Source organism: Colwellia sp. MB3u-41 (assembly GCF_014076845.1).
Lineage (GTDB): Bacteria > Pseudomonadota > Gammaproteobacteria > Enterobacterales > Alteromonadaceae > Colwellia_A.
Map to the genome: position 1 here is coordinate 230,686 of NZ_JACGUT010000084.1, position 57,671 is coordinate 288,356.

The following is a 57,671-nucleotide window of genomic DNA, read 5'->3' on the forward strand; positions in this document are numbered from 1 at the left end:
TTGATTGTTGTGAGGTCGGTAAAAAACAACCATAGGGTGTCCAGTGCCAATACCCCGGCAATTAATTTCTACACTTAAATAATGCATTGTTAATAATAAAACACCTTTGCCTTGTTGGTGCGCTTTTTCTAAATGCTCAAGGCCGACTACTTTTGTTTTTCTTTTAACTCGCCAATCTGGCCACCACCAGCCCATTCCTGTTTCAAACAAGGCGATACCGGTATTTTCAAAATTTTTCTTTAAAATGAGTGTGCGTTCTTGCTGCGACATTTCAGGAAAGCAGAGTTCTAAATTTTTCATCGCCACTCTTTTTCGGCTTGAGCCTATTTTATACAGCAAACGCCCTAGGATCCTTCCTAACATCAGTTGTAATTTATACGGTAACCATGAAATGGTATAGAGAATGATTACGCCAAACCAAGTTAGCCAATACTTGGGTAAGAGAAAGGATATTTTAAAATCAGGTTGCAAAACTTTATTTTTACTCACGGGATGATGTCAACTCATTGAAATTCATGTGATACACTATTAAGCATTATATCTGTATATCCGTAAAGAGTTAAGAGGCATAGGATGAAAGTAGAGATTCCCGCTTTTGAGCAAGCAAGTGTATTGGTTGTTGGCGATATTATGTTAGATCGATATTGGTATGGGCCCACGCAGCGTATTTCGCCAGAAGCCCCTGTTCCTGTCGTTAAAATTAACCAAGATGAACATCGTCCTGGTGGGGCTGCAAATGTTGCATTAAATATCGCTTCTATCGGTGGACGCGTTACTCTTATTGGGATAACGGGCAAAGATGAAGCCGCACAGCACTTACAAAAAAAATTATCAGCATTAAATATTCACTGTGAATTTGATCAACAAGCTAATATTCCTACCATTACCAAGTTACGTGTGATGAGTCGTAATCAGCAATTAATTCGTTTAGATTTTGAAGAGTCACTTAGTGATGTTGATAAAACATTGCTGGAAGAAAAAGTGGCTACCCAGCTGGTAAATCATGATCTACTTTTGTTGTCAGATTACAGTAAGGGCACACTATCTGAAGTACAGAATTTAATTGCTATAGCAAAAAAACAAGGGAAAGCGGTTTTAGTCGATCCTAAAGGAACTGATTTTGAACGTTACCGCGGTGCTACACTATTAACGCCAAATTTATCAGAGTTTGAAGCGGTAGTGGGTGAGTGTAAAACAGAAAATGATATTGTCAGTAAAGGTCAGGCATTATTAGTGCAACTTGATTTAGACGCAATGTTAGTGACGCGCAGCGAACAGGGGATGACCTTACTTCGCCGTGACCATGACGAATTCCATTTACCGACCCGAGCACGTGAAGTTTATGATGTAACTGGCGCTGGCGATACCGTTATTGCAACGCTTGCTTTAGCTATTGCAGCAAAGGCTGAATATACCCAAGCCAGTGCTTTAGCCAATATTGCCGCCGGTATTGTTGTAGGTAAACTGGGTACATCAACGGTAAGTGAAGCAGAATTACTCGCTGAAATATCAGCAGGGCAAGAAAGTGGCTTTGGTGTTGTCACCGAAGAGCAATTAAAAATTGCCGTTAAATTAGCAAAAGCTCGTGGTGAAAACATTGTTATGACTAACGGTTGTTTTGATATTTTACATGCGGGTCATGTCTCATATTTAACCCATGCAGGTACCTTAGGTACACGTTTAATTGTTGCGGTTAACGATGATGCTTCAGTAAAAAGGCTCAAAGGTAGTGGCCGACCAGTAAACCCTACCGATAGACGTATGGCGGTGTTAGCTGGGTTAGGCGCTGTTGATTGGGTAGTGAGTTTTTCTGAAGATACTCCACAACGAATTATTAGCAATATTCTGCCTGATATTTTGGTTAAAGGTGGCGATTATAAAGTTGAAGACATTGCTGGTGGTAAAGAAGTGATGGCCAATGGTGGTGACGTAAAAGTACTTAACTTCGAAGAAGGTATTTCAACGACTGATATTATTAATTCTATTCGGTTGAAGTAGTCCATTTATTTTAGCGATATTTTTAACTCGATTAATACTGAAGTAATAAAGCGAATCAATGAAAAAGCAGCTATATTAGCTGCTTTTTTCTTTAAATACATCAGTAACCTAAAGCGTATTAGCTCTCTAAGTAATCTGTCGCTTTAACATTGAATTCAGCCAGTAAGTCATTAATCAAACGATTAATTTCTCCAGCCATTAAAGCAAAGTCAGCATCAAGTTTTGCTATAACGTCATCACTATCAATATCGTCATTTTGTTCTTGAAGGACATCAAAGAACTTTAAACGTTTAATGGCTAAATCGTCACAAAGAATAAACGACATGGCTTCATCCCATTCAAGTGCTAATTTTACAACATATTTATCAGCGTCTAAGTGAGTTTTAATTTCGTCACTATCAAGATCTTGATTTTTAACACGAACCACTGCGCCATCATCACCTAAGGCATGAAACTCTGCTTCCATACCTAAAGTAAAGTTGTCGCCAATATTTTTCTCGTTTAGCCAGTCTGTCATTAATTCATCAGGCGCTTTTTCTGGCGAAACACTGGTAACCGGTAACGTACCAATAACTTTGCGTAAAAGTGCTAATAAATCTTCAGCTTTACCACGACTCCCTGAATTTACAACAATCAGGTTATGCTCGGCATTAATATAAGCATGCGTGTCGGTGACACGAGAAAATGCACGTGGCAGTAATTCAAAGATGATATCTTCTTTAAACTGTTCTCTTTCTTTTTTGGTTGCACTACGCGCTTGTTCAACCTCAAGTTGAGCAACTTTTGCCTCAATCATATCTTTAACAACAGGCGCTGGAAGTATTTTTTCTTCTTTTCTTGCGCAAACTAAAAGGTTGCCATTAGCTGAATGAACCGTTGAATGTCCATGCTTACCTAAAGCGTTTACCCAACCAAAGTGTGACTGCTCTGTTGACCCACAAGGCGTGAATAAATGTTCAGCTAAGTGTTTTTCTAATTGATCTTCTGATAATTCAAAAGGGCGAGTAAATGTGAAAAAATATAGGTTTTTGAACCACATAGAAGCTTCCTGCGCCGTTGGAACACGAAGTGTGCCGGCTGATAAATTTTAAAAGAGCAATATAGTAACTTAAATATGAGTTATAAGCACTCATACTCGTGGGAATTAAGAGGCTTATAGATAAGGCATTGATAGGATAGAGTGGTTATGCGGTGAAACTTCTACTGAGTTGCCCACATGAACAACTTTTATCTAGACCTTTTGATTTTAACCTCGATAAGCGCATTTTCAAACTCATGACATTATAAAATCAATGGCTAGGTTAAATGATCTTACTTGCTCTGAGTTCGTGATGAAGCTTTCAGTGGTTCAACAAATATTTTTAATAGGTAACATTAGTACAGTCTTAAATTTAAGATATTTATATGAAAGCTACTTTAACGCATATCATTAAATTCAATATCATAGCTAAGACCTTGTCCTGTGTTAGACGTTGCGACTATTGTGCCATTTAACGTGTCGGTGACTAGTTCATTAATAATATGAGTACCTAAACCTGTGCCACCATTCCCTGCTTTAGTAGTATAAAAAGGGTCAAAGATTTGTGGTAATTTATTTTTGGGAACACCTACGCCATTATCTTGGTAGTGTAAATGTAAGCGTTCACCTTTCAGCTGTGCGCTGATAGTAATTATGCCACTCTCTATACCATCAAAACCATGAAGAATAGAATTAATGATCAGATTAGTAAAAATTTGTGAAATTGCACCAGCGTGGCAGTAAATATCAATATTGTCAGCACAATCGACTTTAATCACATGTTTGGTTTTTTTTAATTTAGGCTGCAAAGACTGAATAATTTCATGCAGGTATTGGGCGAAATTAATTTTTCGTGTTTTGTCGCTCGTTTGATCTACCGCAACTTGCTTATAGCTCGTGATCAAATCAGAGGCACGGTTAAGGTTGTTCATTAATAAGTGTAAGCTTTGATCTGCATTATTTGTAAAGTCATCTAGAGATCGTTTGGTCAACTTCTGATTTTCGATATCATTTTGCAGAGAATCTAATAAATCAGCTAAATAACTTGTTGAAGTAATGCTTACACCGATAGGGGTATTAATTTCGTGTGAAATTTCAGCCGATAATTTACCTAATATTGCCATTTTTTCTGCATCAATTAAGCGCTCTTGCGCTTTTTTTAGCTCTTCTATAGATCTTTTTAATTCTTTGTTCGTTTTTGTTAACGTTTCCTCTGTTTGACTTCGTCGCATATTTTCAGCGGTTAACCGTTTTTGCTGCTCAATAAGTTCACGTTGTTGTTTGTTCATCTCGAGCATAGTGGTACTCAATGATGATGTTTTTTTAGCGACTTCTTGTTCTAGTATTAAGTTTTGATCGTCAAGCTTGTGGTTGGCCGCTAGAATTTCTTGTTTTGCTACACTTAGCCGTATTTGGTGCTGAACGAGTTCATCAAGCAAGTTGTTATAAGCATTTTGCAAAATATTCAGCTCATTATTTTCATAATTCATTGTGTGAAGTTTTGATGCTTCTGGATCATCGATATCAAAATGATTAATTTGTTCGGTAAGTTCATTCAGTGGGTTGGTTAATAAATGAGAGAAGGCGAGTGAAAATAAAATAACTAATGCTGCAGTCTTTACCATCGCATTACCAATCAAAAAATATATACCCACTTCAATACGCTCAAAAATAACAGTGTCACTTGACAATAGAATGACGGTACCCACTTTTGTTGTTCGACCAGAGAATTCAAAAATAAGTGGGAAAGAATGACCGAATAAGCCTCCTGAAAGCGAGTCAATGGTAAAATATTCACTATTTAATGCTATTTTTTCTGGTTGATTAAAAGAATCATTGTTAGAAAACTCACCCAGTTGAGCAATAACTTGGTCATTTTCATCAGTGACTGTTATCCCCTTAATCATTGGGATAGCAACTAATCCTTCAGCAATATCGATAGCTTGTTGAGTATTCAACTCCCAAACAGCACGGGTTAAACTACCACTGAATGTTTGTTCTAGGGTAAGCAGTTCACTGTTAATGTGACTCTTAGTGTTAATGTATTCAGCACCAATTTGAACACAGGTAACAATAAAGGTTAAAATAAAATAAACCGATAGCACTCGTGTTAATAGTTTTCGAGATATGCTTTTTACCTTCATTTCAACTTTCTTTTTTATGACAACTAACACTGATTTTAGACATTTTACGGTAGGTTAAAAGTCTTTTTTGCTATATAAATGATTTTTATTCAATAAAGACTGTTTTATCCTATTTTAGTAGGGTAAATACTGCTTTAAGTTAAGTCATAAAGGTTGAACATTTATAAGCAAAAAAAGCTAAACTTATCAAAATGTCATAAACTTTTAAAAAAAGATTCATAATGTCACAAAAGTGTCATAAAGATTGGGCAGAATATACGTCAAATAATGAGTTGATTTAATCGTTTTAAACATAAAAATTCTGACATACATAAGGTATACCTATGAAACTTTCTTACAGCGTTATTGCTACAGCATTATTATCAATGTTTTCTGTATCGGCATTTGCTGGTGATGTAAATATTTATGGTAAAGCAAACCTAACGGTTCAATCATCAGACGATGGAGAGGGTTTTTACACCGAAGTTAAAAGTAACGCTTCACGTATCGGTCTTAAAGGTGGACATGATTTAGGTAATGATTTAGAAGTGATTTTTAAAGCTGAGTTTCAAGTTGACCTCGATGGTGATAGTGAAAAAGGCAAGAGTATTACTGACCGTAATCAATATATTGGCTTAAAAGGTAACTTTGGCGAAGTATTGTTAGGCATAAATGATACGGTATTAAAGCAGTCACAAGGAAAGGTCGATTTATTCAGTGATTTAAATGGCGATATTAAGACCCTTTGGAAAGGTGAAAATCGTATGAGTGATACTATTACCTATAAATCACCTAAGGTTAATGGTTTACAATTAGGGGTGACTTATATTGCAGAAGATGCCATTGATACTGAAGATGGTACGTCAATTGCTCTCTTTTATGGTGATAGTGGGCTTAAAAAATCTACCTTTTATGCTGCTATAGCAATTGATTCTGAAGTTAAAGGTTATGATACAAAGCGTTTTACTGTACAGGGCAAACTAGCGGGTTTTACGTTAGGTGCTATTGCCCATACGCAAGAAAAAGTATCCAATGGCAGTGAAGTCGACGGTTTCTTATTCTCAGCAAAATATGGTTTTGATAAAGTTACCGTTAAAGCACAGCTGCAGACCGCTGAGTATGATGGTGGCGATGACCGTTCAGGTATGACACTTGGTGCTGATTACGCTTTAGCGAAAAGCACAAAACTATTCGCTTTTTATACTACGTTTGACATGGACAGCGCAGCAGATGAAGATTACCTAGCGGTAGGTTTAGAATACAAATTTTAATTAACCTCAGTATAATTATTGTAAAAATAAGCGACTTTTAGTCGCTTTTTTTATGGCTGGGCTTTTTGCGCGAAGATAAATGGATTAAACTTGATGTGTGTAATATAAATGTCATAAAAAGTTATCACAATGGTCAATAAGTAAAGTGTGTACAGATAACGGGAAGTTAACATGAATAGACAAATATTGGTTGTTGAAGATGAAGCACCGATCAGGGAAATGATTACTTTTGTATTAGAACAAAATGGTTTTAATGCTATTGAAGCTGAAGATTATGAACAGGCTAAAGCGAAGATTGTTGAGCCATACCCCGATCTGATTTTACTCGATTGGATGTTACCAGGAGGTACAGGCGTTAAATTAGCAAAATCATTGAAACAGAATGAATATACACGCTCTATTCCTATTATCATGTTGACGGCTCGTGCTGATGAAGATGACAAAGTTAAAGGTTTTGATGCCGGCGTTGATGACTATGTCACTAAGCCATTTTCGCCGAAAGAGCTTATAGCGCGTATCAAAGCCGTTATTCGCAGAGTTTCTCCTACGGCGCTCGAAGAAGCCATTGAATTTCATGGTATGAAACTTGACCCCATCGCTCATCGCGTTTCAATTAATGACAGATCACTCGATTTAGGGCCAACAGAGTTTCGTTTATTGCACTTTTTTATGACACATACCGAACGTGTTTATAGCCGTGAACAATTACTTGATAATGTTTGGGGCACTAACGTTTATGTTGAAGACCGTACCGTAGATGTTCATATTAGACGTTTGCGTAAAGCAATTACTGGCGAAGGGCATGAAGATTTTATTCAAACCGTGCGAGGCTCTGGCTACCGATTTTCAGGAAAACTCAAAACGAGTGCTTAATATTAAATTGAGTTTTCGTACTGTTATTATTTGTCATAGGTAAAAACGACTCACTATGTATTTTCGTTTATCCGTCAAAAGTATCATCACGCGTTTATTGACTATCTTGTCAGTAAGCGCGTTATTTGGTTTTTTAATTGGCCAGACTCTCTTAGTACTTTTTATTAGTACTTTTGCCATTTTATGCTGGCACTACCATCATCTACTTAAACTTCTAAAATGGTTGTGGCGTAGTAAAACACTCTCTCCACCTCAGTCTCAAGGTGTTTGGGGTAAAATATATGATGGTTTATATCGACAAATTAGGCAACATCGCCATAAGCAAAAACAGCTAAATGAACGTCTTAGAAAGTTCAGAGATGGCGCTGAAGCATTGCCTGATGCAGCATTGGTACTGTCTGATGAACTCACCATTTTGTGGGGCAATAAAAAAGCTCAGCGCATTCTAGGCATTCGTTGGCCCAGTGATGTTGGACAGCGTATTGATAACCTAATTCGTTTTCCTGAGTTTACTAAGTACCTAGAAGTCGGTAATTTTGAGCAGCCTTGTCATATTATTTCTCCCATGAATAACGATTTACAGTTAGAATTACGTTTAATGGCTTATGGTAGTGATCAGGTGCTTTTTCTTGCTCGAGATGTCAGTAAGATTAAAAGATTAGAAGAAATGCGTCGCGACTTTGTTGCTAATGTTTCTCATGAACTTAAAACCCCGCTTACGGTTGTACGCGGTTATGTAGAAATGATACTTACTACTGAGCATGCGCTTGAACCTCATTGGCACAAAGCTTTTGGCACGATAGAAACACAAGTTTCACGTATGGACCGCTTAGTCGAACAGTTATTGGTGCTCTCACGCATAGAAAACCATGCGGATGAAGAAAAAAAGCAACTTGTCGATATGCCTAAGTTAATTAAAACCTTGGTCGATGACGCAACTTGGCTTAATCAAGAAAAGCAACATAAAATCACAGCTGATATCGCTAACGATCTATGGATTGAAGGTATTGACACTGAATTGAAAAGCGCGTGTGTGAATTTAATTTCTAATGCCATCGCTTATACAGATGCTTATGGAGATGTTCATATCTCATGGCAACGCAGTGGTAATAAAGGTAAGTTTTCTGTTAAAGATAATGGGCCAGGTATTCGTCCTGAGCATGTTAACCGTATTACCGAGCGATTCTTTAGAGTAGATAAGTCTCGTTCTCGTGACACTGGAGGTTCAGGCCTTGGCTTATCAATTGTTAAGCATGTATTACACCACCATAACGCTGAATTAGCGATTGAAAGTCAGTGGGGTGAGGGCAGTGAATTTATTATTTATTTTGAAGTATTAGATAAAAAATAAGGTCATTTTTTTATACTTATTTAATGAAAGAATAAAATGTTAGAGAACTTTATTCTTTCATTGATAAGCGTCCCTAAAAGGTGGTGTTCACTGACGTTCATAGACTTTAAAGCGCAAGTAAATTAGTTTATTCCGCAATCCCTCTTATAACTTATAGCACCGATCCAATCTCATTAGAGTTTTTCTACATCTTGGATAATATTATTAGTTTAATATTTTTATTTAGCATACCTTAGTTATTTACAAAAAGGCTTATTTTTCGATAACGGAGTTTGATAGGTAGCTCCAAATTAAAACATAGGCATAGTCGATAATAATGTGATTAATAAAAATGTGATTACTATAGAAGACTCTATTGTTATAAAAACATTATTGGAATGTAACGAATAGTTTTCATTTATTTATGTCGGCGAATATTAGGGAAAATAGGCTTATATATTTATGCATGTCATATAAGTGTCACAAACCTTAAATATAATTGTCACATAAGGTTTATATAGTGTTCATAATTAATTAGACCCAAATAAATAATAATTTATTTGGGACAACACTCTTAGTGGAGAATAACATGGGTTTTAAACGTGCTTTAGGCGCTATAGGTTTAGCAAGCTTGGTGAGTTTCTCATCAATAGCAATGGATAAAGATTTACCTGAATATAAAAAAGTTAGTGGTATTTCAGGTAACTTATCTTCAGTGGGTTCAGATACCTTAGCAAACATGATGACATTCTGGGCTGAAGAGTTTAAACGCACTTACCCAAATGTGAATATACAAATTCAAGCCGCTGGTTCATCTACTGCGCCACCAGCATTAACAGAAGCCACTTCAAATTTAGGCCCTATGAGCCGTAAGATGAAGTCGCGTGAAATAGAATCATTTGAAAAACGTTACGGCTATAAACCAATGGCTGTTCGTGTTGCTATTGACGCATTAGCGGTATTTGTTCATAAAGATAACCCTATTAAAGGATTACGTATTGATCAAGTTGATGCTATTTTTTCAAATAACCGCAAATGTGGTGCTGATAAAGATGCAGACCGTTGGGGCGACTTAGGTTTAACAGGTGACTGGGAAGCAAAAGACATTCAACTTTATGGTCGTAACTCAGTTTCTGGTACTTACGGTTACTTTAAAAAGAAAGCCCTTTGTAAAGGTGATTTTAAAAACACGGTTAATGAACAACCAGGCTCAGCTTCAGTCGTTCAATCAGTATCCTCTTCACTAAATGGTATTGGATATTCTGGTATCGGTTATACAACTTCAGGTGTTCGTGCTTTAGCTTTGTCTAAAAAAGGTGACAACTATGTTGAAGCTAATATGGAGAATGCCATATCGAAAAAATACCCATTATCTCGTTTTTTATACGTTTACGTAAACAAGCACCCTAACAAGCCATTAGCGCCAATGGATGCTGAGTTTTTAACAATGGTACTTTCTCAGTCAGGTCAAAAGATTGTAGAAAAAGATGGTTATATTCCACTACCTAATTCGGTTGTTCAAAAAGAATTGAAAAAACTAGGTATCAAGCTTTAATCAATCGACCTAAGTTTATCTTTCAAAAGGTCTGATTCATATCAGGCCTTTTTTTGTTTATATTAACGAGCGAGTACAACTATAAACACAAGCAATAGTTGAGTATCTTAAGCAGGCGCTTATTAGTAAATTTATCGCTACACGAATGAAAAGCTAAACCCTTTCTGTAATAAAACTATAGAAAGGATTTTTTATTGGATAAAGAAAGTTGGGTAACATAATGAAAATTATTGAGATTTAACTTTATCGATATTGTCAATAAAAAGACAAGATATACCGATTAAAAGTGATATTGAAGATAATGCTAAAAATCAGCAGCAGCGTTATCATCAATAGAGGTTTCTAAATTAATACCAAGCGTTACTATGGCTGCTTGCTCATAAAACAACTCAGTATCTACAATCGGGCGATTAAGAAGCCAATGCTGATCAATCTGTAATGTTAAGCTCTGGCCAGAAGCGTTACTGCTAGCAACAGGACAAAACCTATCATCCTGGCGCTGCTGACATAATAAAGTTGCTCGTCGCAATAAGCTGCAAATTTGCTTTAAACTCTCAGGGTTTAATAAATACCACTGGTACTGAGTGAGGTGGTGGGATTTTTTTTCGTTGATTTCCTACCAGCCAGGCAAGTGCGTGCTGCTCTTGGTTAAATCCAACTAAATCGCCATGGGTGAGAATATATTGTCCATGCTTTTGATAACCTGAAGGATTAATGTCAATCCCTAATTCATGTAGTTGCACAGCAAACATTAATAATTCAGTGTAAACGGGTGAAGATACAGCCCATTTCTTTTCAACTTGTGTCAACCATATTTTTAATACTTTCTGAATGATACTGACTTGTATTTGGTTAACATTAAAACGAATTGCTAAGTTATTTACACTGCATTGACGGGTATTATTGTTTATATGGTCTGGCGTCAGGTTTTCAAGTTGTTTATATAAAACGCCTCACGAAGTGCATATTGACAATAATCAAGTGCGTTAATCTCCAAACACTCCATGAGTGCAATGGCAACACTTGAACAAATCAGTTCTTGTCGGTCTTCTTTTAAGCCATCAATATTTAACTCATGGTAATGGCGGTATTTTAATAGTTTTTTTTAACGTATACAGCTGTTTTAATGTGAATGGTTGTGGCAATTTTTCTTCATTGTTAAGTACTTTATATATATATTTGAATGTACCAGAAGTGCCAATAGCGCTTTGCCAACTCACGTTTTTAAACCGCTTGATAACAGAATCTATTTCATGCTTAGCGGCACGAATTGCTTTTTTAAAGCCTTTTTCACTGATTAACCTATCGGCAAGGTAGCTTTGCGTATAGCTAACACAACCAATATTTAAACTGGCTAAAGTCATTATTTCTTGTTGTTTACCAATAATGCACTTGGTACTGCCACCACCAATATCAATAATGAGTTGTTGTCCAAGGTTTTCACTATGATGCGCAACTCCTTGGTAGATTAAACGGGCTTCTTCATACCCTAAAATGATTTCAATATCGTAAGGGAAAACTTTTGCTGCCTCTTGTATGCACGTTTCGATATTTTTGCTTTCGCAGGCTATGAGTCGCGACAATACGAAAATTTTCTTTATGAATATGGACAGCAAAACTGGCTATGTTACCAAGGGTTTTTACGCCCCGGTAAATAGCTTCAGCGCTTAAGTTATTATCTTTATCTCATCCCTGAGCAAGTTTTACACGGTATTTTTCCGAATGTAAAATTTGCAAATGTTCACCTACTTTCTGGCGAGTACAAAGTGAAAACTATTTGAACCAATATCGAGTGCTGCAAAGTAATCTTGTGTTATGTTATGTTCTGTTCATTAGCGATTGTTGGAGGTTTTGGCATCATTTACTCATGATTTTTTACAGTTTTACTCGCCATTGTAGACACACTTTTTATATTTGCTAGGGTTTTTATTAACCATTGCTGGTCTATAAACTCCTGTTCTTGCAAATAATCATAGATAGCTACTTGTGAACGAACACGCTCATTATTATTGTGGCTAACATAGTGATTTTTCTGCTGACGATCAATTATTCTCGCTTTGGTATTATCTTTAAAATGTAGCTCAATGGTATGTAATATTCGTGTTTTTAACTCTTCATCATATATAGGGCAAGCCACTTCTACTCGGTGATCTAAATTTCTTTCCATCCAATCTGCAGAAGTGATAAATACTTGCTTATTTCCCTCATTATGAAACACCATTACTCTAGGATGTTCTAAATATTGATCGATAATAGAAATGACTTTTATTTTTTCACTCATCCCTTTCACACCAGGAATAAGTGAGCACATACCACGTATAATTAAACGAATATTGACTTTAGCGTTGCTGGCCGAATACAATTTGGTGATTAAGCCTTTATCAACTAGATTATTGAGCTTTAAAATTATCTCCGCTTTATCACCTTGCTCTGCAACCTGAATTTCATGATCAATAAGTTGATATAAGCGACGTCTTGCTGTTAACGGTGAAACAATTAAATGATTAAATCGAAAGCGTTTATAACTATGTGAAATAAAAGAAAATACATTATTTACTTCTTGGCAAATTTCTTTATGTTTTGTAAAGAGTGAAAAGTCAGTATAAACGCGTGCGTTATTCTCATGGAAGTTGCCTGTACCAATGTGTGCATATTTCACCGTTTGTTCATCTTCAATTCGAGTAATTAAGCAAAGCTTTGCGTGAATTTTAAGTGTTTCAATACCAAATTCCACATGAATGCCCGCGTCTTTCATTACTTTTGCCCATTCAATATTTGCTTGCTCGTCAAATCTTGCTCGAAGCTCAATAACAACAGTAACCTTTTTACCATTTTTTACCGCTTCAATTAACGAGTGGATGATACGTGAATTTTTTGCAACACGATAAACGTTAATTTTAATGCTTTTAACTAACGGATCATAAGAGGCTTGTCTGACAAACTCGGTGAAATGTTTAAATTTATGATAAGGGTAATACAATAAGATATCGTGCTGATGTATTGCATCAAAAACAGAATCAAAGGCCATAAAACGACTGGAGGCTAGTGGCGGTAATTCTGATTTTTCGAGATTTTTATTTCCTATATTAGGAAACTTTATAAAGTCTTTAAAATGACGATAACGAATGCCGGGTACCAAATTATCAAGTTCTTTTATTTTAAGTGCTTTACGTAAAAATGTGACCATATATTGTGGCATGTTATGGTCGTAAACTAAGCGTACCACATCAGCTTTTAACCGTTGTTTTAACCCCTTAGACATTTGGTCAAGTAAGCTTTCATCAAGGTCGTCAATTAAATTATATTCAGCATCACGGGTGAGCTTTATAGAATAGGCTTCTAATCTATCGTAGTGAAATACCCCTTTAAAAAGCTTTTCAATAAAGAAATGTACAATATCATCAAGTAGCATTATGTATTGACTTTTACTGGGCCGATTTTCGCTAGAGAGCTTTTCTGGGATAAGAATAAAACGCTGAACTTCTTCGCGAGGGATCTCTACCAATGCAAACTGTGTACGTTGTGCCTGTAATTTATTTTCGCAATTTAAGGCGACTAAAAAATAAATACCGTCATCGTCAATACAGTGAGTTAAATGTGTTTTTGAGTGGATAACAATAGGGGTAATATGACGAATAATTCGGTTATCAAAATACTGCTCTAGCCATGATTTTTGGTCAACATTAAGTTTGCTCTCAATATTATTTGATTGATTGTCGTTAAAAAGAATTTCTATATTCTTATCGGTAAGTTGTGAAAAAAGGCGCTCGGCAACACGTTTAAACTCTTCGGTAGAGGCATTGACTTTATCGCTAATTTGCTGATGTAACAGTGTATTGGTTTTTTGTCCGTTGTTTTGAGCAACTTCTAAAATAGCACTTCGACGAATACCCGCAATACGAACACGAAAAAACTCATCTAAATTTGCTGAATAAATACCTAAAAAACGAATACGCTCAATAAGAGGAACTGTTTCATCAGCCGCTTCTTGTAGCACACGTTCGTTGAAGGTAAGCCAGCTAAGTTCTTTGTCAAAAAAGGTAAGAGGATTATTCATCTTGTTTACTCAAACGTAATTGATATTACTGTTAAAACAAGTATAGGTAAAAATATGTCGGTTTTATTATGCCAATAAAGACTGGTGGAAGCAGGCTAATAAAACCGTAAGGGTTAGGTGATAGCCTTATGACTAACGAGAAATATCAACCATTAAATCGTCAGCCAAGTCCTCTAATGCACCTATTAAGCTGTTTGTTTGTTCATTATCAACAGATAAGGTTATTTTCGCTTTAAAAAGTGCTTGTCCTGTATGGGGGGCATTGTCTTGTACGCTAACCAGTTTTAACATATTACCCCCTTGATGATGAATAACAGCCGATATCTCTTCTACAATACCTTCTCTGTCGTTCGCTGTAAGTTCTAAAACAATGTTAGCGGCATTGTTGGCTTTTTCTGGAGTAGCTTGTTCAATGTTTATGGTAAAGCCAGGCAATGCTTTTAAATCACGGGTTAACGCTGCAGATTGAGCTCGCTCTACTGTAATCTCTAGTACACCCGTAAAGAAGCCTGATAAGTGATGTAAACTACTATTTTGCCAGTTACCTTGGTGTTGCTTCACCACTTTTGATAAAGTTTCTACTAAACCAGGGCGATCTTTGGTCATAAATGAAATAACTAAATGGTTCATGATGTGCCTCTATAAAAAGCTGATTTTATATAGTATTAAACTAAACGTGATAATTGTGAAAGCTCTTTGTGAAGTTGGCTTTCATCACCTAGGTTTAATTCAACTAACCTTCTTAAGTGCGTAACGCTGTCAATGTCAATGGCATTACACTGCAAGCCAACCTCGCACTGCAAGCCTGTTTTATCACGGACCTCGTGCACTACGGCAATATGCATTTGAACAATTGATTCACCATTTGTTAAGTCAAAATGTAACAAGCCCAATTTGCCTTTTAATGAGCTTTCAATCTTAGGTACAGTGACTAATGCGCCATTAAGTGAAATGTCGTGGATAGTAACGGGATAATTTTGCTGTTCAACCTCTAATATCGCATTGATTGAAAACAAAATTCGTGTGAATTGACGTCTATTTTCCATTGCTTAAGTTCAAATAGTTAATTGGTAACTTCAGCATAGCTCCCTTTTGTAAAAAAGGCACTTTATTCATGTGAATTTTTATATATTCACATAAATAAAGTGCCTATAACTATTTAATAACTAATAGATATTTTTTTGATAAATTGCTTTCGGGGGGGATATTACCCTATTTTTTTATATTTAATTCTATGAGGCTCAATAGCGGCTGGCCCTAAGGTCTTTTTCAACCATTCTTCATACTCTGTAAAGTTCCCTTCAAAGAAATTAATTTGTCCTTCGTCACGGTAATCTAAGATATGTGTTGAGATGCGATCAAGGAACCAGCGATCATGCGAAATAACCATAGCACAGCCAGGAAACTCTAAAATAGCTTCTTCAAGTGCACGTAAGGTTTCAACGTCTAAGTCGTTGGTGGGCTCATCGAGCAATAATAAATTACCACCGGTTTTGACTAGTTTAGCTAAATGACAACGGTTACGTTCACCACCTGATAAGTCTTTGATTAATTTCTGTTGGTCGTTACCTTTAAAGTTAAATCGACTGACATAAGCTCTGCTTGGAATTTGGTAAGTCCCAATTTCAATAATTTCACTGCCTTCAGAAATCTCTTGATAAACGGTTTTACTGCCATCCATGTCGTCACGGAATTGGTCAACACTCGCCAGTTTAACGGTATCACCCAATTCAATTGAACCTGAATCTTGTTTTTCATCACCCGACATCATTTTAAACAGTGTAGATTTACCTGCACCGTTAGCACCGATGATGCCAACAATAGCGCCTTTGGGCATGCTAAAGCTTAAGTTGTCAATTAATACGCGATCGTCAAACGATTTGGTCAAGTTCTTAACGTCTAAAACTTTGTCACCTAAACGTGGTCCAGGAGGAATATAAAGTTCGTTAGTTTCATTACGTTTTTGGTTCTCTTGACTGTTCAATTCTTCAAAGCGTGCCATACGTGCTTTGCTTTTTGCTTGGCGTGCTTTAGGGTTCGAACGTACCCATTCTAATTCTTGTTTGATGGTTTTTTGTAAGGCGTTTTCTGATTTGTTTTCTTGTGCTAAACGCGCATCTTTTTGTTCTAACCATGAAGAGTAGTTGCCTTCCCATGGAATACCGTAGCCTCTGTCTAGTTCTAATATCCAGCCAGCTACATTATCAAGGAAGTATCTATCATGGGTAATAGCAACAACAGTGCCAGGGTAGTCATGTAAAAAACGCTCTAACCATGCAACAGATTCAGCATCTAAATGGTTAGTGGGTTCATCAAGTAACAACATGTCAGGTTTTTGTAATAATAAATGACATAAAGCAACACGACGGCGTTCACCACCACTTAATACCGCTATTTTTTGGTCCCAAGCAGGTAAACGCAATGCGTCAGCTGCACGTTCTAGTACGTTATCAATATTGTGACCATCTTGAGAGTTGATAATATCCTCAAGCTCACCTTGTTCTTTAGCTAAAGCGTCGAAGTCTGCATCTTCTGCAGCGTATTCGTTATAAACTTCGTCAAGTCGAGCAAGGGCATTTTTAACTTCAGATACTGCTGACTCAACGATTTCACGAACGGTTTTTTCTTCGTCAAGTATAGGTTCTTGAGGTAAGTAACCAATATTTGTGCCCGCTAAAGCCGTTGCTTCACCTTCAAAGTCTTTATCCACACCTGCCATAATGCGAAGCAAGGTTGACTTACCTGAGCCGTTCAAACCTAAAACACCAATTTTAACGCCTGGGAAAAATGAAAGACTAATATCTTTAAGTATTGTTCTTTTAGGTGGAACCACTTTTGATACGCGGTTCATCGACATGATAAATTTATCTGGTAATGGTTGTGCCATGGAAAACCTTATTATTTGAAGGAAGAAATTAACTTGTCGATATTTTAGGTTAAAGGGGCTGGGCAAGCAAATGTGTTTAAAGGGATTTAATTTTTTTCATCAAGTGGTAGATAACATAGAAGTAATAAGTTAAAGCACAGCCTTTGACTTATTACACATTGAATATACGAGTAATGAAGTCTCTTTACTGCCGCCCCTCTAAGTTATGACTAAGGAGGATGTATTACAGCAAAAGCTATTTGCATTAAAATCTAGCATCGTCGTGAATAAATATATTTTAAAGTGTCACGTTCTTAATTCAAAGAGACGTTACGGTAGTGTTGCTTGTGTTGTTTTTTCAGGGCGGTTGACAGGAATTGATGTCAGTCGAGTATGATTAAGTCATGTTGATAACGCTATGAAATAGTTTTATATTTTTATCGCGTTTAACTTGGTTTTATTGAAGGTTGTAACAACTGTGTAGCTCTTATGTTATGTAGGTGTAGTTAGCGGGGCTTGTTAGCTATTGTTTTCATTGGTTTTTATTTGCTTTTTTTTTGGTGGTGCATTGCTTAATACCCGATATTCACCTACATTATAGACCTTACGTCTTATTTGGCTGTTTAGATATGTTTCCTGTGCAATGCAAAAACCTGCTTGGTTTATTTCTTTTTTTATTTTTTTTTGTATCATACGCCCAAGCAAGTAATGGAGAAAATGATAAATTACAATTCAGTGGGTTTGCAACTTTAGGGGTGGTTTTCTCCGATTCTGACCATTATGGTTATCGTAAAGATGTCAGTTCAGATGAAGGGGTCTTTTCAGGTGATATTGATTTTAAGCAACAATCATTGCTTGGTTTACAAGCGAACTGGTCTATTTCGCCTAACTTAGATGCTGTTTATCAAGGTGTACTGAGAGATTTAGTTGAACCATCACTAGATAGATACACTACGCTGGCGTTCCTTCGCTATGAAGTCAATACAAATTGGAATGTAAGAGTCGGTCGAACGGCTCCTGATCTTTTTTTATTAACAGAATACCGTGATGTTGATTTTTCTTATATTTGGGCAACTGCGCCCAATGAAGTCTATGGCATTATACCTTACCGAAGTATCGATGGCATTGATGTTACTTATAGTGAAAGAGGTTTAGGTGGTGTTTTTAAAACAAAATTATTCAGCGGTTCAAGTGAAGCAGAAATTTCTGGGGACTCGATAGTTCAAAAAGTCAAAATTGAAGACATTATGGGGATTTCTTTTTCTTTCGATCATTTTAATTGGACAGTTCAGGTAAAACATAGCCAAGTTAATATTGCCAATGAGCCTTTATCTAATATCTATTTAGCTGAAAATATTAGCCAAATCCCTGATTTCTTATGGCCTAATTCACAAAGCTTTGCTCAGTCATTATTACTTAAGAGTGAGAAAGTAAGCTACTTTTCGATAAGTGGTCAATACCAGTGGCATAATTGGTTAGCTTCTGCTGAAGTTTCACAAATCAATTCAAAAAGTGATGTCATTCCTAAAATAACCAGTGGCTATGCCGCTTTGTCATACCAACTTAATGCTCATCAATTTTATGGTATTTATGCTTTTACTGATTCCAAAAATTATGTTTTTAATGAGCCTAACGTTAATGAAGTTGCCTTGAATGAACTTATTCAAGGTACAACGATGTTAATGAACTTTTATTCGGCAAATCAGCAAACTATCTCTTTGGGCTGGCGTTGCGATATTACCAACGATATTGCATCTTCATTGCAATGGAACCACACACAAGTTGACGAAACGGGTAGTGTATTATGGTTAAATAAAGCGAGTGAGCATAATTCAAAAGAAAGAGTTAATACCTTTCTATTAACATTGAGCATGGTTTTCTGATGAGTCATATTAAGCAAGTCTTTGTCATACTCTTACTGGCATTATTTATTGAGCCTGTTTCAGCTAAAGAGCCATTGGTGGTGGTGGTTAATAAGGACAATCCAGTTGAGCAATTATCTCGCTCAGAACTTATTGATTTGTTTATGGGTAAATATGTGGCTTTTCCTAATGATATTAAGGCGATACCCGTTGAACTTAATAGTGATCATCAGATTAAAGTTGAATTTTATCAAAATCTTGTTGGAATGCCCTTGTCACGAGTTAACGCTTATTGGTCAAGATTACGTTTTACCGGTAGAAAACGAATGGCAGTGTTCAAATCAAATGAAAACGATTTAATTGCCTTTATCACCGCTAATAAGCAAGCTATTGGTTATGTGCCACAGTCACTCATCACAAAAGATTTAAAGGTTGTTTATATTTTAAATGAATAAATCAGGTTTAGTTATTCGATTGGCAATCGTCATTGTCTTTACAGCCGTCATTGTTGGGCTTATTACCACCCAACTTTTCTCCCGATTTACGTTTGTCAACGAACAGGAACTGGGTAAGCAAAGTATTAAACAACTCTATAGTACAGTTTCTCCTACCGCTTCAATTGCTAGTTACTTGAATGATAAAGGCCTTGCTGAGGAAGTTGTTAATGGATTGATTAGTAATGATATTGTTACAGCCGCAGCTATTCAAACAGAGACATTACGCGTGGAAAGTGAAAACTATCAAAAGTCTACAGCTTCAGTCGCGTTTGATTTATTCTCGCCTTTTCAAAAAGATAATAAAGTCGGCGTGCTGTTTGTTAAAATCAATGACAGTTACCTTGCAGCCAAAGCGAATAAAATAAGTGCAACTAATACCTTTGTTGTGGCTATTGAGGCTTTAATTATTACTATTATTTCAATTTTAGTGACTTATTATGTTATTACCCAGCCTATTTTAAACATTGGTAAAGCGCTTCATTTAATAAGACCTGGCACTAGCGAGCGAATAAAAAAACCTCATTCACATCAACAAAGTGAAATTGGCCAACTGACGGATGATGTAAATGACTTATTAGCGAAGGCCGAGCAACAGATGCTCAGAGAGAAAAGTCTTAGAAATGAGGTTCAAGTACTTGAGTCAAAATTTAGAATGCTCTTTGAAAATGCGACTTCTGCTATTGTGTTAGTTGCGCCACAGGGCGACATACTGCTCTATAATGAGGCTTTTGAAAAGTTAATTGATAAGCTTAATTTATCTTTGAAAAAAAATTATGGCCAATACTTGGAAGATCTCTTTATTAAGAAAAAAGTACTGCATGAACAGATATTAATTGCTTTTGCTAATAACGAGTCAGCCGCTGCAGAGCTAGAGTTGATCTCGTATCAAGATGATAAAATTTGGGTACAGGTGCTAGTAACACGGTTGATCACTGATGATTTTCTAGAGAGCTATCAAATAACTTTACATGATATTTCTAAAAGTAAGTATAAAATATCATTGCTTGATCAAAAAGCTAATTATGATGGCTTAACTCATTTACTTAATCGCCAGGCGGCAGAGCAACATCTTAGGCAATTAACAGAAAGCCATAGTCCTTTTGCTTTAATCATGATGGATTTAAATGACTTTAAACCCATTAATGATGTTTTTGGTCATGATTCTGGAGATGAATTACTAATTCATGTTTCAAGCCAACTTCTTAAAATTTTGAGGAAAGCTGATGTATTATCGCGTTGGGGAGGGGATGAATTTGTCATTATTTTACCCAATACTTCGAGGGAAGAAGTGATCAAAGTATGTGCTAAATTAGCGGCTAAATTAAGTAAGCCATATTATCTTTCACAATACGATCAGAGTGTTTTTGTCACGGCAAGTATGGGGGTGAGTTTTTACCCCGATGATCAAGTGGAATTATTAGAGTTAATTAGATCAGCTGACAAAGCGATGTATCAAGTAAAAAAAGAAAAGTTGACTAACAATGACCTTCATTTGGCCTTTACTCATGATCCCGCCAATATAGAAAATGACAGTAAACGTCAATGAAAATAAACAATAATAAAGTGACGCACTCTTCGATTACATTATCCTCAGGGTATACAAAGGTCCTTCAACTTCAATTAACACTCAAGGCATTGATTACCATTGCGGTCTTACTATTGATGAGTGAGCTGTTTTTTAATCGATTTTCGGCTTTGGCTTTGGCGATGTCTTTGTCAGTTATCATGTTCATCCTTTTCTTCTTATGGGCTTCTGCCGATACTTACAGTGTTATTTCAGGCATGGTGTTGTGGTCAGTGGCGGTGTTTATTACCTACGCTTGCTGGATAGGAAATGGCATTTTTGATACCAGTATATTAGCTTTTCCTTGCTTACTTATGCTGGCGGCTATCTTATCAGGTAAATTGATTTTTATTTCTCTTTTTGTCTACCTTATTAGTGCGTTGTGCTTTTTTGCTTTTGCGCATAATCAAGGCTTATTGGCGGGAGCACACCTTTTTGAAACACTACCTTTATGGGATCGAATGTTTAGCTACATTATAATGTTAGTATTTTTTTCGGTTGGTGTTTTTTATGTTTTTGCCGATATAAAAAAAAGGTTTAAAAATATTTTAGATAAAAATGCGTCACTTGAATTATCAATCAGTCGTTTAATAAAACGAAGTGGTTATGACCCGTTAACACGGTTACCCAATGAAAATGTTTGTAAAGTAGACCTTGATGAAATACTACAGCAACAAAAATCATCTAGCCATATCTTAGCTTTCATCACCTTAAATATTAGTAATCAAGATTTAATTAAGATGAATTACAGTCATAGCGTTTGTAATAAAACATTAAAGTTACTGGCTAATAAACTGACAGGTTATGCAAATGATAAGACCGTTATTTATCGATTCCAACAAAATCAATTTGTTATTTTAAGGCACTCACCTGATCATCGGGGAATCAACCAGTTTGCTGAAAAAATGTATCAAGTTTGCTCGCAAACCTTTCATGTCGAACATTTCGATATTGTGTTTAATCCTATCATAGGTATAGCGTTAGCGCCTTTTGATGGTAGTTCTATGGAAGAGCTTAGGCACAATTCATACCTTGCAATGCATACTAAAGATGAAGGCAATAAAGCTAATTTAAGTTTCTTTGATCAGGTGATGGCCACTAAAGAGCAAGAAAAATTACAGCTAACTAAGTCATTAAGAAATGCTACGGTAAATAACGAATTTGTTTTACATTTTCAACCAAAAGTTGATTTAGCAACAGGACAAATTATTGGTGCAGAAGCCTTAATTCGTTGGAATAGCCCAGAACATGGCTTTATACCACCAACGGTATTTATTCCTTTAGCGGAGCAGGTTGGAGTGATTTCTGATATTACTCACTGGGTTATCGAACACTCTGTTAATGCTTGTAAGCATTGGCATGAACTAGGCTTTAATAAGCTATGCGTGGCGGTAAATTTATCAGCAGCTGATTTTAAGCGCGGTAATCTTGTGACATATACCATGAGTATTTTACATCAAGCGAAGTTATCAGCACACTTTTTAGAGCTAGAGTTGACTGAGTCTATGTTAATGGAAGATATAAATCATATTCAAAAGCAAATTAACGAGTTATCTGCTTTTGGTCTCTCATTTTCTATTGATGATTTTGGCACAGGTTACTCAAACTTGGGGTATTTGACAAAATTTAATGTCAGCAGTATTAAACTTGATCGGTCATTTGTGATGAATATTCGTCATTCAAGTAATGAGCTACAAATCGTTAAAGCGATTATAGAAATGAGCAAAAGTTTGAATATTACCAACATTGCTGAGGGTATTGAAGATACAGAAACAGCCAAGTTGCTCACCCAATTAGGCTGTGAAGTTGGTCAAGGTTATCTTTGGTCAAAGCCTTTGCCTCAGCAGGAATTTATCGCCTTATTGTCTCATGAAAATAACGTCATTCAATCTGTTTAATATGTGCAGTAGAAGTTAGTAAATAAGGTTCACTGCTAAATAATCGCCACTAAAAGTAGCGATTAAAATGGAATTTATGATTATAAAAAAACCTTTAAGCCAGCGATTTTAATTGTTCTACAATTCTGGAAAATGTTGGTCTTTTAAAGAGATCTTTTTGCATACAGTTGTCTTTTATTGTTGCCAGCGCTTTATATTGCTCAGTTATTTTTGAGTGGTGGCACAAAGGTAATAAATCGTCTAATAAGCAGCCAAAAGCTCTTACTTCAATCGCTTGCATTGCCACTTGTTGGCCTTTGGGGAGTACCTGCAGATTTGAAGCCGCACCAAAGTCACCAAACAGCATATTTGCGTTTTCATCAACCATCGTATTGTGAGCATAAATATCACCGTGGCTAATGTTATTCGCATGTAAGTGACGCAATGTATCAGCCATATTAAGCGCAATCTTTGTAATATTTTTTACTTCTAATACTCCCTCGTTAGGGAACGTATCTCGAGTACAGGTTTTTAATGATGGGGGTAAACCTAAATTATAAAAGCTGGCTGGAATTAACTCCATGACTAACGCGAGTTGTTCCTTTGACATGATTTTAGCAATGACTTTTATTAAGCTTTTATGTTCGCCAGCTTGTAAACAGTTATTTAATTCATCAATTGGGTAGCCGTCGCTAGTTATTTCTCCCTTGAACAATTTCACTGCGATATCGTTATTTGAATTAATGGTTGATGGTTTCTTTAGCCACGTTGCTTGATGAATAACTCCCGAAGCGCCTTCACCTAACTTGTGCTTTAACTCAAAGTCTTCTCGTGAAACACTGATCATATTAGCGGTTATTTGTGGGGAGGCATTGCGGAAATTATTCCCTGAGAACGCTAGCCAGGCTAATTTTGGTAATTGAAATAGCCAATTTGGTAGCATTGATAATTGATTAGCAGAAAGTCGTATTAATTCTAGGTTTTTACAGTTTTCCATGGTCTCGGGTAATTGCTGTAATTGATTGCCGGCAAACGCAAACTTTTGTAAACGTGTTAACCCACCCATTGAGTTGGGTAATCTGGCTATTTTATTATCCGTTAAGATCAACCAACGTGTTCTTATAGGCAGTACGTCTTCATCGATAGACGTTAATTTATTGGATTTAAAGCTGATCATTTCTAGTTGCGGGCAGGCTGCTAATACAGCCGGAATAGTTTCAAAATTATTATTTGTTAAAAATAATATTTTAAGTTTTTTTAATGAAGATAACTGATCAGGTAAAGTGGTTAATTGGTTATTAGCTAAATCTAAGACTTCAAGCGAGTTCGCTAATGAGAATATTTCCATTGGAAATTCAGTTAAATTCTCACTGAGGGTTAAATGCGTTATATCTGAATGTTTACCGGAATTGAGCTGGGCTAATGTTTGCAAGATAAAGCCTAATTGGGCGCTAAAATTTGCCGCTATTTTACCGTGAAACTAAAATAAGCTAAAGCGCTTTAATATTTTTGGCGTAAATTGGGTGTTCTTATGCGAGTATTAATGATTGTTTCCTGTTTGGTTAACGTTAAAGCGATTATTGTCATATGACTTAATCCCTTTATTAACCTTAGTTTACTAATTTACCTTACTGATAAAATAAGAGTTACCATGTATAAAATACAAAAAAAAATTATTATTACCAGTGTTGTGATAGCTTTTTTCGTTGGTGCTTCAGCGAACGCACAGCATTACCAACAAAATATCGATAAAAACAGCTTGGTAACATTTAAACATATTATGCAAGGTTTGTTATCTGAAACTAAGATGATTACACAAGGTATTATTTTAGAAGACTTTACGCTTATTAACGATGCGACAGAGAATATTATTAATCATCCAAAACCGGCAATGTCACAAAGGAAAAAATTGATGAAGGCCTTAGGTGATGATATTGCAACATTCAAAGGGTTGGATCACATTGTACACAGAGGTGCGATGAAAATTCAGCAAGCAGCAAAGGATAAAAATATGGTTGTTGTGATAGCCGAATATCAAAAGTTAATTACCGGTTGTCAATCATGCCATAGCACTTTTAAAGCCAGGCTGTCGAAAGCTTTGTTATAGTACGCTCGCTGAATTTTTTATGGGGCGTATTCAGCTCTTATCAGTTTTTTGTTTTAAATGCATATTGCAAAATGCAAACTGACAGTGAATACTTCCTACTCAATTCTATTCTCCAATTAGTCGCTTATTTTGTCTTATCTAGATTTTAATATTGAAAATAAATTTTCTTCTCAATTACCTAAAGATTTAGAAGAATCTATTTTTCCACACCAAGTGCATTCTGCTGCTTTCTCCTGGGTAACCCCTAAAAGAACATCAAATCCTCAATTGATCGCCAGTAGTCGTGATGCTGCTGCAATGTTGGGCTTAAGTACAGAACAACTAAAGAGTGATGAATTTTTACAATTGTTTACCGGTAATATTGTTCCCGAAGAATTTTCACCTTATGCGATGTGCTATGGCGGGCATCAGTTTGGACACTGGGCTGGACAATTAGGCGATGGCCGAGCGATTAATTTAGCTGAAGTAAATACCCCATCATATGGCCATAAAGTACTCCAGCTAAAAGGTGCTGGGCCAACACCCTTTTCACGAACAGCTGACGGCTTAGCGGTCTTGCGCTCATCAGTACGAGAGTTCTTATGTTCAGAAGCGATGTTTCATCTAGGTATTCCTACAACCCGAGCGCTGAGTTTATCGTTAACGGGTGATAGCGTCGTTCGAGATATGTTTTATAACGGTAATGCGAAAGCTGAATTAGGCGCTGTTGTTTGTAGGGTGTCTTCTTCATTTATGCGTTTTGGTAGTATTGAACTACCAGCTTATCGTAAAGATAAAGCATTGTTAAAGCAGCTCGTTGATTATTCAATTAAACGGGACTTTCCTGAATTATTAAATGAATACGCTGACGACCCTATTCAACGTTATTTAGCGTGGTTTGAGGAAATTGCTCAACGTACTTGTCGACTGATGGTGGATTGGATGCGGGTGGGCTTTGTTCATGGGGTAATGAATACCGATAATATGTCCTTAATCGGTGAAACCATTGATTATGGACCTTATGGTTGGATTGATAATTTTGATTTGTCTTGGACACCCAATACGACAGATGCTCAAGGTAAGCGATACCGTTTTGGCAAACAGGGGGAAATTTCGCAATGGAACTTATTTCAATTAGCGAACGCTATCTATCCGTTGATAGCAGAATCTGCACCACTAGAAACCATATTAAATAATTACAGCAAAACGTATCAACAACAATGGCATGCAATGATGTCGAACAAACTAGGTATTACGAGCGAAGCTATAAACCATAAAGCGGATACTGAATTGTTTTTAGCACTTGAAATCTTATTGGGTGATATAGAAACAGACATGACTATTTTTTATCGTTTATTGGCTGATTTTAGTTATAACGAAAAAGTGAAAGAAAATAATTTTAATCATTTTGCCGATTGTTTCTATCTAGAGGAGCAGTTGACGATAGATCATCAATCACGTTTTTCTTTATGGTTAGAAAGCTACGCTCATCGAATTCAGCAAGACGGAAAAACAGCAGAGCAAAGAAAAGCGGCGATGAATAAAGTGAACCCTAAATATGTCTTGCGTAATTATTTAGCACAACAAGCCATTGAGCTTGCAGAACAAGGGGATTATAGCAAGTTACACGAATTACAAAAGGTTCTGGAAAAACCTTACGATGAACAAATAGCGTTTCATCATTACAGTGAAAAGCGTCCTGAGTGGGCGAGAAATAAAGCAGGTTGTTCGATGTTATCGTGCAGCTCTTAAAGCGTTATTAAATAGCGCTTAAAACTAAAGCCTTACCGACCTGTATTTTTGACGAGGTCGATAAGGTTGTTTTTGCAGATGTAGAGATATTATCAAAGGCAATAACGTCAATATTAATCGATAAAGACTAAGCGTTTATTGCGCTACTTGGCACACTGGTTGGGCTAATATGCTCGATAGGATAACAGCCTAAAATTTTAATGAAGTTAGTAATTGTCGTTATTTCATTTATCGCTTCTTGTAATACCGCACTTTTTACATTGGCTTCCACATCAATATAGAACATTTCTTCCCATGGGCGTCCTTGAATCGGTCTAGACTCAAGCTTGCACATGTTGATGCCTTTTGCTTTTAAGATAATAAGACAATCTACCAACGCACCGGCTTTTTGTCCTGTAGCCAAAATTAACGCTGTTTTTGCAGGAATTTGTTCTGCAACATCGATAGGCTTACGGGCGACTAAAATAAAGCGACTGTGGTTTTCTGTTTGATTTGCAATCGACTTCTCCAAAGCATGAAGCTTATAGAGGTGACCACCTTCCTCACTGCCAATAACCGCCACTGTAGGGTCTTGTAATTCATAAGCTCTCGCCATGGCATCAGCGGTACTGTCACAATATTCGATGCGAATATTCTTTTGTTTATCAAGAAAATTACTACATTGGGTAAAAGGCTGTCCGTGTGCATAAATCGTTTTTATTTTATTGAGCTCGGTCGTTACTGCGGTTAATAAACAATGCTCGATAGGTTGGGTTATTTCACCAACAATTGACAAGTTAGTGTGCTGCAGTGCATCGTAAACTTCGTTAATACTACCTGAACTGGTATTTTCAATCGGAAGCATGCCATAGTCTACATGACCAGATTCTACTTGCTGCATAATCTCGTTGAAACTTTGGCAGCCGTATTCATTGATTTTTGCCGCACGACGTGAAAAATAGCGATGACTGGCTAAGTAACTGTAAGAACCTTTGTCTCCTAAAAAAGCGACACTAACCGTAGGTACCTGAATATTTGGGTTTGCTAAGGTTTGTAAATAGGCTTGTTGATTTAATACTGAATCTTCAATAATGGTTTGATAAACACTCGTCACATAGTGAGCGTCTAAACCCAGTACCTTACCTTGGTTAATCAAACGTATCAGTAATTCTTGCTCACGTTGTTGGTCGCGAACAGGGCGAATTTGATGAGCTTTGCTTTTCGCCACATTGAGCGTGAGTGAACGGCGTTGCGCAAATAATTCCAATAACTGTTGATCTAACTGGGTTATTTTTTCGCGGATTTTATTCAGATCTAATTCTTCGCTCACAGCACTTCACCCTATATTTTGTTATTTCAAGAAAATGGTTAAAAATAAAGAATCCTGATGTTTTAGTAAATAAAAATCATGAAGGCGACTAAAACAGGACGTTAGTCAGGATATATGACATTACTGTATATAGGGGAAAGAAATTGTTCAAGCCTTTATTACCAAAGGCTTGTATTAAAAAAATCTATATTAGAAATAGATTTTTACTCTTAAGGAATGCATTGCCAAATAATAGCAAAAGATGACACGGTTGCTATGCCCCAAACAATAGAACGTATAAGTCCAATATTTAATAAATAAAATATGTTGTAGGCAACACGTGCAATAACATGGGTGATAGCTAATACCGTAATACTATCTGTTATTGTGTTGGTTGCAATCGCTAATAAAACCGCAGGTATAAAGATTATTAGCGATTCAAAAGCGTTTTGATGAGCCGCAAGTGCACGTGCACCAAAGCCGGTTAATTGTGTTTGTTGAGCGCGAGGGTGATTATTGTCGTAACCACCGAGTTTATTCATCGCGATAGCCACGGGAGCTTTCGCTAAATAGGGTAATAGGGTGGCAGCAAATAAACACCAAATTAGAATAGTCATACGTTCCTCTTTTTATGATTGATTTTAGTTTTAGTGCTAAGGCTTATCAAACTGTTTAATCGTTCCACTTAATAGCTTAATAGCGTTAATGTATATTTTGTTTCACCAGGTAAAAAGGGTGATGGTTTACCTTGTACCCAATCTTCATGACCTAAACCGTAGTAGGGACTCCATGGGTGGCCTGATTGACTGGTAGGCATATGCAATATTCCAGACGATTCATGGCCAGGTGAAACGACCATGCGTTGCGATGCACCAAAGGTTTTTCCTTGTACGCGCGGCATATAGCTGTCACCGGGCAATTGTATAGGCTGCATATCCAACCAATGGCCAATAAGCGGTACTGCTTTACTGAGTGGGTGTTGTATTTTACTGGTGTTTTGTTGCCCCCAAGTCGCACTCGCTAATGGCTGGTCTTTCGTCATATCAGCTAATGTAGTGGTTAATGCCTGTTCAAAAACTTCCTGCCAACTATTTTCTGGTAACCATAAGAAATTCTTCGGCTGGTCATTAATCATTTGCCAAAGAGGTGTTTCAATTTGGTGGCGAATAGTGCGAAAAGAATAGCTACCGTCTACGTGAGATAAATTTTTATTAAGTAAACTGAACACGTCATTACGTACATTCAATCGGAAATTATTCACCAATCGATAAGCAACTGAATCAATGCAAGCACATAATGGGTCAGTATCAACAATTTCTTTCACCGCTTGCCAACGGGGGTGCTGAACAATGGCTTGAGGCGTTAGTACTTTTTTAAGTAAAAAGTCCTGCCAACGCTTCAAGAAAATTGCACGGTCATCAAGCGCAATATCAAGTAAGTCAGGTTCTGAGAAAACATCTTTAGTGAGTAAACGCTCTCTTATTTGCTGTGCTCGCGCGCCTAAAGCATAACCACCGTTACCCAGTTTATCTAACATTGTACCGCCGACAACACGGGTGTTAGCGGTCCACAAACGATTGTTTTCAGGGTTTTTAATACGGGGATATTGTTCGCTATCTAAATAACCTTGCCAGTTGTTTTTACCATCAGCCCAGTGTGTTGGTGTTTCGCCAAACTGGGTCGACTTTTTGGGGATAGGCCCCATAATTGTCCAGCCAATATTCCCTGCTTTGTCACCAACCACTAAATTTTGTGCCGGAATACCGGCTTTGCTAGCAATAATAAAAGCTTCGTCAACACTCGTTGCTAACTCGAGTTGGGTGTGGTGTAGATTCACGGCTTGCACATCATGAGCAACCCAACGATAAGCTAATAATTGCTGATTACTGTTCGAGCCTATAACGGGGCCCCAAATTGTTTCTTTTACAATAAGTTCTTGTGCGTCTTGATCTTTGATAGCGATAACATGTTTATGTTCAGTAAAGTCTCGATAACCTGTTGGCGTTAAATACTGACTTTGATCAGCATTAGTATCGAGAATAATAATATCACTCCAATCACCATAACTATTGGTAAAACCCCAAGCAATATTACCGTTGCTACCCGCAATTATATTAGGCGTTCCAGGCAATGTAAGCCCCGTTACTTTTATACTTTTATTATCATCACTTTCATATTTAAAGGTTGCCCGAAACCAAGTGTTAGGTACGCGTATACCTAAATGCATATCGTTAGCGACAATGGCACTGCCTGTTGCACTGAGTTTCCCCGAAACGGCCCAGTTATTTGACCCAGGGAATTCCTCACCTTGATAGTTATTGTTAGCAGAACCGGTATTTTGGTCTTGCTCAGAAATTGAGGATGCAGATATAAGCGTTTTCTGCTCTGCTGAGGCCGAAGGCCATGCACGTGTGGGCATGGCACTTGAAGGATAGTGAGTGCCATCGATAGCGGCATCCCAAATGCTTCCTTTGGGATTCAGAAACTCAAAGACGTCTTTACCGAGGCTATTTTTTATATTACCTAATGTTCTTTCACGATCGCCCGCGGCATATTGTAAGTCCATGTACATACTTAATACCGTTAATATAGTATCTTCTTCTTGCCATGACACTGGCGCTTGTTGTAAGAGTAAGTATTCAAAAGGAGGTGACTTTAAATTATTTATGCCTTGATTAACGCCACGAGTATATGCTTTTAGTAAGGCTAAATCTTTATCGGGAAGTTGAGATACTATGACACGCGCACGTTCACGAAAACGATGGCGGCGAATTTTTTTATCATGGGGTAATGCTTTCTCACCAAATAAGCTAGCGAGTTCACCAGCAGAATTTCGGCGCAGTAAATCCATCTGAAAAAAGCGTTCTTGGGCGTGTATAAAACCAGTAGCAACGGCAACATCATTACGCTTCTTAGCTTTTATCGTTACAATGCCCTGACTATCTCGTTCAACTACGGCGGTATCACTTAATCCCAGTAACGTTCTTTTCCCTTCAAGAACAGGCAAAGCACTATCAATTTGGCTGTAAATCCATGTACCTAAACTTGCAATGACTAAAAATAAGATCAGCAAGAAACCAATTAATATGTGTTTTATTTTATTCATAGTGTGAAGTTTTTAGGATATTTAGTTGTGCTAGATTACCTTATTATTTATAAAGTTAACATTCAATGATAGAACATTATTATGGGTTTATAAATAAAGAAAAGAACACATGCTTTTTTATTAGTATTTTTACCGATAGAATAGCGACAATTATTATCGATAAACTTAATTCAGGAGTTTTTATGGCATCTTTACAAGATCAGCTATTAAAAGCAGGCTTAACAACTAAGCAAAAAGCGCGACAAGCCAATACAAGTCAACGTAAAACAAATAAACAAAAACGCAGTGGTGTTGCAAAAGATGACAGTTTGCAAGACCAAGTAAAGCAAGATTTAGCGAAAGCTCAGAAAGAAAAGTTAGCAAAAGACGCTGCCCTTAATGAAGAAAAAAAACAACAGCTTGCTAATAAAGAAAAAACGTTACGTATTCAACAAATACTTGAGCACCACCATATTAAAAATGTTAACGGTGAAACGGAGTATAACTTTACCTTTAATAGTAAAATTAAAAAACTTTTTGTAAATGCGGTTACCCATAGAGCTCTAGTGAACGGACGTTTAGCGGTTTGTGGTTTAGTGGATCAGAGTTACCTTGTTACGGCTGAAACGGCTGCAAAATTAGCCACTTTAGACCCAAGCGTTATCTTGGTACAAAATGATAAAGTTGAAAGTGATGAGGTCGCAGCTGACGATCCCTATGCTGATTATCAAATTCCTGATGATATGATGTGGTAGCTGGCGTGTTTGCACAAATGAAAATAAGTATAACAAAGCAATTATGTTAAACTGGCACAAATTGAGGGGGCTGTATTGAAGCAGTCTCGTGTATTATTTTTATAACTAAAGAGAAGTTGTTTTATGTTTATTGTTCGCTGGATTATTGGTCGTATTATTTTATTATTGAATTTCATCTTTTCACCAAGTGGTCCGCAACGAACCCCTGAATTACAAACTGAGATTGATACGAGCACAAAACATTTAAGTTTATATCAATTACCCGCATGTCCTTTTTGTGTAAAAGTTCGTCGTTCAATGAAACGTGATGGTTTAAATATTGAATTACGTAATATTAATCAAAACGAAAATTATCGTGAAGAGTTAATCAAAGAAGGAGGTAAGCGCACAGTACCTTGTTTGAAAATAACAGATAAAAACGAAAAGGTGACTTGGTTGTATGAATCTAAAGATGTTATTAATTACTTGCAACAATTTGCTCGTTAATTTTATGGTTAATCATATTTATTTATAAATAATGAAGTAATTCTCTATCTTTCGGGTCTATTAGTTTATCGTTAGACAATTAATAACCCGAGAAGTAGACCTATGTTAATTAAATCGCCTGCAAAATCCTCGCTTAAAGAACATCAAGTTACCGATGAAAGTGTTTACTTACAACGCAGACAGCTTGTTAAGAAAATGGGATTTATTGGCGCAGGAACATTAATCGCCTCTGCTATACCGAGTGTTGTTCATGGTAAAGGCTTAGATTTTTTCTCATCAGAACCCACACAAACTTTTCAGCGTTATCCCCTGAATTTTACAGCTAACAGCACTAACAACGCACAAGTACTCACACCTGAAGCTAAAGTGACGAGTCATAATAACTTTTACGAATTTGGGACAAATAAAAGTGATCCAGTCAACAACGCACAAAGTTTTAACGTTAATCCTTGGAAGTTAACCATTAGTGGTGAATGTGACAAACCTTATACGTTAGATTTAGATGCGTTAACAAAAAGTTTTGTGCTTGAAGAACGTATCTATCGTCTAAGATGTGTAGAAGCTTGGTCAATGGTTATCCCTTGGGTTGGTTTTGAATTAGCAACGCTATTAAAAAAAGCGCAGCCAAACTCTCGTGCTAAATATGTTGCTTTTGAAACCTTATACGACCCAGAACAAATGCCAGGACAAGCAAGTAGACGACTTGGTGGTGGTGTTGACTACCCTTATGTTGAAGGCCTACGTATTGACGAGGCTATGAACCCACTAGCACTGATGAGTGTCGGTTTATATGGGAAAACTTTACCTGCCCAAAATGGGGCGCCTATTCGTTTAGTTGTACCTTGGAAGTATGGTTTTAAAAGTATCAAATCGATTGTTGCAATAAAATTTGTTGAACATCCCCCCGCATCTACATGGAATATTTTGGCGCCCAGCGAATATGGTTTTTATGCTAATGTTAATCCTAACGTTGACCACCCTCGATGGAGTCAAGCCAGTGAGCGAAGAATTACTTCTGGTGGTTTATTTGCTCGTAACCGTATTGATACTTTACCTTTCAACGGTTATGGAGGAGAAGTTGCTGAGATGTATAGAGATCTCGACTTACGAAAAAACTTCTAAAGCCTTTTTTAAACGGTCAGGGATGAGTGTTTAGCTATGAATACATCATCTCTATTAACTGATTAAGTCATTATTAGCCTCATGAAATATAACGTTTTTTTCTTCAAATTATTTATTCACCTTGCGGCCTTATTGCCGTTAGTCAATGCATATTACTTAGCTTTTACTGACCAATTAGGTGCTGATCCGGTTGAGGCCATTATTCATTTTACCGGGATCGGCGCTTTTAATTTATTGTTATTAAGTTTGGTAATAACTCCTATCAGTAAGCGCTTTAAAATTTCATTATTAGTAAAAGTTCGCCGATTAGTCGGCTTATATAGTTTTACTTATGCACTACTTCACTTAACTAACTTTTTGGTCTTTGAAGTTCAGTTTGATTGGTTACTATTTTTGAATGAAATTATTGATCGACCTTATATTACCATTGGTATGGCAGGACTTTTAATTTTACTGACGTTAGCAATAACATCAATTTCTGCACTGAAAAAACGCATGGGTAAAAATTGGCAAAAGCTACATAATTGGGTTTATTTAGCGGTTATCTTTGTTGGTATTCATTTTTACTGGTCGGTGAAATCCGACATTATTGAACCAAGCATTTATCTATTTATTAGTATTACGTTATTAGCGCTTCGTTTTGAAAAATTTAAAAAACGCATAAAAAAAAGCTAGTCAGTATCTACCGACCAGCTTTAATTAACTTACTTTCTTAATTTATTTAAAATAGCTTACTTTAGAATAAATTAAGGGTTTGCTTGAAGTGTAAGCGTCATACCTGAAGCCGCACTATATCCAAAAATATCTATGTACCAAGTACCTGCCGCTGGGTTTGTAAAACTACAGCTTTCGTTGTTACCATTTTTATATGGGCGACAATCATAGGTAGATGAAGTTGATTGTGCTCCTCGGCGAATGTATAAATCAGCATCACCCGAACCACCTGAAAGACTAATGGTCATATCGGCATAACCGGCTGGTAACACTTGAGTGAAACGTTTCCATTGTCCCTGTGATACAGCAACATTTGACTCTGAACCATTAATCGCTGGATTTCCACCGGTAGAGCCACCCGTAAAACTACCGGTTAGACTTAAACCTGAAAAGGCCGAATAAGCTTTTATGCGAATATAGTAAGTACCGCCAGTAGAGGTACCTGCACAAGACTCATTATTTCCACCAACATAAGGGCGACAGTCATAGGTTGAATCCGTAGGGGCTGAGCCAAACTTTACATACATATCAGCATCACCAGAACCACCACTCATCACAAAGTTGATGTCAGTCGCGCCAGTCGGTACTTCCATTGTATAAACAACATCTGTATTGGTTGATGCGCTCAGGTTAGTTTCAGCAACACCATTTGTTAATACATTACCGGTAGGAGGTGTTCCTGTATCAGGACAACTTCCAACGCCTACAGCACACCAAGCCGTTTCTACAGCTGTTTTTTCAGTAGTACCGTATAGATCTTGTGCGGCTTGTGCGGTTGCTGAACGTGCACCAGCAAAGTTAGTGTTTTGATTCATGTAAGTCACCAGCGCACGATAGAAAATTTTCTCTGCTTTTGCCATACCAATACTTGGAACGACTGCTGTTGATTTATTACGTGGATGAGTACCACCATCGACTAACAACACATAAGCTAAGTTAGCAATACCAGAGTTACCATGAACGCCGCCTTGGTCATTACTGTTACTTGGGTTACTGACGAAAGGAATACGCTCTGGATACCAATCTTTTGAGTAATTGTCTTTAGTTGGGTTGTCCATATAACGTAAAGCTTTACCTGCGGTGTTATATAAGCCGTCACCTAATAACCAAGTAGAGCTTGTTGTGCCATTTTTATATGACTCTGCAGAAAGACCTAAAATGTCTGACCACGCTTCGTTTAATGCTCCTGATGCATTGGCATAAATGAGATTTGCTGTTTTATCAGTAACACCATGCGTTAATTCATGACCGATAATATCGAAATCACTGGTAAAGTCGTTCATACCACTTGAGGCTTGGCCATACATCATTTGTGATCCAGTCCAGTATGCATTCTGTACGCCTAAATCTACACTCGAAATTAAGGTCATACCATTGTTATCAAGGCTATCACGGCCAAATTTACTCTGATAATAATCATAGACTTTTGACGCACCATCATGAGCACGCTGTGCCGCTGCATTACCTCCACAATTTTGCGTGTTTGTACACAACAATGTACCAGGAGCCGAATTTGCCGAACCGCCATTTAAGGTATAAGTTCTCCAGTTTTTAGCTGAATGTATTTGTGGTTCTCTTGTTAATATTTCAGCTGTATCAGCATCAAAATAAACATAGTCACGACCAAAATCTTCACCGCCATTATCCCATGAGACTTCAAGTCTATAAGCGAGTTTAGTTTCTTCTAAAAGTGGTAAATATATGTAAGCAAGCTCTGGAGTATTTAAAATATTACCCATACTTTCGGCGGCGACTACCGCTTGAGCTGAGTCATTTTTTATTACACTTGCATTGCTCATCATAGAGAACAAAGGAGATGAAGTTGTCGCAAGTGTACCTGTAACGCTATACACGCTTGCGGCTGCATTTGTCATGCTAAACGCACTGATAGGTGAATTTGTGTGCATGATCATACTCGTACCATAAACTTTCAGACCATTAATAGTTTGATCAAAATGTGTATGAGTTTTACCTAATTCATCAGTCCATTGGCGTCGAACATTGAAGTTCTCATTGCCCAGAGAACCGTATGAACTCTGGTTGGTTATCATGCTTTTGAATGCTTGAGCAGCAGGGTTTTTAGTACCAACAAGAGAATTTACAATCTCTGGACCTGTAGTCGTCACAGGCGCAATTACAGGAGTACCTGTATTTGTTTCTTCTAACATTGAGCTTGAGTTCATTTCTACAGCGGTTGCATTCATTGCTGAAGCGGTAAGTGCTGCACCAATAAGGAATGAGAGTTGAGATATTTTATTATTATTTTTCATTAGGTGTTCCTAATTTAACTTAATTTTATGCTCAGATTAAAAGCCAAGCGTTGTTTTTATTTTCCTCCCTCATTCCATTGATTTAGTTGTCATCCTAGGGTGCTGAGGAATTTTGGCCAGTCTTTGCTGACAAATTAACCGTAGCATTAATTTAACGAAAATAACAAATAATTAACAATAAATTGATGGTTAATTAATCGTACAAGGTGTAATTAATTATTTACGACTTGAGGGTTTACTTTGTAAATAAAAGGTAACTAAATATTTGTTTCTTTAAATATCAGTGATTTAGAGTTTTATTGTTAAAAATAAAAGCAATAGGTATGAAGTCGAATCACAACAAAGTGGGATAACGAGAGTTATACCTTGTTGTTAATCAATAAAAACGAGTGTGTTAGGTAAGCTATTTTGTAGTGTTACAAAAGTAACCGTAGGCTTATTTTGATTATCCGGTACTAGGCCTTCAACTAGTGCGACAATAGTTGTTGATGGTGCATTAGCACTTTTAGACGTAACGATGACAGAAACAAGTTTTCGCCAATGACAACCCACAAAGCCACAAATATCGCCAAGGTCTAGTTGTTGATAAGTTATTTTGAGGTCAGTTAACGAATTATCCGCAAGAAAGTGAATTATTTTTTGATGTGATTTAACCGCATCAATTGCGATAGCTTGGCAGTTATTGGAAATCGATAAAAGAAAAATTAAAATTATAAGTTGTTTCATTATTAACCTTACTTTTATCGGTTTTTAAAGAAGCTAGTCCTTAAGAGCGAGCGGTAACTTCTAATAAATGGTACCCAAACTGTGTTTTTACTGGGCCTTGAACAGTGTTTAAGTCAGCAGTGAAAACAACTTCATCAAATTCTGGTACCATCTGGCCACGACCGAATGTTCCTAAATCGCCACCTTGCATTTTTGAAGGACAGTTTGAATGCTCTTGGGCTATAACAGCAAAATCTGCTCCATCTTCGATTTGGGTTTTAAGCGTTAAACATTGCTCTTCTGTATCTACTAATAAATGACGTGCTGATGCTTGTGACATGTTACTTCCTATAAATAGTATAAATTAATATTTTTACTTTACCGTATCTTGAGAAATAATTAAAGAAATCGATGAATTGAATTAGCATTCATCGATTCTTTAAACGTTGTTCAGTTTAAATGCTTAGTTAAAAAGGCTTCCATCATCGTCATCGCTTTTGTACGATTTGCGGCATCGTTTAGATGATGAGTACCAAATTTGAACAGTTCATATTCAACATTTTTCCCTGCATCTTTTAACGCGTCATACATCATTTCGGACTGGTAGTAACTTACTCTAATATCTGATTGACCATGGAGTAGCAGTACCGGGGCTTTAAATAATTTAGCATGATTAACGGGTGAAACCTTTTTCATCTCGTCAGGGTCTTTACTGACTGCGTTATCAACATAACCATCGCTACCAAAGCGTTCCCAATGATTAATTTGTGCTTCCATATCTGAAACACCTGCAATACTAATAATACATTTAAACATATCAGGCGTTTGGAAACCGGCAACTAACGCGGCGTAGCCACCATAGCTTGCCCCTACAATACAGGCTTTTTCGGTATTTGCTTGACCTGATTCTTTTACCCATTGCATGGCATCGAGTAAATCAGTTTGCATCTTTTTGCCCCACTGCATATATCCAGAGGTTTGGTATTGGTTGCCATATCCCGTCGAACCACGGAAGTTCACTTGTAGTACAGCATAGCCACGGCTAGCAAACATTTGCACGAATGAGTCAAAGTATTGTGAATCGCGCGCGTAGGGACCACCATGGGGATGCAAGATAATAGGGGGATTCTTAACATTGTTAGGTAATGTTAAATACCCATGAAGTGCCATGCCATCTTGAGCTTTGAACTCAAAAGGTTGAACTTTAGATAATGTATATTGATTTAATTGTGGATATTCTCCATACCAGGGTAATAGCTTATTGGTTTTTTGATTAAATAAATAAAATTGAGCGGCTTTACTATCACTAATTGTGCTGATGATATAGCGCTCTTTTTTACGATCCCAGTCATAAATATTTGCCTGTAAATCTTTTTTAGCAAATATGCTGCGGATCTGCCTTGCTAAAGCATCGCTTTCTTTATCAAAATAAACATAACGAACGAAACCATCATTATATTTGTAGCCAATAACTTCTCTTTTATTACCTTCGTTACGGATTATCGCACCAGTAACGTCATAATTCTCAGGGGCTCTTCCTAAAAGCTCAAATTTTCCACTTTCGATGTGATAGCGCCACAACGATTTTTTAGATACATCATTTTCACTTTCGGTGTAATCTGATTTGACAATAATGGAATTATTTTCTTGCTCATACATAATGACACTGAAGGTATCTGTTTTATAAGCTTCTGTTGTTTTTACTAATTGCCAGTCGGCATTGGAATCTTTGCGGGTATAAATATACCTAATATCTTTATCTGGATTTTTGTCAACACCAACACCCAACAATACTTCACCTGTTCTATTTACCCCCCAACTGATAATACGCATAGCGTTAGGTAAATATTTATCAAAACTACCATCATTGACATTCACCTTAAAAACTGAAGAATAATTGCCGTCACGAGGATCGTTTATACTGACTAGAATATGGTTAGGTTCATTATCTAGCAGGCTTAATAACCTAGGGCTATTGTAATAGAAAGTGACCGCTGTTCTTTTTTTACTTTTCTTCCGAATTTCAAAAACATCACTGCCATCAATTTTGGCTGAATACAAATGGGTTGTCCGGTATTTTTGCTTTCGAATAATATAAGGCTGTGTTACCGAGACAAGTATTCGTTCGTTATTTGCCCAAGAAAGGCTATCGATTCGATATTTTTCGAAACCTAGCTGTAATATTACGGTGACGTTACTACGATCGGTAAAAGGTGTAATAGCTACTTTAGTGAACTCTCCTTGGTTTAGAATAACAGCAATATTTTTCCCATCAGGTGAAATTGAAGGGCTAGATACCATTGGCATTTGCGTAAAGAGTTTGAGCGGTATAAGAGGTGTTTTAGCAAGGCTATTGAAGGATATTAATATCAATACTAATGCCAGATTTATGATTTTTAACATTTATATTCCTTTATCATTATTATTTACCTATAGTTTGTAACAAAATATTAACGAAAGGGCAAGAATTAGTGTGATCAAAAATAGTGAGCAAATTAGGCTGTATAAAATAAGAGTGCAAATTTTTAGGGTAAAAAAGGGAATATAAATCGCTATAATATCACAATCGTTTTTTTAAATTATTATGTGATAAATTAATCGCTATTATTTATATGGATGTCGCCCAATGTTTTTACCAAACCTTAAACATTTACGCTATTTAATTGCCCTCTACCAAGAACAAAATTTTCACCGAGCCGCTAGTGCTTGCTTTGTTAGCCAATCAACATTAAGTAGTGCTATTTTAAAGTTAGAAGCACAGCTGAATTGTCAATTAATTGAAAGAGATAGCAAATCTTTTATTTTCACAACACAAGGCATAGAAGTTGTTAATAAATCGCGGCAACTGTTAGTGTCGGCGAACGAATTAGTCAGTTTTGCAAAACAACAAGGTAATGAATATACCGGCACTGTGCGCATTGGTTGTATTCCAACTATCGCCCCCTTTCTATTAACTGACTTTGTGCAAGCCTGCCAAAAAAAGTTGCCCGAGTTAGCGCTGTTTTTGCGTGAAGATACGACTGAAAATTTAATGAACCTGCTAAACAATGGCGAAATTGATCTATTGATTCTAGCATTGCCCATTTCGGTTAATAACTTTCACTGCAGAGTCGTTGGGAAAGATCGATTTTTTATGGCGGGTGACCAAGCCCTTGTTAACACTTTTCAGAAAACAGCGAGTTATCAACACTTACCTGAACAAAGTATTTTTTTACTATCATCAGAACATTGTCTGACTGAGCATGCCTTATCGGCGTGTAAACTTGCTGATAAATCTCTTATCCATTCTTTTTCGGCATCAAGTTTATCAACACTGGTTCAAATGACCGCTTTTCATCATGGTTTTACTTTTCTACCCGAAATGGCGGTAAAGAAAGACGTGGGAAAAAATGAAGGACTAACCATTGCACCACTAGATCGAGATTATTATCGAGAAATTGGTGTTGTTTGGCGAAAAACGTCGATGCGAAATTCTTTATATAATCAGCTTTCAGCAGTGATTTCTCGTTTATTAAAATAATCATGACTGATGGTAAACAGTAAGGTCAGACTTTTTAAAATCGATGGACGATAATATAAAGTTAATTTTGTATTTAAAATTCTTATAAATTAGTCGTTTAATTATTTTGTTGATTTAATTTTTATTCATTTAGAACTTTTTACGACGCTATTACTACCTCTATAGTAACCAACAAATTTAAGAGCATCTCAATTGAAAAACAAAAGGAATAGTTGTGTTCGAACGAAGCGATGAAACATTAGTCAAGCAAGCACTCAAAGGTAAAAAGTCTGCTTGGGTAGCGTTAGTAAAACGTTATGAGAAAAATTTATATAACTATACCTTACGCATGGTGAGTCATCCGGCTGATGCAATGGATTTAATGCAAGATGTGTTTGTGGCTGTTTTTAGAAACTTATCAACTTTTCGTGGTGATAGTCCTTTTAAAGGTTGGATGTTTAAAATCGCTCATTATAGATGTATTGAGTTTTATCGTCGGAAAAGACCAACACAGTCACTTGATGACCTACCAGAACAATTTGATGAAGCTAGCGATGAATGCCCAGAATACCAAGCTGTTTCAGGACAACAAGCAAAGGCTTTGCATAAAGCATTGCAAGCTTTACCGCTAAATCAAAAGTTAGTCGTTGAATTAAAGTTCTTTCAACACTGCACGTTTGACGATATAGCCAAACAATTAGGCATTTCAGTAAATACGGTTAAATCTCGTTTATATAGCGGATTAGATAAATTAAAAGATCATTTGGAGTTTGATTATGTCTGAAGATAAAAAAGTAACATCAGAGCAAGCCTTTGAAAAATGGCTAGACCGTTCAGATTCACTCGAAGATTCATTTAAAGAGACGAAAAACCAAAAAGTGTGGAGTAATGAAAGTGCTGAAGAAGAAAAAATTTGGCAAGAACGGTTAAAAACAGCGATAGCTATTGAACACCAAGAAAGCTTACAAGCTGAGCAAAATGTGCCTGAGTGGGATAGAGCAGCTGCTTTTGAGAGCGATGAGGTTCCATGGTGGCAATGGGGAGGATTACCCGCAATGTCGATGGCTTTTTCCGTATTTGCAGTGGCATTGGTCTTGTTTAAAGTTGAATTTGTAATGAACGATAACGGCATGTTATTGACCTTTGGTGATAAGCAACGATCAGGTTACAGCCAAGCAGAAATTGAGACTTTAGTGAATGCTAAAGTAGACCAAAAGCTGCAATTATTTGCCAGCGAACAACAAGTGGTACTCGCAAATTATGCTGCGGATATTAAAGTGAAGCAACAAGATAACAATCTGCAATTAGCAAGTTATCTTATGGGGGCCTCTCGACAAGAGCGCAAAGAAGATATCGGTGATTTTATTCAGTACATAAACGATCAGCGTGCTGATGACTCATTAGATAATAAAATTAAATTTCAACAGCTTGAAAGTGTTATTAACTATCAATCACTTCAAAAGCAAAATATTAATTATCAACCTGACAATACAAATAATTTAAATTCAGACGGCTTAGGTTTAACCACAAAGCCAGTTAGTTGGACTTCAGAGGAGTAAGACCATGAAAAAATTAACAACATTTATCCCTTGTGCTTTATTTGCTTTAACTGTTACTACCGTAACAGCTGCAGACAATAATCAGTATGCCGGAATGCACAAGCAACTGGATATTATGAGTAATATTATAAAATCGTCAGTGCGTACTCAAGAAAGCCGAAAAGGGTCAAGAATAACAGGTATCGAAAGCACTTATTTAAAAGGACAGGGGATAGTTTTTACGATTAATTCGAGCTCAGGTAATAATCACTGGGGGAATTATAATTTTAATTTCGCCATGCCAGATTTCCCCGTAGCACCTATTGCACCAGTGGTTCCAAGTAGAAGTTCGAATAACGATATTGAATTTGAAAATCAAATGAATAAATCTGTTGCCCGCACCATGGAAGAAGCATCTCAAGCTTATGAGCATGCAATGGAATCGTTTGAACATAATCGTGAGGGCTATCGAGAATTGCGTGATGAGCAACGAGACTTGTCTTATGAATTAAGAGATATGGCGCGAGAAAAACGTGATATTGAATATAAATTACGTAGAGCTGATGACGAAAATAAGAAAGAGCTGAAGTCTGAACTTGCAGCGCTTAATCAACAAGCAGCTAAACTTGCTTTGGACGAAAAAGCATTCAAAGCCAAAAGTGACAAATTACAGAAGAAGCAACAAGCTCAACAAGTTGAACAAGAAAAAGCACGTGGTGTTTATTATCAAGGCTTGAAAACCTCTTTAACAGAGACACTTTGTTTGTACGGTAATGGTTTAAATGCATTACCTAAAAATGAACATGTCAGTATTATTCTAAAGTCGGCGGGTGAAAAGGATGGTCGTCGTTACAAAGACAGTATTCTAGTGTTTACTAAAAATGATATCAGTGACTGCTCTGCAGATAAAATTACAGTTTCTAAATTAACGCAAAAAAGTCAAAATTATCAATTTTAATATTAAGCCCAAAAAGTTTATTAGCGATACCTCTAGTATATAAGCTATATTTTGCCACTTCACTATTTTAGTAAAGTGGCATTTTTTTGTTCTAGGTTAAGTTTATCTTTTAATAAAAGGTGTAAAATAATCGCGTTATCATTATTTGGGAGCGCATCATGTTATTTTTGTATTTATATATGGGTTACGCTTTGGTAAAACTTTATTCAGTCATTACTGTATTGTCGCAGCAACACCTTGCATTATCAGCACTCATATTTTCAATCGTCATTTTTTTAATTTGGTCTTTTATACCCGTATTAGGTTATTTGTTGGCTAAACTCATCGGAGCTAAAGGAAAGTCTAGTGCAGCGGTTTTACTCATCATGGGTATTGGCGTTGGTTTATTAGAAAATACTTTGTTTTATTTTGATTTTCTAACACCTTACCAAGGAGATATGGGAACACTCATTGTTATGGGAGTGTTTTTTATCACGGCTTATTTTTCTTTTCAGACGCCTAGATTATTTTCAAAAAAGAATAAATTATAATCAACATAAAGTCTAAAGCACCCCCCTGTAGACTTTATGCCTTAAGTACTATTGAGCTTGGCTAAAAACCATATTAATGTAGTCAACCATACCAATAATTTCATTGTCTTCAACGACAGGGGCTAAATGAATACTAAAGCGTTCAAATAATCTGGCGCAATACCGTACGTCCATATTAGGGTTAACACTCAACATAGGCTTTGCCATTATTTCATATAAGTTTACCCGATCGGGTGAACGGTCTTTTGCTAAAACTTCTTTAGCTATGTCAGCAAGCATCACTAAGCCGTATTCATCTTGAGGATTACGTTTATTGATGATTAAGGCACTAACGTTATTATTTTTTGCTAACGTAATACCTTCAGCAACGGTCATCATCCCATCAGCAAATTCATAATTGTTGGTTGTCATCGCATCTTTAACTTGCACTAACTTATGGTTCATAGCTCTTCCTCAACTTTACCTTTTAAGCGCTCTACTTGATGAGCAACACCTACGGCATCTTCTACATTCAATTGAATAGCAATACCTTTGCCAGGGTCTTTGTCAAAGCCGGCAATTTTACTGATACGTTCAAGAATTTTTCTTGATAAGTGCTCTTCAACAACAAAGAGTAATACATCTCTTTGCGACTCAAGTTGCATACCAAAAAAGGTGCGTTGGCGTTTTATACCTTCCCCTCTGGCATTATTTATTATTGTTGCGCCCGTGGCTCCAGCCATTCTTGCGCCTTTCATTACATCGTCTGTTACACCGTCGTCAACAAATGCGACAATTAGTTTAAATTGCATGTGATCACCTGTTTTTCTTATCTTGTATAGGGTTTTTTGAGGACTCTTGTTTTTTGGGTTGTAAACTTCGTTTATTAATTTTAATACGTTTTCTTTTTTCACCGTAACGTTCAGCTTGGCGTGCTTTAGCTTGAGTTAATTGTGCGTAAGCCATAACGGCAATTATAGGGAATAAGCTGGCAAAAGCGATTAATCCAAAGCCGTCGATTAAAGGGCTTCTTCCAGGAATCGTACTCGCTAAGCCTAAACCTAAAGCAGCGACTAAAGGCACAGTAACTGTTGATGTTGTTACACCGCCAGAGTCATAAGCGAGAGGTACAATTAATTTAGGACAGAAAAAAGTCTGAATCACCACCACTACATATCCAGAGATAATGTAGTAGTGAATTGGATGACCCACGACTATTCGATAACTACCCAGTGCGATACCGATAGCCACACCAATAGCGACAGATATGCGTAAATTATTCGCGTTAATAGCGCCACCTGAAACTTCTTCTGCCTTTATTGCCACAGCAATCAATGAAGGTTCAGCAATGGTGGTACTAAAGCCTATCGCGGCAGCAAAAATATAAACCCACGTGTAATCAGACCAATGAACATTTGTTAATACTTGCTCGCCGGCATGAATAAACTCTGGCGCGGTTAGTTGCTTCGCCATCATTTTTCCTAAAGGAAACAGTGCTTTTTCTAAGCCAAGTAAGAACAAGGCTAAACCTATCAAAACATAGATAAAGCCAAAACCAACTTGCTTAATATGAGGAATAGGTTTGCGGATAACTAATAGCTGAAAGCCTAAAATAATAGACAGTATGGGCAGTACGTCAATAACGGTATTTTTTAAGGTTGTTAAAAACTCAAGGAGTAAAGCCATTAACTGATCACCATGCCATAAATCATCACAAAGATCATCGGCGTTAATGAAGCGAGTGCTATTAAACCAAAACCATCAATCATCGGGTTTCGGCCTTTTATGGCTGATGCTAAGCCGACACCTAATGCTGTTACTAAGGGCACTGTAATCGTTGATGTAGTAACACCGCCTGAATCATATGCAATACCGATAATCCAATGTGGGGCGATCATTGTCATCAACACAACAAGCACATAGCCTCCTAAAATTAAGTATTGAATTGGCCAACCACGAATAACACGTAAAACACCAATAACAATGGCAAGACCAACGGCAAAAGCGACAGTAAAACGTAACCCGTTAGCATAAGAAAGTTGTGCGGCTAAAGTATCACTAATTATGCCTCCTGAAGCCGCAACACTTGCTGCTTCTTTCGCTACCGCAATGAGTGCCGGTTCAGCCACTGTAGTGCCAAAACCTAAGCAAAAAGCGAAAGTAAGTAGCCAGCTAATACTGCCTTTTTTCGCAAAAGCTTGTGCCATTGATTCGCCAATAGGGAATAAGCCCATTTCTAAGCCGTAAATAAAAAAAGTTAATCCGAGAACAACGAGGGCTAAGCCCACTAAAATATCGCCAATATTTGGCATAGGTTGCTGAAGAACAGCAAATTGAAAAAAAGCGATCACTAAAATAATGGGCAGTAAATCTTTACAGCTACCGAGTAATGCCTTTAAGAAAACTAAAAATTGTCGGTTCATAAAAATGAGTGTGATTCCCTGTTGATCGTATTATAGGAAATGTGAGCGTAATTACTTTGTTTTGAATCAAACTAATTGTTTTATTTGAATTTAAGCAAAAGACAACTGATGAATGTCATCAAAGAGGAAATTTGGATGTAATTAAATTGAAACGTTATCGAAGGATATCCCTACACAAAAAGTGACCTATCGAGGGAGCAAATTAAGCTGAAAAAATTGCTCGCGTTTCTTTATATTTTAACGACAACCTCAATACTAGCAGACAATTATTGTTAACGCGTATTAGAGGTATTGATGAGTACGTTGCTTTATATTAATTAAAGCGACTTATACAAAAAGGGCGAATATCGATATCGGTTTCTTTCTTGCTAACTAATTGGCCAATGATCTTACCCGTAATTGCGCCTTGGGTTAACCCCAAGTGCTGATGCCCTAAAGCAAAGTAGATATTTTCATGGTTTGGTGCTTGGCCAATAACAGGAAGTGAATCGGGCATTGAAGGTCTATGTCCCATCCACTTCGTTGTAGACTTTGCTTTTTGTGGGTTATATTTGGGTAAAATGTTAAGTACCTGTTCGGCATTTTTAAATAACATATCGGCTCGTTTCATGTTTGCGCTTTTATTCAGCCCGGCATATTCAACAGTGCCTGCTAAACGTAAACCATGTGCCATTGGCGTTATAATAAATTTACGTTCAGCAGAAGCAACAGGACGCGACAATTTATGTACTTTCGTCCCTATCGGTAAATCTAAGCTGTAACCGCGCTCTGCTTCTATTGGTAAATGATATCCTAACGTCTTTAGAAGATTCTTCGACCATGCTCCACTAGCAATAACAACCTGGTCAAATTGTAATGTCCCCTTTGTCGTGATGAGGCTTGCACCCACAGTGCTATGGTTAATGTCCAAAACATCATCTTGATAAAATACACATCCCTTTTTAAACGCAAGTGCTGCAAGCTTTGTACAAATGGCGAAAGGGTCAACACTGTGTCCCACTTGGGTGAAATATAATGAACCATAAATATTTTCACTCAAACAGGGCTCTAATAGCAAAGTCTGCTGGCGGTCGAGTAATAAAACGTCAATGCCTGCATTTTTATAACGTATCAATTGACGTTCAATTTTTTTACTTGAACTTTTTTCAAAGACCAACAAGCTGCCTCTTAAAGTCAGTAAGTTTTCAGCTTCAGCTTCCTTTAAGAGTGGTTGGTAATAATTAATCGCATTTTTGTTAAGCGTTTTTAATGCTTCACTATTTGAGGCACGTTTACCGGGTAACATATTAATTATAAATTGACCAAACCAAGGCAGGGCTTTTGGTAAATAAATAGCAGATAAAGAAATAGGACCTAAAGGATTAAGGAGCAACTTAGGAAATTGCCATAGCAAGCTCGGCTCAGCCAAAGGAAATACTTGTTCTGTAGCAAAGTGTCCCGCGTTTGCTTTTGAGCAACCTTCACCAATACCTAATTTATCAATAAGGGTGACCTGAAAGCCCAATGACTGCAGTTCAAGTGCACAGTTAATACCAATAATGCCAGCACCAATTACGGCGATGTTTATTACTGAGTTATCTACTTTAATTATTGTCATTTTTATCACTTAGAAAATTACACTTGTGGAATATTAGATATTGTATACAATATACTTAAATTGATCCACTGATACTCTGTATATTCTAAAAGCCAGCTTTACGCTCTTTTGAAGCAGAGTATTGTCAGCAATAAGTAAAGAAACTTGTAAAGTAGCGAGCAAAAATGATGAAAAAAATTAATTGGCAAGGTGTATATCCAGCAGTAACAACACAATATTTTGACGATATGTCGATTAACTTTGAAGCGACTAAGAATATGGTTGATAGTTTAATTAAAGAAGGTGTTCACGGTATTATCGCGTTAGGCACCGTTGGCGAAAATTGTTCGCACACCCAAACTGAAAAGCGTGAAATCCTTGAGGCGGTCAAAAGTATTGTTGCGGGTCGAGTGCCAGTACTTTCTGGCGTTGCTGAAACAACAACAAAATTTGCTATTGAATATTGTCAAATGTGTGAAGAAGTGGGCATTGACGGACTCATGGTACTTCCGGGAATGGTATATCGTTCGAGCGAACGCGAAGCCATTCATCACTATCAGCAAATTGCCCGTAATTGTGGTTTACCTCTGATGATTTACAACAATCCTATTACTTACGGCGTAGATGTTTCTATAGAAGGTATGGCGGTTTTAGCCAATGAGCCAACGATTGTTTCTGTAAAAGAAGCGACAGAAGATACTCGCCGTATTTCTGAATTATATGCTGAATTTGATGATCGTTTTATCGTGTTCGGTGGTGTTGATGATATTGCCCTTGAAAGCTTAATGCTTGGCTGTACGGGTTGGATCTCTGGTTTAACTAACGTTTTTCCACAAGAATCTGTTGCTATATATAAGTTAGCACAACAAGGTCGCTATAAAGAGGCGTTAGAAATTTGGCGTTGGTTCCTGCCATTATTGCGCTTAGACACAATACCAACACTTGTTCAATGTATTAAATTTTGCGAGCAACTAGCCGGACGTGGCAGTGAAGTTGTTCGTGCACCTCGTTTACCGCTTGCGGGTGAAGAGCGAGCAAGAGTTGAGAAATTATACAACGATGCATTAGCAACGCGACTTGATTTATCAACGTTTAATCTAGATTAATCGTCTTTAATTGTTAAGGCTAGAGCCTCACTGACAAGCCCTATACTTGAACGTGGGGTTTTGGCCTTACAATTTATATAAAACTTATAGCACAAACACAAAGGTAAAAAAAAGATGATCAAAGGCACCTTTTTTTGTATCGACGCCCATGCCTGCGGTAACCCTGTTCGGTTAGTTACTAGCGGTCACCCAGATTTAAAAGGGTTAACCATGAGTGAAAAGCGACAAGATTTTTTAGAAAATCACGACTGGATACGGAAAAGTTTAATGTTCGAGCCTCGTGGTCACGACATGATGTCAGGTTCATTTCTTTATCCGCCCTGTAGTGAAAATGCGGATGCCAGTATTTTGTTTATTGAAACATCAGGTTGCTTACCTATGTGTGGTCACGGCACTATTGGCACCGTTACTGCGGCCATTGAGAATGGTTTAATCACACCTAAGCAGAAAGGTAAATTAACGTTAGATGTGCCTGCAGGGCAGATTAAAGTTGAATACACGCAAAAAAATTTGAAGGTGAGCAATGGCGTTACTGCTGTAAAAATTTATAACGTTGCTGCTTATTTAGCACATCAACATATTGAGCTTATTATTGAAGGTTTAGGACGCTTAATTGTCGATGTCTCTTATGGTGGCAATTATTATGTGATTGTTGAACCTCAAGAAAATTTCCCCGGTATTGACCAATGGAGTTCAAATGAAATTCTTCATTGGAGCCCAATCGTTCGAGCGGCAGCTAGTGAAACCGTATTTTGTGTGCATCCAGAAGACGCGAGCGTTAATGGTGTGACGCATGTGCTGTGGACAGGGAAACCGAAGCATCATAATTCAAATGGTGCCAATGCGGTATTTTATGGCGATAAGGCAATAGATAGATCACCTTGTGGAACGGGTACCAGTGCACGTATGGCTCAGCTTTTTGCGAAAGGTAAGCTTAGCTTAGGTGATACCTTTATCCATGAAAGCTATATCGGTAGTCAGTTTGTTGGAAAAATTGAACAAGTGGTTACCCTTAATTGTGATAGAGGAAATCCTGCAGGGATAAATGGAAAAATAAAAGCGATAAAGCCTAGCATTGAAGGCTGGGCAAAAGTTTTTGGAAAAAACTGTATCACTATTGATGATGATGACCCTTATGCATTCGGTTTCGCTGTTACCTAATTCGATTGATAAAAATTAAAATACAAATTTAAGTAGGAGTGAATGATGAATATATCCGGAAAAAATTTAATCGCGGGCGAATGGTCAGGCGATACAAGCAATGGTTTCTCTGCAATGAATGCTATTACTAATCAAACAATGCATGAAAAGTTTGCTGATGCTAGTGAACAAGAAATTGAACAAGCCATTAGTAAAGCCAATCAAGCCTTTGTGTCTTATAGCCACTTAAGTGCAGAAAAAAGAGCTGTTTTCTTACGCACAATAGGTGAACAAATTCTTGCACTTGGTGATGATTTAGTTGACATCGCTTGTGCTGAAACAGGCTTACCTGCTATGCGTATTCAAGGCGAGCGAGGTCGTACTATAGGTCAACTAGGGCTGTTTGCTGATTTACTTGAAAGTGGTGAATATCAGCCGGTGGTAGATTTAGCTGATGAAAATCGTACACCTTTACCAAAATCAGACACGCGTTTAGGTTACTTACCATTGGGTGCTGTAGCAGTATTTGCGGCGAGCAACTTTCCATTGGCTTTCTCTACGGCTGGTGGCGATACCGCTTCTGCATTAGCAGCAGGCTGCCCAGTCATCATGAAGGCTCATGCAGCGCACCCAGGTACCGCTGAACTTGTGGCACAAGCGATCAGTAAAGCGATTAAAATATGTGGCATAGATGCTGGCGTATTTTCATTGATCCAAGGGAAGAACTACGCGATCTCTCGCCAAATAGTTACGCATCCGTTAATTAAGGCCGTCGGTTTTACTGGCTCTGAACGTGTTGGGATGATTTTACAACGTCAAATTAATGAACGGGCTGAGCCAATTCCATTTTATGGTGAGCTTGGTAGTGTCAATCCACAATTTATTTTAGAAGATAAATTAGCTAACGCAGCAACGGAACTTGCACAAGCGCTGGTTGCATCATTAATGATGGCACAAGGACAATTTTGCACTAGCCCGGGGATTTGGGCTTATGTGACGGATGAAAATACCCCAACATTTGAAAAGTCGGCGGCACAAGCGATCAGTGAAACAAAAGCCGGGGTTATGTTAACGCCAGCAATCGCAGCGTCATATAATCATACTGTCAGTCAATGGCAAAGCCTCACGGGTGTTGAATGTTTAGCACAAGGCCAAGTGGCAGAACCCGAGCAAGCGCACTTTTGTCGTGCGGTATTATTCGCTACCGATTTAACCACCTTTAAAGCTAATCAAACATTACATGAAGAAGTTTTTGGGTCATCAGCGCTTATTGTACGCTGTAAAAACCACGGTGAATTGATGGAATTTATTTCTCTATTAAAAGGTAACCTAACCGCCAGTATTCATGCAAATGAAAAAGATTTACACGTAGCACAACGCGTTGCTTTAGCCGCTGTTCATAAAGTGGGGCGTTTAATTTATAATCAAATGCCTACGGGTGTTGAAGTTTGTGCCGCTATGAATCACGGCGGACCATTCCCTGCCTCAACTCAAATAAGAACGACATCGGTGGGAAGCGAAGCGATTAAACGCTTTCAACGCCCTATTTGCTATCAAAATATGCCCAATGAGCTCTTACCTGCGTTATTGAAAAGGTAAGCTTTTAAAGTTATAACTTTCATTGATAATAAGAATAAGCGGCTAATGTTTATTAGCCGCTTTTTTTTAGCTGATAAACCCTTATAATGTCAGCACACTTTCAAGAGAAGTACTTTATGACCATTGTTTACAAAACCCGAACTCAGTTAGTTGTTGAAACCCTTAGAGAGAAAATTCTAAGTGGCGAAATTCAAGCAGGTCAACCTTTACGCCAAGCGGCATTAGCAGAAGAATTAAATGTTAGTCGTATACCGGTACGTGAAGCGCTATTGCAACTGGAAGCTGAAGGTTTGGTTTCTTTTGAACCGCACAAAGGTGCTACAGCGACTGAGCTGAATGCGAGTCAGGTCGATGAACTATTTGAATTAAGAGCTATGCTCGAAGGTGATTTATTAGCCTCATCAATTCCTAATCTTAGTAATGAAAAGTTAGCAGAAGCTACTGATATTTTGGCAAAATTAGATAAAGCGCTCGGCAAAGAAAATGCGGCTAATACTTGGAGTGAATTAAATTCTGATTACCATAATTGTTTATATTCAGGGGCTAATCGTCCGCAAACTCAAGATTTAGTCAATACCCTAAATAAAAATGCTGACCGTTATATTCGCATGCACTTATTATGGGCAGGCGGTATTTCAAAAGCAGAATCAGAGCACAATGAACTACTCGATTTATGTAAAGCCCGCAACGTTGAAAAGTCTGTGGCTTTGTTGAAGCAACATATTTTAGGTTCTCGTGATGAAATAAAAGCTTTTCTTTGTGCACGTGAACTCGCAGAGGGATGATTTTTACTTAAGCAAATCAAATAAGTAGTGGTGTTTATTGTTTTTACCTTTTATAGGCTTATAGCATAAACCTAACAGCTCTCCTTTTGGTTATTCTTTTTGGTTATATTAAAGCTTTTTCTTATATGGAAACTGTTTGCCGACTATGGCATTATTCTTAACATTATATTGTTATGAAAGTCGGTAAACACCATGAACTTAACTCACTTACAAAAGCTTGAAGCTGAATCTATTCACATAATGCGAGAAGTCGCCGCTGAGTTTGACAACCCTGTCATGCTTTATTCAGTTGGTAAAGACTCTGCGGTTTTACTCCATTTAGCCCGTAAAGCTTTTGCTCCGGGTAAAATTCCTTTCCCATTATTACACGTAGATACTGGTTGGAAATTCAAAGAAATGATCGCATTTCGTGATGAAATGGCGAAAGAGCATGGCTTTGAATTACTTGTTCATAAAAATCCTGAAGGTGTTGCAATGGGTGTGGGGCCATTTACGCATGGCAGTGCAAAACATACCGACATCATGAAAACGCAAGGTTTAAAGCAAGCGCTTAACCAATATGGATTTGATGCCGCTTTTGGTGGAGCACGTCGCGATGAAGAAAAATCTCGCGCTAAAGAACGTGTTTACTCATTTCGTGATAAAAATCATCGCTGGGATCCAAAAAGCCAACGTCCAGAATTATGGAATGTTTATAACGGCAAAGTAAACAAAGGTGAAAGCATTCGTGTCTTTCCATTATCTAATTGGACAGAGCTTGATATTTGGCAATATATCTACCTTGAAGGTATTAAAATTGTGCCACTTTATTTAGCTGAGAAACGCCCTGTCGTTGAACGTGACGGTACCTTGATCATGGTTGACGACGACCGTATGCCGATTGAAGACGGCGAAGAAGTAATGATGAAAAGTGTTCGTTTTAGAACGCTTGGTTGTTACCCATTAACAGGCGCGGTTGAATCAACGGCGACGACGTTACCAGAAATTATTCAAGAAATGTTATTAACCAAGACGTCTGAACGTCAAGGCCGAGTGATCGACCACGATTCATCAGGCTCTATGGAAAAGAAAAAAATGGAAGGTTATTTTTAAGCCAACTTATACAACCTTTTTCACAACATTTTAAATTTGCTTGTCAGTAATATAAGCAATAAAACAGAATTTTATAGGAAGAACCATGAGTCAACAAACAGACTTCGCCGAAACTGATTTATTAGAAACCGATATTGAGTCGTATTTAAAAAAACATGAAAACAAAGAAATGTTACGTTTTTTTACTTGTGGCAGTGTTGACGACGGAAAAAGCACGCTAATTGGCCGTTTACTGCATGACTCAAAAATGATCTTTGAAGATCAACTTGCAGCGATTGAAAACGACAGTAAAAAATCAGGTACTACCGGTGAAGCAATCGACTTAGCCTTACTTGTTGATGGCTTACAATCTGAACGCGAGCAGGGCATTACCATTGATGTGGCTTATCGATACTTCGCTACCGAAAAGCGTAAATTCATTATTGCAGATACTCCTGGCCATGAACAATATACGCGTAATATGGCAACAGGTGCATCAACGTGTGATTTAGCCATTATTTTGATTGATGCCCGATATGGCGTACAAGTACAAACCCGTCGTCATTCATTTATTTGTTCACTACTTGGTGTTAAACACGTATTGGTTGCGGTCAATAAAATGGATTTGGTTGACTATAGTCAAGAGCGTTATCAAGCGATTAAAAAAGAATACCGTGAATTTGCTGACGAATTAAATTTTTCAGACGTCCGTTTTGTGCCTATTTCTGCGTTAAATGGTGATAACGTCGTCGAAGAAAGCGTTAATATGCCTTGGTATCCAGGCGCGACTTTAATGAAGTTATTAAATACGATTAATGTTGAACAAGACGACAGTTTCACTCAATTTAGATTCCAAGTTCAATATGTTAATCGTCCTAACTTAAACTTCCGCGGTTTTGCTGGCACCGTTGGCTCTGGACATATTCGCGTTGGTGATGCAATTGTTGCTCTACCGTCAGGTAAAGAAAGTACAGTTAAATCTATTGTCACGTTTGATGGTGAGTTTGAACGTGCTGATAAAGGACAAGCCGTTACATTAACACTGACCGATGAAATCGATATTAGTCGTGGCGAGCTCATCGTAAAGAAAGGCAGCTTACCTATTTCTAATAAGCAATTGAATGCTAATGTTGTTTGGATGCATGAAGATGAATTAGAAGTGGGTCGTGAATTTTATATTAAACACGGCAGTAAAATGACCACAGGTCATGCGATTAGTTTTGAACATAAGTTTGATGTCAATACCATGGAGCGATCGCCAACGTCACAACTGGCATTAAATGAAATTGGGTCAGTAAATTTTGAAGTTGCACAAGCATTACATTTTGATGCTTATGACGATAATAAATCGTCAGGTGCTTTCATTATTATTGACCGTTTAAGTAACTTAACCGTCGGCGCAGGTATGATCACTAAAGCGGTAGATGATGGGAATAAAGAAAATTACTCAGTTTTTGAACTTGAATTTAATACCTTGGTTCGTAAGCACTTTCCACACTGGGGCGCTCGAGATATCCTTAAAGGATAATTACGAGTAGTTCAATAAATAAACGATCAGCGGCCTAGTCATGTTGATACTGAAAAACAGGTTTATTGTTTTGCAATAAACCTTATTACTTGTCTTTGTATTGGTGAGTTCAGTATGGCGGTTTTAGTATCCACATCTCGTGTTAATAACATAATAAGTTAATCAAAAAGGAAAGTATGTGTTAACGATGCAGTGGTTGATGTTATTGATCTTTATCGCAACCTTTATTGGATTGATAAAGTATCAACAAACACCTGAAAAGGTTTTTGCGGTATCATTACTCGCTTGTTTAGCAACAGGTTTAGTTTCAGCGGACGTTGTACTCAACAATGTGGTTAACCCGGGGTTAGTGACTCTAGTGTTACTGGTTCTTTGTTCATTTGCGTTCGAACGTACCAGCGTTTTGCGTCGTATATCAGTTATTATGATTAAAGGCTCTCCCTTTAAATCTACCTTTAAAACCTTGCTTTACACTGCCTTCGCTTCGGCATTAATGAATAATACCGCTGTGGTTGCTGCACTTATTTCAACCATCAAAAAAAACACCCTAATTAAGCCCAGTAAACTCCTATTACCCGTCTCTTATGCCGCAATATTGGGTGGTACGTTAACCTTAGTGGGTACATCAACTAACCTTATTGTAAATTCGCTCTTTATTGAACAAGGCGCCAACAGTCTAGGTTTTTTTGATTTTACCTTCATTGGCTTTAGTGCTTTTGTCATCTGTTTACTGGTTATTCTTGCAACGCAACATTTATTACCAAACCTTGACGTCGAAAATTTTTCTGCTGACCAATACCTTCTTGAAGCGGAAGTCTCTCAATCTTCAAAACTTGTGGGCATCACGATTGAAGGGAACGGGCTACGAAATTTAGATTCTTTATTCCTTGCGGAAATAGTGCGTGGCGGACGATTAATTTCGCCTGTTTGCCCTGATGAAATTATTCAAGCAAGTGACAAACTTATTTTTACTGGCGATATATCTAAAGTATTGACACTACAGCAATTTGACGGTTTAACCTTATTTGCTGAACAAGACGGTCTGTTGCGTGACAACCTTACCGAAGTGTTAATTAAACCTGACTCTGCTGTTATCGGCAAAAATCTAAAAAAAGCAGGCTTTCGTGCTCGTTTTGATGCCGCTGTAGTGGCGATACGCCGTGAAGGCACTCAGCTATCAGGCAAGTTAGGCGACATTACAATACAGTCAGGTGATTTTTTAGTATTAGCTGTTGGTAATGACTTTAGTGCTCGCACAAATTTATCAAAAAACTTTTTTATACTTTCTGGTCACAAACCTGACAATATGCTCTCAGGGTGGCGTGATTCATTAACTGTCTTTGGGTTTTTAGTCACCATTGCTTGCTCTGTTATGACTAATATTGCGCTATTAAAATGCTTAATGTTTTATATCGCTATATTAGTACTCTCTGGCTGTTTAACGGTAAATGAAATAAAACGTCGATTTCCCCTAGAAATATGGATGGTAGTTTTAGGCGCACTTACCTTAGCTAAAGCTTTTGAAACCAGCGGTATCGCAGCGTTACTTGCACAGCAAATAGAGTTGTTATTGCAGGGGAAAAGTGCATATTTAGCCATGGTTTGTATTTTTATTATCACGTTATTAATGACAGAAATTATAACGAATAGTGCTGCAGCGGCATTAGTTTTTCCTATCGCCTATAGTATTGCATTAGGACTAGGGGTAAACCCGCTACCTTTTGTCATGGCGGTGGCTTTTGGCGCAAGTGGTAGTTTTATCAGCCCTTATGGCTATCAAACGAATATGATGGTTTTTAATGCGGGAAACTATCGCTTAATTGATGTGGTAAAATTTGGTTTACCCGTATCAATAGCTTACTCGATTGTTGTGTTGTTAATGATACCTGTCGTTTTCCCGTTTTAATGGTTATTCTGAAAAAAACTTAGGATAACAAACAGAAAAAAGTAGGATTTTTATGAAAACAGAAAATACCGTTTGGCACGAGCAGCAAGTAACAAAAGAGCAACGAGCTCAGCTGAAAAAACAGAAGCCTTGTTTATTATGGTATACGGGGCTAAGTGGCTCAGGAAAATCAACAGTAGCCAATGCTGTTGACGCGTTGTTGTTCAAACGAGGATGCCATACTTATTTACTTGATGGTGATAATGTTCGCCACGGTTTAAATGGCGATCTAGCCTTTAGTGATGCTGACAGAGTTGAAAATATTCGCCGCATCAGTGAAGTCGCTAAACTTTTTATCGACTCAGGTACTATTGTGTCTACGGCATTCATTTCTCCATTTGCACAAGATCGAAAAATGGCGGCTGACAAGTTAGCGCCAGGAGAATTTATTGAAGTCTATATTGATACTCCTATTGACGTTTGCGAGCAGCGCGACCCCAAAGGCCTCTATAAAATGGCGCGTGCAGGTGAAATAAAAGACTTTACCGGAATAAGTTCAGGTTACGATATACCGGAATCTCCAGCTATACATGTGAAAACCGCAGAAAAATCAATTCAAGTGTGTGCAGAGCAAATCGTCAACCATCTCCTAGCAGAAGGTTTTGTTCATGCATTATGATGTTTTTAATGGCGATGCAGATGGCATTATTGCTTTAGTGCAATTACGCTTAGCCCAGCCCAAAAAATCAACGTTGATAACGGGAGTGAAGCGAGATATTAGCTTATTAAAGCAAGTACCTGTTGCGGCAACAACATCGGTTACCGTGCTTGATATTTCCATGGAAAAAAATAGTGATGCATTAGCTATGTTGCTAGAAAATAACATCGACATTTTCTATG

General features: G+C 37.3%; 51 protein-coding genes and 1 pseudogene (2 of these 52 only partly in view). 29 read left to right on the plus strand and 23 right to left on the minus strand.

Annotated features, from left to right (window positions below):
• Nucleotides 1–489, minus strand: partial view of an LpxL/LpxP family Kdo(2)-lipid IV(A) lauroyl/palmitoleoyl acyltransferase gene (gene lpxL, locus H4J73_RS17690; protein WP_182181808.1) — the 5' portion only. It extends 450 nt beyond the left edge of the window; the window shows 489 of its 939 coding nt (coding positions 1–489); it begins with the start codon at nucleotides 487–489; its stop codon lies off the left edge, out of view.
• A gap of 84 nt (nucleotides 490–573) precedes the next feature.
• Between lpxL and hldE the strand changes: the two genes are divergently transcribed.
• Complete coding sequence (gene hldE, locus H4J73_RS17695) at nucleotides 574–1,998, plus strand: bifunctional D-glycero-beta-D-manno-heptose-7-phosphate kinase/D-glycero-beta-D-manno-heptose 1-phosphate adenylyltransferase HldE (RefSeq protein ID WP_182181809.1); 1,425 nt, start codon at nucleotides 574–576, stop codon at nucleotides 1,996–1,998.
• Nucleotides 1,999–2,116: 118 nt separating this feature from the next.
• On the opposite strand, the gene rdgC is transcribed toward hldE, so the two are convergent.
• Both rdgC and H4J73_RS17705 read right to left on the minus strand, forming a co-directional pair.
• Nucleotides 2,117–3,037 (minus strand): recombination-associated protein RdgC, encoded by a 921-nt coding sequence (gene rdgC, locus H4J73_RS17700; protein WP_182181810.1) that lies wholly within the window; start codon nucleotides 3,035–3,037, stop codon nucleotides 2,117–2,119.
• Nucleotides 3,038–3,414: 377 nt separating this feature from the next.
• Nucleotides 3,415–5,160 carry a HAMP domain-containing sensor histidine kinase gene (locus H4J73_RS17705; RefSeq protein WP_182181811.1) on the minus strand — a complete coding sequence of 582 codons (1,746 nt, stop codon included), beginning with the start codon at nucleotides 5,158–5,160 and terminating at the stop codon, nucleotides 3,415–3,417.
• Between the two features lie 323 nt (nucleotides 5,161–5,483).
• On the opposite strand from H4J73_RS17705, the gene H4J73_RS17710 reads away from it, so the two are divergent.
• From H4J73_RS17710 to H4J73_RS17725, 4 genes are all read left to right on the plus strand, one after another.
• Nucleotides 5,484–6,410, plus strand: a complete 927-nt coding sequence (locus tag H4J73_RS17710; RefSeq protein WP_182181812.1) for a porin — start codon at nucleotides 5,484–5,486, stop codon at nucleotides 6,408–6,410.
• 171 nt (nucleotides 6,411–6,581) lie between these two features.
• A complete protein-coding gene (phoB, locus tag H4J73_RS17715) occupies nucleotides 6,582–7,283 on the plus strand; it encodes a phosphate regulon transcriptional regulator PhoB (protein ID WP_182181813.1) in 702 nt (233 codons plus the stop codon).
• A 55-nt stretch (nucleotides 7,284–7,338) separates the two neighbouring features.
• On the plus strand, nucleotides 7,339–8,634 hold the full coding sequence (phoR, locus tag H4J73_RS17720; RefSeq protein WP_182223311.1) for a phosphate regulon sensor histidine kinase PhoR: 1,296 nt from the start codon (nucleotides 7,339–7,341) through the stop codon (nucleotides 8,632–8,634).
• 568 nt (nucleotides 8,635–9,202) lie between these two features.
• Nucleotides 9,203–10,168, plus strand: coding sequence for a PstS family phosphate ABC transporter substrate-binding protein (locus tag H4J73_RS17725; RefSeq protein ID WP_182223312.1), 966 nt, complete (start codon nucleotides 9,203–9,205; stop codon nucleotides 10,166–10,168).
• Between the two features lie 304 nt (nucleotides 10,169–10,472).
• Here H4J73_RS17725 and H4J73_RS17730 read toward each other — a convergent pair whose 3' ends face one another.
• From H4J73_RS17730 to ettA, 7 genes and pseudogenes are all read right to left on the minus strand, one after another.
• A complete protein-coding gene (locus tag H4J73_RS17730; RefSeq protein ID WP_182181817.1) occupies nucleotides 10,473–10,697 on the minus strand; it encodes a hypothetical protein in 225 nt (74 codons plus the stop codon).
• Nucleotides 10,698–10,722: 25 nt separating this feature from the next.
• A complete protein-coding gene (locus tag H4J73_RS17735; protein ID WP_339379421.1) occupies nucleotides 10,723–11,094 on the minus strand; it encodes a hypothetical protein in 372 nt (123 codons plus the stop codon).
• Nucleotides 11,091–11,784, minus strand: a pseudogene (locus H4J73_RS17745) (hypothetical protein). The gene H4J73_RS17735 and the pseudogene H4J73_RS17745 overlap by 4 nt, the downstream one beginning before the upstream one ends.
• A 245-nt stretch (nucleotides 11,785–12,029) precedes the next feature.
• A complete protein-coding gene (ppk1, locus tag H4J73_RS17750; RefSeq protein ID WP_182181820.1) occupies nucleotides 12,030–14,225 on the minus strand; it encodes a polyphosphate kinase 1 in 2,196 nt (731 codons plus the stop codon).
• Between the two features lie 132 nt (nucleotides 14,226–14,357).
• Entirely contained in the window at nucleotides 14,358–14,855 is a 498-nt protein-coding gene (locus tag H4J73_RS17755; RefSeq protein ID WP_182181821.1) for a glycine cleavage system protein R, read from the minus strand.
• 35 nt (nucleotides 14,856–14,890) lie between these two features.
• Nucleotides 14,891–15,271 (minus strand): PilZ domain-containing protein, encoded by a 381-nt coding sequence (locus H4J73_RS17760; protein WP_182181822.1) that lies wholly within the window; start codon nucleotides 15,269–15,271, stop codon nucleotides 14,891–14,893.
• Between the two features lie 161 nt (nucleotides 15,272–15,432).
• Nucleotides 15,433–17,112, minus strand: a complete 1,680-nt coding sequence (ettA, locus tag H4J73_RS17765; RefSeq protein ID WP_182181823.1) for an energy-dependent translational throttle protein EttA — start codon at nucleotides 17,110–17,112, stop codon at nucleotides 15,433–15,435.
• A gap of 608 nt (nucleotides 17,113–17,720) precedes the next feature.
• Here ettA and H4J73_RS17770 point away from each other — a divergent pair.
• Genes H4J73_RS17770 through H4J73_RS17785 form a run of 4 tightly spaced genes read left to right on the plus strand, consistent with a single transcriptional unit; the run spans nucleotide 17,721 to nucleotide 22,912 of the window.
• Nucleotides 17,721–18,974 (plus strand): hypothetical protein, encoded by a 1,254-nt coding sequence (locus tag H4J73_RS17770; protein ID WP_182181824.1) that lies wholly within the window; start codon nucleotides 17,721–17,723, stop codon nucleotides 18,972–18,974.
• The gene (locus H4J73_RS17775; protein ID WP_259366508.1) at nucleotides 18,974–19,408 is read left to right on the plus strand and encodes a hypothetical protein; all 435 of its coding nucleotides are present in this window, start codon (nucleotides 18,974–18,976) and stop codon (nucleotides 19,406–19,408) included. Before H4J73_RS17770 ends, H4J73_RS17775 begins: the two co-directional genes overlap by 1 nt.
• Nucleotides 19,401–20,996: a diguanylate cyclase domain-containing protein gene (locus H4J73_RS17780; protein ID WP_182181825.1), complete on the plus strand. Its 1,596-nt coding sequence runs from the start codon at nucleotides 19,401–19,403 to the stop codon at nucleotides 20,994–20,996. The genes H4J73_RS17775 and H4J73_RS17780 overlap by 8 nt, the downstream gene beginning before the upstream one ends.
• Nucleotides 20,993–22,912 (plus strand): bifunctional diguanylate cyclase/phosphodiesterase, encoded by a 1,920-nt coding sequence (locus tag H4J73_RS17785; RefSeq protein WP_182181826.1) that lies wholly within the window; start codon nucleotides 20,993–20,995, stop codon nucleotides 22,910–22,912. The genes H4J73_RS17780 and H4J73_RS17785 overlap by 4 nt, the downstream gene beginning before the upstream one ends.
• 94 nt (nucleotides 22,913–23,006) lie before the next feature.
• Here the strand turns inward: H4J73_RS17785 and H4J73_RS17790 are convergent, their stop codons facing one another.
• On the minus strand, nucleotides 23,007–24,323 hold the full coding sequence (locus H4J73_RS17790) for a leucine-rich repeat-containing protein kinase family protein (RefSeq protein ID WP_182181827.1): 1,317 nt from the start codon (nucleotides 24,321–24,323) through the stop codon (nucleotides 23,007–23,009).
• Between the two features lie 219 nt (nucleotides 24,324–24,542).
• On the opposite strand from H4J73_RS17790, the gene H4J73_RS17795 reads away from it, so the two are divergent.
• Entirely contained in the window at nucleotides 24,543–24,998 is a 456-nt protein-coding gene (locus tag H4J73_RS17795; RefSeq protein ID WP_182181828.1) for a hypothetical protein, read from the plus strand.
• A gap of 129 nt (nucleotides 24,999–25,127) precedes the next feature.
• A complete protein-coding gene (locus tag H4J73_RS17800; protein ID WP_182181829.1) occupies nucleotides 25,128–26,729 on the plus strand; it encodes a YdiU family protein in 1,602 nt (533 codons plus the stop codon).
• 127 nt (nucleotides 26,730–26,856) lie between these two features.
• Here the strand turns inward: H4J73_RS17800 and H4J73_RS17805 are convergent, their stop codons facing one another.
• From H4J73_RS17805 to H4J73_RS17815, 3 genes are all read right to left on the minus strand, one after another.
• Nucleotides 26,857–28,038 (minus strand): chorismate mutase, encoded by a 1,182-nt coding sequence (locus tag H4J73_RS17805; RefSeq protein ID WP_182181830.1) that lies wholly within the window; start codon nucleotides 28,036–28,038, stop codon nucleotides 26,857–26,859.
• 209 nt (nucleotides 28,039–28,247) lie between these two features.
• Nucleotides 28,248–28,634: an MAPEG family protein gene (locus tag H4J73_RS17810; RefSeq protein ID WP_182181831.1), complete on the minus strand. Its 387-nt coding sequence runs from the start codon at nucleotides 28,632–28,634 to the stop codon at nucleotides 28,248–28,250.
• A gap of 68 nt (nucleotides 28,635–28,702) precedes the next feature.
• Nucleotides 28,703–31,123 (minus strand): penicillin acylase family protein, encoded by a 2,421-nt coding sequence (locus tag H4J73_RS17815; RefSeq protein WP_182223313.1) that lies wholly within the window; start codon nucleotides 31,121–31,123, stop codon nucleotides 28,703–28,705.
• Between the two features lie 182 nt (nucleotides 31,124–31,305).
• Between H4J73_RS17815 and H4J73_RS17820 the strand changes: the two genes are divergently transcribed.
• The 4 genes from H4J73_RS17820 (at nucleotide 31,306) to msrQ (ending at nucleotide 34,140) form a co-directional block, all read left to right on the plus strand.
• Nucleotides 31,306–31,857, plus strand: coding sequence for a DUF2058 domain-containing protein (locus H4J73_RS17820; RefSeq protein WP_182181833.1), 552 nt, complete (start codon nucleotides 31,306–31,308; stop codon nucleotides 31,855–31,857).
• A 123-nt stretch (nucleotides 31,858–31,980) separates the two neighbouring features.
• Nucleotides 31,981–32,343, plus strand: a complete 363-nt coding sequence (locus H4J73_RS17825) for a glutaredoxin (RefSeq protein ID WP_182181834.1) — start codon at nucleotides 31,981–31,983, stop codon at nucleotides 32,341–32,343.
• A gap of 102 nt (nucleotides 32,344–32,445) precedes the next feature.
• On the plus strand, nucleotides 32,446–33,465 hold the full coding sequence (gene msrP / locus H4J73_RS17830) for a protein-methionine-sulfoxide reductase catalytic subunit MsrP (RefSeq protein ID WP_182223314.1): 1,020 nt from the start codon (nucleotides 32,446–32,448) through the stop codon (nucleotides 33,463–33,465).
• Nucleotides 33,466–33,546: 81 nt separating this feature from the next.
• Nucleotides 33,547–34,140 (plus strand): protein-methionine-sulfoxide reductase heme-binding subunit MsrQ, encoded by a 594-nt coding sequence (gene msrQ, locus H4J73_RS17835; protein ID WP_182223315.1) that lies wholly within the window; start codon nucleotides 33,547–33,549, stop codon nucleotides 34,138–34,140.
• A 71-nt stretch (nucleotides 34,141–34,211) separates the two neighbouring features.
• On the opposite strand, the gene H4J73_RS17840 is transcribed toward msrQ, so the two are convergent.
• The 4 genes from H4J73_RS17840 to H4J73_RS17855 all read right to left on the minus strand — a co-directional run bounded on the left by H4J73_RS17840 (nucleotide 34,212) and on the right by H4J73_RS17855 (nucleotide 39,557).
• Nucleotides 34,212–36,449 (minus strand): M4 family metallopeptidase, encoded by a 2,238-nt coding sequence (locus H4J73_RS17840; RefSeq protein ID WP_182181837.1) that lies wholly within the window; start codon nucleotides 36,447–36,449, stop codon nucleotides 34,212–34,214.
• A 372-nt stretch (nucleotides 36,450–36,821) separates the two neighbouring features.
• Nucleotides 36,822–37,175 (minus strand): hypothetical protein, encoded by a 354-nt coding sequence (locus H4J73_RS17845; RefSeq protein WP_182181838.1) that lies wholly within the window; start codon nucleotides 37,173–37,175, stop codon nucleotides 36,822–36,824.
• A 40-nt stretch (nucleotides 37,176–37,215) separates the two neighbouring features.
• Nucleotides 37,216–37,494 (minus strand): peptidylprolyl isomerase, encoded by a 279-nt coding sequence (locus H4J73_RS17850; protein WP_182181839.1) that lies wholly within the window; start codon nucleotides 37,492–37,494, stop codon nucleotides 37,216–37,218.
• 110 nt (nucleotides 37,495–37,604) lie between these two features.
• Entirely contained in the window at nucleotides 37,605–39,557 is a 1,953-nt protein-coding gene (locus tag H4J73_RS17855) for a S9 family peptidase (RefSeq protein ID WP_182223316.1), read from the minus strand.
• A 223-nt stretch (nucleotides 39,558–39,780) separates the two neighbouring features.
• Here H4J73_RS17855 and H4J73_RS17860 point away from each other — a divergent pair, with 223 nt between their 5' ends.
• The 5 genes from H4J73_RS17860 (at nucleotide 39,781) to H4J73_RS17880 (ending at nucleotide 43,679) form a co-directional block, all read left to right on the plus strand.
• Nucleotides 39,781–40,674, plus strand: a complete 894-nt coding sequence (locus tag H4J73_RS17860; protein ID WP_182223317.1) for a hydrogen peroxide-inducible genes activator — start codon at nucleotides 39,781–39,783, stop codon at nucleotides 40,672–40,674.
• A gap of 214 nt (nucleotides 40,675–40,888) precedes the next feature.
• Nucleotides 40,889–41,437 (plus strand): RNA polymerase sigma factor, encoded by a 549-nt coding sequence (locus tag H4J73_RS17865; RefSeq protein WP_182223318.1) that lies wholly within the window; start codon nucleotides 40,889–40,891, stop codon nucleotides 41,435–41,437.
• Nucleotides 41,430–42,212, plus strand: a complete 783-nt coding sequence (locus tag H4J73_RS17870; RefSeq protein ID WP_182223319.1) for a hypothetical protein — start codon at nucleotides 41,430–41,432, stop codon at nucleotides 42,210–42,212. The genes H4J73_RS17865 and H4J73_RS17870 overlap by 8 nt, the downstream gene beginning before the upstream one ends.
• A 4-nt stretch (nucleotides 42,213–42,216) precedes the next feature.
• On the plus strand, nucleotides 42,217–43,149 hold the full coding sequence (locus tag H4J73_RS17875; protein ID WP_182223320.1) for a hypothetical protein: 933 nt from the start codon (nucleotides 42,217–42,219) through the stop codon (nucleotides 43,147–43,149).
• 158 nt (nucleotides 43,150–43,307) lie between these two features.
• Nucleotides 43,308–43,679: a hypothetical protein gene (locus H4J73_RS17880; RefSeq protein WP_182181845.1), complete on the plus strand. Its 372-nt coding sequence runs from the start codon at nucleotides 43,308–43,310 to the stop codon at nucleotides 43,677–43,679.
• 48 nt (nucleotides 43,680–43,727) lie between these two features.
• Here H4J73_RS17880 and H4J73_RS17885 read toward each other — a convergent pair whose 3' ends face one another.
• The 5 genes from H4J73_RS17885 to H4J73_RS17905 all read right to left on the minus strand — a co-directional run bounded on the left by H4J73_RS17885 (nucleotide 43,728) and on the right by H4J73_RS17905 (nucleotide 47,678).
• Nucleotides 43,728–44,123, minus strand: a complete 396-nt coding sequence (locus H4J73_RS17885; RefSeq protein WP_182181846.1) for a CBS domain-containing protein — start codon at nucleotides 44,121–44,123, stop codon at nucleotides 43,728–43,730.
• Nucleotides 44,120–44,470, minus strand: coding sequence for a P-II family nitrogen regulator (locus H4J73_RS17890; protein ID WP_182181847.1), 351 nt, complete (start codon nucleotides 44,468–44,470; stop codon nucleotides 44,120–44,122). The genes H4J73_RS17885 and H4J73_RS17890 overlap by 4 nt, the downstream gene beginning before the upstream one ends.
• Before the next feature lie 4 nt (nucleotides 44,471–44,474).
• Entirely contained in the window at nucleotides 44,475–45,344 is an 870-nt protein-coding gene (locus H4J73_RS17895) for a DUF1538 domain-containing protein (protein WP_182181848.1), read from the minus strand.
• The gene (locus tag H4J73_RS17900; protein WP_182223321.1) at nucleotides 45,344–46,081 is read right to left on the minus strand and encodes a DUF1538 domain-containing protein; all 738 of its coding nucleotides are present in this window, start codon (nucleotides 46,079–46,081) and stop codon (nucleotides 45,344–45,346) included. Before H4J73_RS17900 ends, H4J73_RS17895 begins: the two co-directional genes overlap by 1 nt.
• A gap of 313 nt (nucleotides 46,082–46,394) precedes the next feature.
• A complete protein-coding gene (locus tag H4J73_RS17905) occupies nucleotides 46,395–47,678 on the minus strand; it encodes an FAD-binding oxidoreductase (RefSeq protein ID WP_182223322.1) in 1,284 nt (427 codons plus the stop codon).
• 164 nt (nucleotides 47,679–47,842) lie between these two features.
• On the opposite strand from H4J73_RS17905, the gene H4J73_RS17910 reads away from it, so the two are divergent.
• The 9 genes from H4J73_RS17910 to H4J73_RS17950 all read left to right on the plus strand — a co-directional run.
• A complete protein-coding gene (locus H4J73_RS17910) occupies nucleotides 47,843–48,763 on the plus strand; it encodes a dihydrodipicolinate synthase family protein (protein WP_259366509.1) in 921 nt (306 codons plus the stop codon).
• 114 nt (nucleotides 48,764–48,877) lie between these two features.
• Nucleotides 48,878–49,924, plus strand: coding sequence for a 4-hydroxyproline epimerase (locus H4J73_RS17915; RefSeq protein ID WP_182223323.1), 1,047 nt, complete (start codon nucleotides 48,878–48,880; stop codon nucleotides 49,922–49,924).
• A 42-nt stretch (nucleotides 49,925–49,966) separates the two neighbouring features.
• Complete coding sequence (locus tag H4J73_RS17920; protein WP_310649593.1) at nucleotides 49,967–51,502, plus strand: aldehyde dehydrogenase (NADP(+)); 1,536 nt, start codon at nucleotides 49,967–49,969, stop codon at nucleotides 51,500–51,502.
• A gap of 116 nt (nucleotides 51,503–51,618) precedes the next feature.
• Complete coding sequence (locus tag H4J73_RS17925) at nucleotides 51,619–52,287, plus strand: GntR family transcriptional regulator (protein ID WP_182181852.1); 669 nt, start codon at nucleotides 51,619–51,621, stop codon at nucleotides 52,285–52,287.
• A 192-nt stretch (nucleotides 52,288–52,479) separates the two neighbouring features.
• Nucleotides 52,480–53,379, plus strand: coding sequence for a sulfate adenylyltransferase subunit CysD (cysD, locus tag H4J73_RS17930; protein ID WP_182181853.1), 900 nt, complete (start codon nucleotides 52,480–52,482; stop codon nucleotides 53,377–53,379).
• A gap of 85 nt (nucleotides 53,380–53,464) precedes the next feature.
• A complete protein-coding gene (gene cysN, locus H4J73_RS17935; protein ID WP_182181854.1) occupies nucleotides 53,465–54,886 on the plus strand; it encodes a sulfate adenylyltransferase subunit CysN in 1,422 nt (473 codons plus the stop codon).
• Nucleotides 54,887–55,073: 187 nt separating this feature from the next.
• Nucleotides 55,074–56,792: an SLC13 family permease gene (locus H4J73_RS17940; protein ID WP_220460686.1), complete on the plus strand. Its 1,719-nt coding sequence runs from the start codon at nucleotides 55,074–55,076 to the stop codon at nucleotides 56,790–56,792.
• A 52-nt stretch (nucleotides 56,793–56,844) separates the two neighbouring features.
• Nucleotides 56,845–57,450, plus strand: coding sequence for an adenylyl-sulfate kinase (cysC, locus tag H4J73_RS17945; RefSeq protein WP_182181856.1), 606 nt, complete (start codon nucleotides 56,845–56,847; stop codon nucleotides 57,448–57,450).
• On the plus strand, nucleotides 57,440–57,671 hold the start of the coding sequence (locus H4J73_RS17950; RefSeq protein ID WP_182181857.1) for a DHH family phosphoesterase. It continues 743 nt past the right edge of the window; the window shows 232 of its 975 coding nt (coding positions 1–232); it begins with the start codon at nucleotides 57,440–57,442; its stop codon lies beyond the right edge, outside the window. The genes cysC and H4J73_RS17950 overlap by 11 nt, the downstream gene beginning before the upstream one ends.

What these genes read in the sequence shown, in the direction of transcription:
- hldE (WP_182181809.1), top strand. Translation starts at nt 574, where the DNA reads ATGAAAGTAGAGATTCCCGCTTTTGAGCAAGCAAGTGTATTGGTTGTT.
- rdgC (WP_182181810.1), bottom strand. Translation starts at nt 3,037, where the DNA reads ATGTGGTTCAAAAACCTATATTTTTTCACATTTACTCGCCCTTTTGAA.
- H4J73_RS17705 (WP_182181811.1), bottom strand. Translation starts at nt 5,160, where the DNA reads ATGAAGGTAAAAAGCATATCTCGAAAACTATTAACACGAGTGCTATCG.
- H4J73_RS17710 (WP_182181812.1), top strand. Translation starts at nt 5,484, where the DNA reads ATGAAACTTTCTTACAGCGTTATTGCTACAGCATTATTATCAATGTTT.
- phoB (WP_182181813.1), top strand. Translation starts at nt 6,582, where the DNA reads ATGAATAGACAAATATTGGTTGTTGAAGATGAAGCACCGATCAGGGAA.
- phoR (WP_182223311.1), top strand. Translation starts at nt 7,339, where the DNA reads ATGTATTTTCGTTTATCCGTCAAAAGTATCATCACGCGTTTATTGACT.
- H4J73_RS17725 (WP_182223312.1), top strand. Translation starts at nt 9,203, where the DNA reads ATGGGTTTTAAACGTGCTTTAGGCGCTATAGGTTTAGCAAGCTTGGTG.
- ppk1 (WP_182181820.1), bottom strand. Translation starts at nt 14,225, where the DNA reads ATGAATAATCCTCTTACCTTTTTTGACAAAGAACTTAGCTGGCTTACC.
- H4J73_RS17755 (WP_182181821.1), bottom strand. Translation starts at nt 14,855, where the DNA reads ATGAACCATTTAGTTATTTCATTTATGACCAAAGATCGCCCTGGTTTA.
- H4J73_RS17760 (WP_182181822.1), bottom strand. Translation starts at nt 15,271, where the DNA reads ATGGAAAATAGACGTCAATTCACACGAATTTTGTTTTCAATCAATGCG.
- ettA (WP_182181823.1), bottom strand. Translation starts at nt 17,112, where the DNA reads ATGGCACAACCATTACCAGATAAATTTATCATGTCGATGAACCGCGTA.
- H4J73_RS17770 (WP_182181824.1), top strand. Translation starts at nt 17,721, where the DNA reads ATGTTTCCTGTGCAATGCAAAAACCTGCTTGGTTTATTTCTTTTTTTA.
- H4J73_RS17775 (WP_259366508.1), top strand. Translation starts at nt 18,974, where the DNA reads ATGAGTCATATTAAGCAAGTCTTTGTCATACTCTTACTGGCATTATTT.
- H4J73_RS17780 (WP_182181825.1), top strand. Translation starts at nt 19,401, where the DNA reads ATGAATAAATCAGGTTTAGTTATTCGATTGGCAATCGTCATTGTCTTT.
- H4J73_RS17785 (WP_182181826.1), top strand. Translation starts at nt 20,993, where the DNA reads ATGAAAATAAACAATAATAAAGTGACGCACTCTTCGATTACATTATCC.
- H4J73_RS17795 (WP_182181828.1), top strand. Translation starts at nt 24,543, where the DNA reads ATGTATAAAATACAAAAAAAAATTATTATTACCAGTGTTGTGATAGCT.
- H4J73_RS17810 (WP_182181831.1), bottom strand. Translation starts at nt 28,634, where the DNA reads ATGACTATTCTAATTTGGTGTTTATTTGCTGCCACCCTATTACCCTAT.
- H4J73_RS17815 (WP_182223313.1), bottom strand. Translation starts at nt 31,123, where the DNA reads ATGAATAAAATAAAACACATATTAATTGGTTTCTTGCTGATCTTATTT.
- H4J73_RS17820 (WP_182181833.1), top strand. Translation starts at nt 31,306, where the DNA reads ATGGCATCTTTACAAGATCAGCTATTAAAAGCAGGCTTAACAACTAAG.
- H4J73_RS17825 (WP_182181834.1), top strand. Translation starts at nt 31,981, where the DNA reads ATGTTTATTGTTCGCTGGATTATTGGTCGTATTATTTTATTATTGAAT.
- msrP (WP_182223314.1), top strand. Translation starts at nt 32,446, where the DNA reads ATGTTAATTAAATCGCCTGCAAAATCCTCGCTTAAAGAACATCAAGTT.
- msrQ (WP_182223315.1), top strand. Translation starts at nt 33,547, where the DNA reads ATGAAATATAACGTTTTTTTCTTCAAATTATTTATTCACCTTGCGGCC.
- H4J73_RS17840 (WP_182181837.1), bottom strand. Translation starts at nt 36,449, where the DNA reads ATGAAAAATAATAATAAAATATCTCAACTCTCATTCCTTATTGGTGCA.
- H4J73_RS17845 (WP_182181838.1), bottom strand. Translation starts at nt 37,175, where the DNA reads ATGAAACAACTTATAATTTTAATTTTTCTTTTATCGATTTCCAATAAC.
- H4J73_RS17850 (WP_182181839.1), bottom strand. Translation starts at nt 37,494, where the DNA reads ATGTCACAAGCATCAGCACGTCATTTATTAGTAGATACAGAAGAGCAA.
- H4J73_RS17855 (WP_182223316.1), bottom strand. Translation starts at nt 39,557, where the DNA reads ATGTTAAAAATCATAAATCTGGCATTAGTATTGATATTAATATCCTTC.
- H4J73_RS17860 (WP_182223317.1), top strand. Translation starts at nt 39,781, where the DNA reads ATGTTTTTACCAAACCTTAAACATTTACGCTATTTAATTGCCCTCTAC.
- H4J73_RS17870 (WP_182223319.1), top strand. Translation starts at nt 41,430, where the DNA reads ATGTCTGAAGATAAAAAAGTAACATCAGAGCAAGCCTTTGAAAAATGG.
- H4J73_RS17875 (WP_182223320.1), top strand. Translation starts at nt 42,217, where the DNA reads ATGAAAAAATTAACAACATTTATCCCTTGTGCTTTATTTGCTTTAACT.
- H4J73_RS17880 (WP_182181845.1), top strand. Translation starts at nt 43,308, where the DNA reads ATGTTATTTTTGTATTTATATATGGGTTACGCTTTGGTAAAACTTTAT.
- H4J73_RS17885 (WP_182181846.1), bottom strand. Translation starts at nt 44,123, where the DNA reads ATGAACCATAAGTTAGTGCAAGTTAAAGATGCGATGACAACCAACAAT.
- H4J73_RS17890 (WP_182181847.1), bottom strand. Translation starts at nt 44,470, where the DNA reads ATGCAATTTAAACTAATTGTCGCATTTGTTGACGACGGTGTAACAGAC.
- H4J73_RS17895 (WP_182181848.1), bottom strand. Translation starts at nt 45,344, where the DNA reads ATGGCTTTACTCCTTGAGTTTTTAACAACCTTAAAAAATACCGTTATT.
- H4J73_RS17900 (WP_182223321.1), bottom strand. Translation starts at nt 46,081, where the DNA reads ATGAACCGACAATTTTTAGTTTTCTTAAAGGCATTACTCGGTAGCTGT.
- H4J73_RS17905 (WP_182223322.1), bottom strand. Translation starts at nt 47,678, where the DNA reads ATGACAATAATTAAAGTAGATAACTCAGTAATAAACATCGCCGTAATT.
- H4J73_RS17910 (WP_259366509.1), top strand. Translation starts at nt 47,843, where the DNA reads ATGATGAAAAAAATTAATTGGCAAGGTGTATATCCAGCAGTAACAACA.
- H4J73_RS17915 (WP_182223323.1), top strand. Translation starts at nt 48,878, where the DNA reads ATGATCAAAGGCACCTTTTTTTGTATCGACGCCCATGCCTGCGGTAAC.
- H4J73_RS17920 (WP_310649593.1), top strand. Translation starts at nt 49,967, where the DNA reads ATGATGAATATATCCGGAAAAAATTTAATCGCGGGCGAATGGTCAGGC.
- H4J73_RS17925 (WP_182181852.1), top strand. Translation starts at nt 51,619, where the DNA reads ATGACCATTGTTTACAAAACCCGAACTCAGTTAGTTGTTGAAACCCTT.
- cysD (WP_182181853.1), top strand. Translation starts at nt 52,480, where the DNA reads ATGAACTTAACTCACTTACAAAAGCTTGAAGCTGAATCTATTCACATA.
- cysN (WP_182181854.1), top strand. Translation starts at nt 53,465, where the DNA reads ATGAGTCAACAAACAGACTTCGCCGAAACTGATTTATTAGAAACCGAT.
- H4J73_RS17940 (WP_220460686.1), top strand. Translation starts at nt 55,074, where the DNA reads ATGCAGTGGTTGATGTTATTGATCTTTATCGCAACCTTTATTGGATTG.
- cysC (WP_182181856.1), top strand. Translation starts at nt 56,845, where the DNA reads ATGAAAACAGAAAATACCGTTTGGCACGAGCAGCAAGTAACAAAAGAG.